This window comes from Mesorhizobium sp. ORS 3428, from assembly GCF_001854785.1.
GTDB lineage: Bacteria > Pseudomonadota > Alphaproteobacteria > Rhizobiales > Rhizobiaceae > Mesorhizobium.
This window is the reverse complement of the sequence record NZ_MDFL01000003.1, coordinates 115,343-173,013: the sequence shown is the minus strand read 5'-3', so window position 1 is coordinate 173,013 and position 57,671 is coordinate 115,343. Positions and strand designations below refer to the sequence as shown.

General features: G+C 64.6%; 52 protein-coding genes (1 of these 52 cut by a window edge). 23 read left to right on the top strand and 29 right to left on the bottom strand.

Features of this window, described 5'->3' with window-relative positions:
- Positions 1-14: 14 nt before the first annotated feature.
- The 3 genes from xylB to ORS3428_RS03205 all read right to left on the bottom strand — a co-directional run bounded on the left by xylB (position 15) and on the right by ORS3428_RS03205 (position 3,620).
- Positions 15-1,469, bottom strand: coding sequence for a xylulokinase (xylB, locus tag ORS3428_RS03215; protein ID WP_071094455.1), 1,455 nt, complete (start codon positions 1,467-1,469; stop codon positions 15-17).
- A gap of 82 nt (positions 1,470-1,551) precedes the next feature.
- Positions 1,552-2,877, bottom strand: a complete 1,326-nt coding sequence (locus tag ORS3428_RS03210) for a tetratricopeptide repeat protein (RefSeq protein ID WP_071094453.1) — start codon at positions 2,875-2,877, stop codon at positions 1,552-1,554.
- A gap of 119 nt (positions 2,878-2,996) precedes the next feature.
- Positions 2,997-3,620, bottom strand: a complete 624-nt coding sequence (locus ORS3428_RS03205) for a LysE family translocator (RefSeq protein ID WP_071094451.1) — start codon at positions 3,618-3,620, stop codon at positions 2,997-2,999.
- 230 nt (positions 3,621-3,850) lie between these two features.
- Here ORS3428_RS03205 and ORS3428_RS03200 point away from each other — a divergent pair, with 230 nt between their 5' ends.
- The 8 genes from ORS3428_RS03200 to ORS3428_RS03165 all read left to right on the top strand — a co-directional run bounded on the left by ORS3428_RS03200 (position 3,851) and on the right by ORS3428_RS03165 (position 11,044).
- A complete protein-coding gene (locus ORS3428_RS03200; protein ID WP_071094449.1) occupies positions 3,851-4,621 on the top strand; it encodes a L,D-transpeptidase in 771 nt (256 codons plus the stop codon).
- A 121-nt stretch (positions 4,622-4,742) separates the two neighbouring features.
- On the top strand, positions 4,743-5,909 hold the full coding sequence (locus tag ORS3428_RS03195; RefSeq protein WP_071094447.1) for a diphosphate--fructose-6-phosphate 1-phosphotransferase: 1,167 nt from the start codon (positions 4,743-4,745) through the stop codon (positions 5,907-5,909).
- Positions 5,909-6,655, top strand: a complete 747-nt coding sequence (locus ORS3428_RS03190; protein WP_071094445.1) for an MBL fold metallo-hydrolase — start codon at positions 5,909-5,911, stop codon at positions 6,653-6,655. The genes ORS3428_RS03195 and ORS3428_RS03190 overlap by 1 nt, the downstream gene beginning before the upstream one ends.
- 196 nt (positions 6,656-6,851) lie before the next feature.
- Entirely contained in the window at positions 6,852-8,405 is a 1,554-nt protein-coding gene (locus tag ORS3428_RS03185) for a DegQ family serine endoprotease (protein WP_071094443.1), read from the top strand.
- 131 nt (positions 8,406-8,536) lie between these two features.
- Positions 8,537-9,148 (top strand): molybdopterin-dependent oxidoreductase, encoded by a 612-nt coding sequence (locus ORS3428_RS03180; RefSeq protein ID WP_071094441.1) that lies wholly within the window; start codon positions 8,537-8,539, stop codon positions 9,146-9,148.
- Positions 9,145-9,891: a ferredoxin reductase gene (locus tag ORS3428_RS03175; protein WP_071094439.1), complete on the top strand. Its 747-nt coding sequence runs from the start codon at positions 9,145-9,147 to the stop codon at positions 9,889-9,891. Before ORS3428_RS03180 ends, ORS3428_RS03175 begins: the two co-directional genes overlap by 4 nt.
- Before the next feature lie 519 nt (positions 9,892-10,410).
- Complete coding sequence (locus ORS3428_RS03170; RefSeq protein ID WP_071094437.1) at positions 10,411-10,617, top strand: DUF680 domain-containing protein; 207 nt, start codon at positions 10,411-10,413, stop codon at positions 10,615-10,617.
- Between the two features lie 199 nt (positions 10,618-10,816).
- Positions 10,817-11,044 (top strand): DUF680 domain-containing protein, encoded by a 228-nt coding sequence (locus ORS3428_RS03165; protein ID WP_071094436.1) that lies wholly within the window; start codon positions 10,817-10,819, stop codon positions 11,042-11,044.
- A 120-nt stretch (positions 11,045-11,164) separates the two neighbouring features.
- Here ORS3428_RS03165 and ORS3428_RS03160 read toward each other — a convergent pair whose 3' ends face one another.
- The 6 genes from ORS3428_RS03160 to ORS3428_RS03135 all read right to left on the bottom strand — a co-directional run bounded on the left by ORS3428_RS03160 (position 11,165) and on the right by ORS3428_RS03135 (position 18,204).
- The gene (locus ORS3428_RS03160; RefSeq protein ID WP_071094434.1) at positions 11,165-11,635 is read right to left on the bottom strand and encodes a nucleoside deaminase; all 471 of its coding nucleotides are present in this window, start codon (positions 11,633-11,635) and stop codon (positions 11,165-11,167) included.
- A 50-nt stretch (positions 11,636-11,685) separates the two neighbouring features.
- Positions 11,686-12,798 carry an ABC transporter ATP-binding protein gene (locus ORS3428_RS03155; protein WP_071094431.1) on the bottom strand — a complete coding sequence of 371 codons (1,113 nt, stop codon included), beginning with the start codon at positions 12,796-12,798 and terminating at the stop codon, positions 11,686-11,688.
- A 34-nt stretch (positions 12,799-12,832) separates the two neighbouring features.
- Positions 12,833-14,497: a beta-galactosidase BglA gene (gene bglA, locus ORS3428_RS03150; protein WP_071094429.1), complete on the bottom strand. Its 1,665-nt coding sequence runs from the start codon at positions 14,495-14,497 to the stop codon at positions 12,833-12,835.
- Positions 14,498-14,501: 4 nt separating this feature from the next.
- Positions 14,502-15,656, bottom strand: coding sequence for a carbohydrate ABC transporter permease (locus ORS3428_RS03145; RefSeq protein WP_071094427.1), 1,155 nt, complete (start codon positions 15,654-15,656; stop codon positions 14,502-14,504).
- Position 15,657: 1 nt separating this feature from the next.
- Entirely contained in the window at positions 15,658-16,671 is a 1,014-nt protein-coding gene (locus tag ORS3428_RS03140) for a carbohydrate ABC transporter permease (RefSeq protein WP_071094425.1), read from the bottom strand.
- A 177-nt stretch (positions 16,672-16,848) separates the two neighbouring features.
- The gene (locus ORS3428_RS03135) at positions 16,849-18,204 is read right to left on the bottom strand and encodes an ABC transporter substrate-binding protein (protein ID WP_071094423.1); all 1,356 of its coding nucleotides are present in this window, start codon (positions 18,202-18,204) and stop codon (positions 16,849-16,851) included.
- 360 nt (positions 18,205-18,564) lie between these two features.
- On the opposite strand from ORS3428_RS03135, the gene ORS3428_RS03130 reads away from it, so the two are divergent.
- Positions 18,565-19,587, top strand: coding sequence for a substrate-binding domain-containing protein (locus tag ORS3428_RS03130; RefSeq protein ID WP_071094421.1), 1,023 nt, complete (start codon positions 18,565-18,567; stop codon positions 19,585-19,587).
- Positions 19,588-19,708: 121 nt separating this feature from the next.
- On the opposite strand, the gene ORS3428_RS03125 is transcribed toward ORS3428_RS03130, so the two are convergent.
- The 13 genes from ORS3428_RS03125 to puuE form a co-directional block, all read right to left on the bottom strand.
- On the bottom strand, positions 19,709-21,175 hold the full coding sequence (locus ORS3428_RS03125; protein ID WP_071094419.1) for a S8 family serine peptidase: 1,467 nt from the start codon (positions 21,173-21,175) through the stop codon (positions 19,709-19,711).
- Complete coding sequence (locus ORS3428_RS03120) at positions 21,165-21,833, bottom strand: anti-sigma factor (RefSeq protein ID WP_108722962.1); 669 nt, start codon at positions 21,831-21,833, stop codon at positions 21,165-21,167. The genes ORS3428_RS03125 and ORS3428_RS03120 overlap by 11 nt, the downstream gene beginning before the upstream one ends.
- Positions 21,830-22,396 carry a sigma-70 family RNA polymerase sigma factor gene (locus ORS3428_RS03115; RefSeq protein WP_071094415.1) on the bottom strand — a complete coding sequence of 189 codons (567 nt, stop codon included), beginning with the start codon at positions 22,394-22,396 and terminating at the stop codon, positions 21,830-21,832. The genes ORS3428_RS03120 and ORS3428_RS03115 overlap by 4 nt, the downstream gene beginning before the upstream one ends.
- Positions 22,397-22,668: 272 nt before the next feature.
- Complete coding sequence (locus ORS3428_RS03110) at positions 22,669-23,508, bottom strand: alkaline phosphatase family protein (RefSeq protein ID WP_108722961.1); 840 nt, start codon at positions 23,506-23,508, stop codon at positions 22,669-22,671.
- Between the two features lie 92 nt (positions 23,509-23,600).
- Positions 23,601-25,256, bottom strand: coding sequence for an ABC transporter ATP-binding protein (locus tag ORS3428_RS03105; RefSeq protein ID WP_071094411.1), 1,656 nt, complete (start codon positions 25,254-25,256; stop codon positions 23,601-23,603).
- The gene (locus ORS3428_RS03100) at positions 25,256-26,083 is read right to left on the bottom strand and encodes an ABC transporter permease (RefSeq protein WP_071094408.1); all 828 of its coding nucleotides are present in this window, start codon (positions 26,081-26,083) and stop codon (positions 25,256-25,258) included. The genes ORS3428_RS03105 and ORS3428_RS03100 overlap by 1 nt, the downstream gene beginning before the upstream one ends.
- Positions 26,084-26,095: 12 nt before the next feature.
- Positions 26,096-27,055 (bottom strand): ABC transporter permease, encoded by a 960-nt coding sequence (locus ORS3428_RS03095; protein WP_071094407.1) that lies wholly within the window; start codon positions 27,053-27,055, stop codon positions 26,096-26,098.
- 16 nt (positions 27,056-27,071) lie between these two features.
- Entirely contained in the window at positions 27,072-28,658 is a 1,587-nt protein-coding gene (locus ORS3428_RS03090) for an ABC transporter substrate-binding protein (RefSeq protein ID WP_071094405.1), read from the bottom strand.
- 148 nt (positions 28,659-28,806) lie between these two features.
- A complete protein-coding gene (locus ORS3428_RS03085; RefSeq protein WP_071094403.1) occupies positions 28,807-30,792 on the bottom strand; it encodes a CocE/NonD family hydrolase in 1,986 nt (661 codons plus the stop codon).
- Positions 30,793-31,081: 289 nt separating this feature from the next.
- A complete protein-coding gene (locus ORS3428_RS03080; RefSeq protein WP_071094401.1) occupies positions 31,082-31,675 on the bottom strand; it encodes a nucleoside deaminase in 594 nt (197 codons plus the stop codon).
- Positions 31,676-31,692: 17 nt separating this feature from the next.
- Positions 31,693-32,184 (bottom strand): ureidoglycolate lyase, encoded by a 492-nt coding sequence (locus tag ORS3428_RS03075; RefSeq protein ID WP_071094399.1) that lies wholly within the window; start codon positions 32,182-32,184, stop codon positions 31,693-31,695.
- Entirely contained in the window at positions 32,181-33,029 is an 849-nt protein-coding gene (locus ORS3428_RS03070; RefSeq protein WP_443136835.1) for a bifunctional allantoicase/(S)-ureidoglycine aminohydrolase, read from the bottom strand. Before ORS3428_RS03070 ends, ORS3428_RS03075 begins: the two co-directional genes overlap by 4 nt.
- A gap of 25 nt (positions 33,030-33,054) precedes the next feature.
- Positions 33,055-34,479 carry an allantoinase PuuE gene (puuE, locus tag ORS3428_RS03065; protein WP_071094573.1) on the bottom strand — a complete coding sequence of 475 codons (1,425 nt, stop codon included), beginning with the start codon at positions 34,477-34,479 and terminating at the stop codon, positions 33,055-33,057.
- A gap of 196 nt (positions 34,480-34,675) precedes the next feature.
- Between puuE and uraH the strand changes: the two genes are divergently transcribed.
- The 5 genes from uraH to ORS3428_RS03040 all read left to right on the top strand — a co-directional run bounded on the left by uraH (position 34,676) and on the right by ORS3428_RS03040 (position 41,163).
- Positions 34,676-35,050 carry a hydroxyisourate hydrolase gene (gene uraH, locus ORS3428_RS03060; RefSeq protein ID WP_071094395.1) on the top strand — a complete coding sequence of 125 codons (375 nt, stop codon included), beginning with the start codon at positions 34,676-34,678 and terminating at the stop codon, positions 35,048-35,050.
- Between the two features lie 3 nt (positions 35,051-35,053).
- The gene (gene xdhA, locus ORS3428_RS03055; protein WP_071094393.1) at positions 35,054-36,535 is read left to right on the top strand and encodes a xanthine dehydrogenase small subunit; all 1,482 of its coding nucleotides are present in this window, start codon (positions 35,054-35,056) and stop codon (positions 36,533-36,535) included.
- A gap of 206 nt (positions 36,536-36,741) precedes the next feature.
- Positions 36,742-39,105, top strand: coding sequence for a xanthine dehydrogenase molybdopterin binding subunit (gene xdhB, locus ORS3428_RS03050; RefSeq protein WP_071094391.1), 2,364 nt, complete (start codon positions 36,742-36,744; stop codon positions 39,103-39,105).
- A 59-nt stretch (positions 39,106-39,164) separates the two neighbouring features.
- Positions 39,165-40,178, top strand: coding sequence for a xanthine dehydrogenase accessory protein XdhC (gene xdhC, locus ORS3428_RS03045; protein WP_071094571.1), 1,014 nt, complete (start codon positions 39,165-39,167; stop codon positions 40,176-40,178).
- Positions 40,179-40,326: 148 nt separating this feature from the next.
- A complete protein-coding gene (locus ORS3428_RS03040) occupies positions 40,327-41,163 on the top strand; it encodes a PhzF family phenazine biosynthesis protein (protein WP_071094389.1) in 837 nt (278 codons plus the stop codon).
- A 42-nt stretch (positions 41,164-41,205) separates the two neighbouring features.
- On the opposite strand, the gene ORS3428_RS03035 is transcribed toward ORS3428_RS03040, so the two are convergent.
- The gene (locus tag ORS3428_RS03035) at positions 41,206-42,126 is read right to left on the bottom strand and encodes a LysR family transcriptional regulator (protein ID WP_071094387.1); all 921 of its coding nucleotides are present in this window, start codon (positions 42,124-42,126) and stop codon (positions 41,206-41,208) included.
- Positions 42,127-42,277: 151 nt separating this feature from the next.
- Between ORS3428_RS03035 and ORS3428_RS03030 the strand changes: the two genes are divergently transcribed.
- From ORS3428_RS03030 to ORS3428_RS03015, 4 genes are all read left to right on the top strand, one after another.
- Complete coding sequence (locus ORS3428_RS03030; protein WP_071094385.1) at positions 42,278-43,504, top strand: urate hydroxylase PuuD; 1,227 nt, start codon at positions 42,278-42,280, stop codon at positions 43,502-43,504.
- A gap of 2 nt (positions 43,505-43,506) precedes the next feature.
- Complete coding sequence (guaD, locus tag ORS3428_RS03025; RefSeq protein WP_071094383.1) at positions 43,507-44,820, top strand: guanine deaminase; 1,314 nt, start codon at positions 43,507-43,509, stop codon at positions 44,818-44,820.
- Between the two features lie 75 nt (positions 44,821-44,895).
- Positions 44,896-45,402: a heme-degrading domain-containing protein gene (locus ORS3428_RS03020; protein ID WP_071094380.1), complete on the top strand. Its 507-nt coding sequence runs from the start codon at positions 44,896-44,898 to the stop codon at positions 45,400-45,402.
- A gap of 172 nt (positions 45,403-45,574) precedes the next feature.
- Entirely contained in the window at positions 45,575-46,840 is a 1,266-nt protein-coding gene (locus ORS3428_RS03015) for a glycerate kinase type-2 family protein (protein ID WP_071094379.1), read from the top strand.
- A 306-nt stretch (positions 46,841-47,146) separates the two neighbouring features.
- Here ORS3428_RS03015 and ORS3428_RS03010 read toward each other — a convergent pair whose 3' ends face one another.
- The 5 genes from ORS3428_RS03010 to ORS3428_RS02990 form a co-directional block, all read right to left on the bottom strand.
- Positions 47,147-47,884 carry a UdgX family uracil-DNA binding protein gene (locus ORS3428_RS03010; protein ID WP_274534778.1) on the bottom strand — a complete coding sequence of 246 codons (738 nt, stop codon included), beginning with the start codon at positions 47,882-47,884 and terminating at the stop codon, positions 47,147-47,149.
- Positions 47,881-49,287 (bottom strand): glutamine synthetase family protein, encoded by a 1,407-nt coding sequence (locus ORS3428_RS03005; protein ID WP_071094375.1) that lies wholly within the window; start codon positions 49,285-49,287, stop codon positions 47,881-47,883. The genes ORS3428_RS03010 and ORS3428_RS03005 overlap by 4 nt, the downstream gene beginning before the upstream one ends.
- Before the next feature lie 11 nt (positions 49,288-49,298).
- Positions 49,299-50,675, bottom strand: a complete 1,377-nt coding sequence (locus ORS3428_RS03000; RefSeq protein WP_071094373.1) for an aspartate aminotransferase family protein — start codon at positions 50,673-50,675, stop codon at positions 49,299-49,301.
- Between the two features lie 138 nt (positions 50,676-50,813).
- A complete protein-coding gene (locus ORS3428_RS02995; protein WP_071094371.1) occupies positions 50,814-51,788 on the bottom strand; it encodes a WD40 repeat domain-containing protein in 975 nt (324 codons plus the stop codon).
- Positions 51,789-51,947: 159 nt separating this feature from the next.
- Positions 51,948-53,009, bottom strand: coding sequence for a CobW family GTP-binding protein (locus ORS3428_RS02990; RefSeq protein WP_071094369.1), 1,062 nt, complete (start codon positions 53,007-53,009; stop codon positions 51,948-51,950).
- Positions 53,010-53,389: 380 nt separating this feature from the next.
- Between ORS3428_RS02990 and ORS3428_RS02985 the strand changes: the two genes are divergently transcribed.
- Positions 53,390-53,860, top strand: a complete 471-nt coding sequence (locus ORS3428_RS02985; RefSeq protein ID WP_071094569.1) for a MarR family winged helix-turn-helix transcriptional regulator — start codon at positions 53,390-53,392, stop codon at positions 53,858-53,860.
- A 196-nt stretch (positions 53,861-54,056) separates the two neighbouring features.
- On the opposite strand, the gene ORS3428_RS02980 is transcribed toward ORS3428_RS02985, so the two are convergent.
- The gene (locus ORS3428_RS02980; RefSeq protein WP_071094566.1) at positions 54,057-54,914 is read right to left on the bottom strand and encodes an AraC family transcriptional regulator; all 858 of its coding nucleotides are present in this window, start codon (positions 54,912-54,914) and stop codon (positions 54,057-54,059) included.
- Between the two features lie 38 nt (positions 54,915-54,952).
- Between ORS3428_RS02980 and ORS3428_RS02975 the strand changes: the two genes are divergently transcribed.
- The 4 genes from ORS3428_RS02975 to ORS3428_RS02960 all read left to right on the top strand — a co-directional run.
- Positions 54,953-55,360 carry a DUF2000 family protein gene (locus ORS3428_RS02975; RefSeq protein ID WP_071094367.1) on the top strand — a complete coding sequence of 136 codons (408 nt, stop codon included), beginning with the start codon at positions 54,953-54,955 and terminating at the stop codon, positions 55,358-55,360.
- A gap of 178 nt (positions 55,361-55,538) precedes the next feature.
- Positions 55,539-56,423, top strand: a complete 885-nt coding sequence (locus ORS3428_RS02970) for a DMT family transporter (RefSeq protein WP_071094564.1) — start codon at positions 55,539-55,541, stop codon at positions 56,421-56,423.
- Positions 56,424-56,488: 65 nt separating this feature from the next.
- A complete protein-coding gene (locus tag ORS3428_RS02965; RefSeq protein WP_071094365.1) occupies positions 56,489-57,511 on the top strand; it encodes a LacI family DNA-binding transcriptional regulator in 1,023 nt (340 codons plus the stop codon).
- Positions 57,508-57,671, top strand: partial view of a 2-hydroxyacid dehydrogenase gene (locus ORS3428_RS02960; protein ID WP_071094363.1) — the start only. It continues 820 nt past the right edge of the window; the window shows 164 of its 984 coding nt (coding positions 1-164); it begins with the start codon at positions 57,508-57,510; its stop codon lies off the right edge, out of view. Before ORS3428_RS02965 ends, ORS3428_RS02960 begins: the two co-directional genes overlap by 4 nt.

The following is a 57,671-nucleotide window of genomic DNA, read 5'->3' as shown; positions in this document are numbered from 1 at the left end:
GGGTAAGCGCCGACTCACGCGGTTGCGGCCCGAATCGCCGGATAAAGCGCGCGGTAGCGCTGATAGGCATCTGCGAAGGCGCCGCCGAGCCCGGTGTCAGGCTCGATCGTGGCATCGGTCGCCGGCGCGGTGCAGACGGCAAGCGGATCGGCGCCCGTCGCGGCGATCAGGCCGAGCCGCGCCGCGCCGAAGGCGGCGCCGAAATCGCCGTCGGCCGGAATATCGACCGGAAGCTGAAGGGCGGTGGCGATCGCCTTCAGCCAGTAGCGCGAGCGTGAGCCGCCGCCGATCGCGGTCACCCGGGCCAGCATCGTGCCGGCCGTCCTCAGCGCTTCGAGGCTGTCGCGGAAGGCAAACGCCACCCCTTCGAGCACCGCTTGCGTCAGCTCGGCGCGGCCCGATTGATGTGCCAGCCCGGTAAACGAGCCGCGGATGGCGGAATCATTGTGCGGCGTCCGCTCGCCGGAAAGATAGGGCAGGAAGGTGACGCCTGTAGGCGCCTTGAGGCTGTCGCCCAACTCGCCGGTCAACTCGCCGGCGCTTTTGYCGGTGATCTCCGACAGCCAGTTGAGCGAATCGGTAGCCGACAGGATCACACCCATCTGATGCCAGGTGTTTGGCAGCGCATGGCAGAAGGTGTGCACCGCGCTTTCCGGATTGGGCAGGTAGGACGCATTGGCGGCGAAAAGCACGCCCGACGTGCCGAGCGATACAAAGGCATGGCCGGCACGCACCGTTCCCATGCCGCAGGCCGACGCCGCATTGTCGCCGGCGCCGCCGGCGATCGGAGTTCCGGCGTCAATGCCCCATTTCGCCGCAAGTTCGCCGCGCAAGCCGCCGGCCTTCGCCGTGCCCTCGACCAGAGACGGCATGTGCTTTTCCTCAAGYGATGTTGCGGCCAGCAGCTCGGAGGACCAGCGGCGCTTGCCGACATCGAGCCAGGCCGTGCCGGCCGAATCCGACATTTCCGAAATATGCTCGCCCGTCAGCCAGAGCCGCAGATAGTCTTTCGGCAGGAGCACCTTGGCCACTTGGGTAAAGATTGCCGGCTCGTTGTTCTTCACCCAGCCAAGCTTYGGCGCCGTGAAGCCCGGGAAGACGATGTTGCCGGTGAGCTCGCGGAAGCGCGGGTCGGCGTCGAGCGCAGCCGCCTCGACATGACTGCGTGTGTCGTTCCACAGGATGCAGGGGCGCAGCACCTTGTCCGAGGCGTCGAGCAGGGTCGCGCCATGYATCTGCCCGGAAAGGCCGATGCCCTTGACGGCCGCGAGTTCCTTGGGGTGCGAGACCTTGAGCTCGGCTACCGCTTTCTCGCAGGCCACGATCCAATAGGCGGGGTCCTGCTCGGACCAGCCCGGATGCGGCCGCGAGACATCGAGCGAGCCATGGCCGGAGCCGATGATCTTCTGGCGATCATCGATCAGCAGCGCCTTGACGCCTGAAGTGCCCAGGTCGAGGCCTAGATACATGATTTCCTCCCATTGCCATTAATTTTTTCGGAGCTCGAAAAAATTTGGCTCGGCCAGTTCTTATGCCAAGTTCCGTCTCGGGTCAATTCTCTGACAAATCGGCCGCGCGCCGCGAGAACAGCGCCGATAGCGGGCTGTGCGGCCGCGCCAGCCGGCGCTCTGCCGCAAGCGCCCGCGCCAGCCCGGCCTGGCCGGCACGCAGCGACGCCTCGATCAGCGTCAGGTCGATCACATCTCGCTGCGCATGGCTGCCGCCGAAGCGGTGCGCGATCGAGCGGATCGGCCGGATCAGCCGCACCGCCTCATCGTAATTGTCCTCGCCGAATGCCTTGATGGCCAAGCTCAAGGGATGGCCGACATCGCGGGTGAAGGCGGCGTTGTCGTCATTGCCCCGCATCGCCTCGCGCTGCGCTTCGAGCAAGATCTGCACGGCAGCGTCCAGTCCGGCGCCGACAAAGGCCATCATCGCATGCGCGTCGTTGAAGGCATAATTGCCGGCCGCGGCCTTCGGCACCCAGTTCGCGGCAACGGCTTGCCAGCGGTTACCGACATCGATGCCGCCGAGATGGAGACGCCAAAGAATCGCCGAGGCGTCGACCATGTTGAGCGCCAGCGTCGAGCGGTCGCCRTAGATCGGACCGTCATAGAGCTTGAGCACTTCATCCGTCTCGCCGAGATCGTGGTGGAACAGTGCCAGGTGCCACCAATTGTGGATCTTGAGGAAGCTGTCGTTCGACCACGCGTCGGGGTTGGCGCGCATCCAGGCGATGCCGTCGCTTTGCCGGCTCTGCATCTCCATGACATGCGCGACCGCATGCTGAGCCCAGCCGTCGCGCGGCTCGATCTCGACCGCCTGCCGACCGAAGGATTCGGCCCGCGTATAGTCGCCCATCTCCTCCAGCCCGAAAGCCTGCATGCCCAGAATGGCGTGATAGCCCGGCATGCTTTCCCGCCAGGCCGGCAGTGCCCGGCCGATGCGGTCGCGCAGCATGCGGGCATTGCCGGTGAAGAAGTCGATCTGGTGGCCAACCTGCAGCGCCACCGCGTCGAACGGATTGTCGATCGCGATGTCCTCCAGGATGCGGGCAGCCTCGTGYCAGCGTCCACCGGCGAGGTGGCCGAGCGCCGCGACATGCGCCTGTTCGCGCGCGGTGCCGGCGAGCGGCAGCGCGGCTTCGTGGCAGGACYGCGCAACCGCCACTGCCTCGCGCTCGGTGGCGAGGCCGAACAGGTAGCCCTTGAACACGTGTGCCATCGCGAAGCCGGGGTCGTCGGCGATCGCGCGGTCTATTGTAGCGACCGGATCGCCGATGAAGCATTGCAGCTCATGGACGGCTCTGGCGTAGGACGAGAACCCGGCTTCGGTCGCGCCGGAATAGGCCAGGCCGAATGCGTCCTTCAACGCCATTGGATGCCCTTCGATGATCGCAGATCTGTCGTTCGGAGCCCGATCCTAGAGCATTGCCGACCGACCCGCCAACCGTGGACGACCGGACTTTTCTTGCCTGCCCGCTGTGCGCGGGGCGCTTAATTGCTGGCGCGCATCGCCACCGTGGCGATGCCGGCGCCGACCAGCAATGTTCCGCCGGTGCGGTTGAACATGCGGATCGCCTTCGGGTTGCGCACGATCGCGCGGGCCCTGGATGCCACCAGCGCGTAGCCGAAGGCATTGGTGAAGGCGAGCGCCAGGAAGGTCGCTTCGAAAGTCAGCATCTGCGTCCAGAAATCGGCGTGGCGGTCGAGGAACTGCGGCAGGAAGGCGACGAAGAAGGTGATGCTCTTGGGATTGAGCGCCGTGACCAGCCAGGCATGYACCATCATCCTTGCTGCCGACACAGCGTCGGTGCGCGGCTCGGCCTTCAGCGCGCCGCCGGCCCGGAACAGTTTGATGCCGAGATAGACCAGATAGCCGGCACCGATAAACTTCAGGACCGTGAACACCGTGGCGGAGGCCGCAAGCAGCGCGCCGATGCCCAGCATCGAGAGCGTCATCGCCGTGAAGTCGCCGAGCGCGACACCGACCGCCATCGGYAGCGCCGTGCGCCAGCCCTGGCCCAGCGCATAGGAGACGACCAGGAGGATCGTCGGGCCCGGGATGACGAGGAGGATGGTCGAGGCGGCGGCAAAGGCGGCCCAGTTTTGGAAGGACATTTCCCTGCTCCTTGAGCGCAAAGAACAGGATAAATCCTGGGGTCTTCGCGATTGTAAAGAGGGCCGCGCGGAAAATCTTCGGCGCCTACTTACCCACGCCATCCAGCGAAGTAACGGGCTGTTAGGGTTAAGCCCAGCCCGCGCCGTTCACCCYTTTTCAACCATGCCTGACGAAAATGCGCACCATCGGCCGGACCATGCCTCCCGCCGACAGCGTAGGATTTGGGTAGATGCGCGAGTTGCCGCAGGATCTGACGCCGCCTTCGAACGGCGACACAATCGAAACCGAAAATCAGCTTTCCCGTCGCGCCATGCTTGCCGGCGCGGGCGCCATCGCGCTGCTCGGCATCGCCGGCTGCAGCACCACCGACACGCTCGACCTGCCGCAAATGCCGCTCGACGACACCACCACCGGCTCGGTGCATCCGATGCGCCCGGCAATCAGCGTCGACAAGAACATCACCGGCCCGGACGTGATGTATGCTTCGCTCACCGATGGCGGCTTCCAGGTGCCAGCCGTGCCCTGGCAGAAGGTCAAGCCGGAGTTCCGCCGCCAGATCGTCGTCGACAAGACCGGCGAGGCGCCCGGCACCATCGTCGTCCATCTGCAGGAACGCATGCTCTATCTGGTCCAGTCGGGCGGCGACGCCATCCGCTACGGCGTCGGCATCGGCAAGGATGGCTTCCGTTGGTCGGGCCGCGCCAACATCCAGTACGGCAAGGAATGGCCGGTCTGGACGCCGCCGCCGGAAATGGTCCAGCGCAAGCCGGAACTGGTGAAATGGCAAGGCGGCCAGCCTGGCGGCCTCACCAATCCGCTCGGCGCCCGCGYGCTCTACATCTACCAGAACGGCAGGGACACCGGTTACCGCATCCACGGCTCGCCGGAATGGTGGAGCATCGGCCAGGCGATATCATCGGGCTGCGTGCGGCTGATCAACCAGGACATCATCGACCTCTACAACCGCGTCTCGAAGAAGAACCCGGTCGTCGTGGTCTGACATTTCGGGCGGCCGACACGGCCGCCATTTTCGCGGTCCAGCTCCCGTTTTCTTCCGTTGCGCGATGCCGCAAGACAGGCGAAGGTTACTCTGAAAACCATCGCCCTTGGGAGAACGAGCCATGGCCGGAACTTTCGTCATTGCGCAGGGCGGCGGCCCGACCGCCGTCATCAACCAGACGGTCGTCGGAGCCACGCTGGAGGTCCGCAAGCGCCATCCCGGCGCCAGGGTGCTGGGCTCGATCCATGGCGTGCGCGGCATTCGGGACGGCAATTATGTCGACCTCTCCGCCATTCCGGAGGATCGGCTGCGCCTGATTGCCGGCACGCCGAGCGCGGCCCTCGGCTCGACCCGCGACAAGCCCGATGCCGCCTATTGCGAGGTGATCCTCAACGGCCTGAAGAAAGTCGGCGCCGATGCCTTCATCTATATCGGCGGCAACGACACTTCGGGCACGCAACAGATCCTCACCGACGCGGCGGGCGGCACGATGGCCTTCGTGCATGCGCCGAAGACCATCGACAACGATCTCGAGGAGAACGACCACACGCCGGGCTACATTTCGGCCGCCGAATTCGTCGCCGGCGCCTTCCTGTCCGTCGATCTCGATTTCCGCGCGCTGCCCGGCATCTATGTCGGCATCGTCATGGGCCGGCACGCCGGGTTCCTTACCGCTGCGGCGGCCGCCTGGCAGCTCGATCCCGACAGCGGTCCGCACCTGGTCTATGTGCCGGAGCGCGCCTTCTCGGCCGAGCGCTTCATCGACGATGTGCGCAAGACGCTCGACCGCCACAAGCGCTGTATCGTCGCCGTCTCGGAAGGTGTCAGCACCGCCGACGGCAGGGCGCTGGTCGAAAGCCTGGTGCCGCCGGAAAAGCTCGAGCGCGACCAGCACGGCAATGTCAAATTGTCCGGCAGCGACCTGCCGGCCGCGCTCGAACGGGCGCTCGCCGAAGGCCTGCCGGGCAAGCGTRCCCGCGTCGATGCGCTGGGCTACATGCCGCGCGGCTATGTCGGCGCGATCAGCGCGGTGGACGCCAAGGAGGCCTTCGATGCCGGTGCCTTCGCGGTGGCGGTCGCCGACGAGGGCGGCGGCTCGGTGGCCTTGCAGTATGATGGCAAAAAGACCGTGCTGAAGAAGGTGCCGCTCAAGGCGGTCGCGGGCAAGACGCGCCACATGCCGGACGATTTCCTGAAGCCGGACGTTAACCAGCTGTCGGAGGCCGGCATGGCCTATCTGAGGCGGCTGGTGCCGGAAAAATACAAGGTCGGGAAGCCGTTCGTCTGATGGACGAGCTTGTGGTGGGTGATTGGTTCGGCAAGGCCATCGTCGATGCCAGGACGACGATGCTGACGGAACCCTTCGTGCATGATTTCATGCGCGCCAACATCTGGCATCTGAAGGGCCGCGACGCCGACCTTCTGGTCGACACCGGGATGGGYATCTGCCCGCTGGCGCCCGAGATCGGCACGCCGGCGGGCAAGCCGCTGATCGTCGTCGCCACCCACATCCATCTCGACCATGTCGGCYCGCTGCACGAATTTCCGCTCAGGATGGGCCCGAAGGCGAGCGCGGCACAGTTCGGCAGCATGGATGACGCCGTCACCTATGCCTACATGTTCCACAATCTCGACGGCGCCGTGTCGAAGCTGCCGGCGCCGGACTGGAAGGCGGCCGATTATCGGGTTGCGCCGGCGCCGCTGACGCGGACGCTCGACGAGGGTGACGTCGTCGATCTGGGCGACCGAAAATTCTGCGTGCTGCATCTGCCCGGACATTCGCCGGATTCGATCGGGCTTTTCGACGAAACCGACGGCCTGCTTTTCGCCGGCGACGCCATTTATGACGGCATGCTGATCGACGATCTGCCGGATTCGGACCGTGCTGCCTATTGCCGCACCATGCAGCGGCTGCTCGACCTGCCGATACGCATCGGTCATGGCGGCCACGGCCCCAGTTTCACCGGCGTGCGCATGCGCGAGATCGCGTCCGCATACCTGCGCCGGAGCGAGCCGTTCGTGAGCGCTCTCTGAATTAAATCTTCGTAAGGTCAGCCCGAGGCCGTGATTCAGGCCATTGCGCGCCCTAAATGCGGAATGTCGATCCGGCCGGCTGCCATGCAAGGCGAGGCAGGCATTCCCGGTCGCCGACGCGCCGATGGGCCGTTTCTCGATAAATGCCTGCGGCGTCGGATCAACTCTCGCCCGGACAGAAACGACCATGTCACCCATGAGCATACTTCGCAGACATCGCGTCGCGGCCCTGCTGGGCGCTGCGCTGATCATCACCCCCGTCGTCGTCTCCTTYGCGCAAAATGGGGGCAAAACCGGCTTGAGCAATGTGGCTGCGACGACCCAGACCCCCGTCCCCGGCATAACGGCGCCTAATGGCTCATTCGCGCCGATCGTCGCTACCACCAAGCCGGCTGTCGTGACCATCACGACGGTCATGAATGCACAGCCCGATGCCATGGGAGAGGCCTCGCCCCCGGATGGYGGCGACGGCAATTCACCCTTTGACGAGTATTTCCGCCACTTCTTCGRCGAACAGGGCACACCCGATCAGGGCGTCCCTGTGCCCAAGGCGCCRCCGCAGCAGTCGCAGCGCGCCGAGGCCCTGGGCTCCGGCTTCATCGTCGGCTCCGACGGCACCATCGTCACCAACAACCACGTCGTCGACGGCGCGACATCGATCAAGGTGACGCTCGACGACGGCACCGAGCTTCCCGCCAAGCTCGTCGGCCACGATGCCAAGAACGATCTGGCGGTGCTCAAGATCAAGGCGAACAAGCCGCTGCCGACCGTCAAATGGGGCGATTCCAACAAGCTGATGACCGGCGACCAGGTGCTGGCGATCGGCAATCCGTTCGGCATCGGCACCACCGTCACCGCCGGCATCGTCTCGGCGCGTGGTCGCGACCTGCACAGCGGGCCGTTCGACGATTTCATCCAGATCGATGCGCCGATCAACCGCGGCAATTCCGGCGGTCCGTTGGTCGATGTCAGCGGCAATGTCATCGGCATCGACACCRCGATCTTTTCGCCCAACGGCGGCAGCGTCGGCGTCGGCTTCGCCATCCCGTCGAACCAGGCGCAGAAGGTTGTCGCCAAGCTGATGAAGGGCGGCAATATCGAATACGGCTATCTCGGCGTGCAGATCCAGCCTGTCACACCGGATGTCGCCAGCGCCATGGGCCTCGATCATCCGGGCGGCGCGCTGGTCGCGGCGGTCACTCAAGGGTCGCCCGCGGCCAAGGCCGGCATCGAGACCGGCGACGTGATCACCGGCTTCGGCGGCCAGCAAATCAAGGACCCGAAAGACCTGTCGCGCGCTGTCGCCGATGTCGCGCCTGGCGCCAAGGAGACGGTCAACGTCTGGCGCAAGGGCAAGACGATGCAGATCGCGGCCGATGTCGGCCGCAACACCGAGGACACGCAGACCGCCTCCACGGGCCAWCAAGGCAAGYCGCCCGCCGGACAGGGCGTGCCGTCGCTCGGCCTTGGCCTGACAGACATCACGCCCGACATTCGCCAGGAGCTCAACCTTTCCGAGAACCAGCGCGGCGCCGTGATCGAGCGCGTCAATCCGGACAAGGCAGCTTCGGCCGCCGGCCTTCAGCCGGGCGACATCATCGTCGCCGTCGACCAGACGCCGGTGAAGAGCGCCAGGGAGGCAGATCACGTGATCRCCGAGGCCGGCAAGTCCGGCAAGAAGTCGGTGCTGCTGCTGGTCGATCGCGGCGACCAGCAGATATTCGTCGCGGTGCCCTTCGCCGCCGGCTGACGAGACTGCGGYGGACTACAAGGACCTGCCGGCACGCCGGCAGGTCCGCTTCCGAGATTTCTGTTGCCCGCAAGGATATCTTCGAGAACACTGCCGAAGCCATTAATTAGCCTGGCGCAGGAGGCGTCTCGATGGTCACCCGCGGCTTCTTTTCCGGACGGCGTCCTCCCTCGGACACGGATGCGCGCATCCCGCCCGGGCAGTATCTGGAGCAGGGCTTTCCGGTTCTCTCGGCAGGGCCGACGCCGCGCGTGCGCACCGAGGACTGGTCCTTCACGCTCAAGCACGGACCGCGGCCGATCAAGACCTGGAACTGGGCCGAGTTCAACGCCCTGCCGCAGAGCAAGATGACCCGCGACATCCATTGCGTGACGGCATGGACCAAGTTCGACACAGCCTGGCGGGGCGTGCTGATCGACGACATTCTCGCCGATGCCGGCATCGGGCCGCCGACCGACTTCACGCTGGCGCTTTCCTTCGACGRCTATTCCACCAATGTGCCGACCAGGGACCTAGTCACTGGCAAGGCGATGGTGGCCCTGCTTTACGAGGGCAAGCCGATCACACCCGACCATGGCGGGCCGGCGCGGCTATTGGTGCCGCATCTCTATTTCTGGAAGTCGGCCAAGTGGGTGAACGGGCTGCAGTTCACCGAGCGCGACGAGCCGGGCTTCTGGGAGCTGCGCGGTTATCACATCTATGGCGACCCGTGGCGTGAGCRGCGCTATTCGGGCGATCCATGAGCGCGSAATCGCAGCCGCGATCGCCGTGGCAGACGGCCACCATCACCCGCATTGAAAAGCGCACGCCGCGCGTCATCAGCTTCTGGTTCCGGCCGTCGCGGCCGTTCGTCCATCTGCCGGGGCAGCATGTCGACATCAGGCTGACGGCGCCGGATGGCTATCAGGCGCGCCGCTCCTATTCCATCGCCTCGGCGCCGGAGGAAGGCGCGGACATCGAACTGGCGATCGAGCGGCTCGACGACGGCGAGGTTTCGCCCTTCTTCCACGATGTGGCGGAGGTCGGCGACAAGATCGAATTGCGCGGCCCGCTCGGCGGCCACTTCATCTGGCAGGACAGCGACGGCGGGCCGATCCTTCTGGTCGGCGGCGGTTCCGGCGTGGTGCCGTTGATGGCGATGCTGCGCCACCGCACGCTGCGCAATTCGGCAGTGCCGGTCGTGCTGATGGTTTCGGCCAGGGTCTGGGACGAGGTGATCTTCCGCGACGAGTTGATCGGCCTCGACGATCAACCTGACGGGTTCGACTTGGTGCTGACGATGACGCGCGAATCCCCCAGAAGGCCGGCGGACTATTCGCGCCGCATCGATGCCGCGATGGTCACTGAGGCCATCGAGCGGCTGCCGAAGCCGCCTGCGCTCGCCTTCGTCTGCGGCTCGAATTCGTTCGTGTCCGCGGCCGCACAGGCGCTGATCGATGCAGGCGTTCCGGCAGGGATCATCCGCACCGAGCGCTACGGGGTTTAAAAGCAATTCCAGGAAAAGTGCGCAGCGGTTTTCCGTCCGGAATTGCGAAAAGACAACGACCGCCGTCTGAGCAGATCCGACGAGAAGGTGACCGAGGTAAGCTGCAAGGGCAGCGCGCCAGTGAGGAATCAGACCCGGGCAGGCACGCTTCCGAGTCGGGTCGGATCAGCCTCCAGATGGTTAAAGGTATCGAAAAGTGACTATTAGGAGACTCTAAAATCGAACCGAACGGTTCGTTTCCGTTGACGGTGCGTGYAGGAGGCGGTGAACATTGGCCGTCGGATACACTTGGTGAACCAACCGGACGCGTGGCATAAGTGTATGATTGTATTGATAAAAAATATCTGACTAGTAAGCGGCTGACGCAATTTCAAGGTGCCGACTCATGGTCCAGCCGGAACAACTTCGTGATTGGAATCCGGCAGCCGGCTAACCCACATCGGGGCGGTCCGAACGACGCGATTTCATTCCCAAGACACGCCGCTAGACGGACGGAAAAAAGATACTGGAGTACTAAAAATGAAAAAGATTGTTCTCACTGCCGCAGCCTTTTTGGCCATTTCCGGCAGCGCCTTCGCCGCGAGCGACAACTATGGTTCCAACGGCGCCAATCAGCCGGCCGCTGCGGTCGACACCTCCTACACCGCTTCGGTCCACAAGTCGGATACGGCCGCTCAGAAGCCCGTAACCCAGGGCGCTGACCGCAACCTCTTCGGCAACAACTAACAGCCGATTGCCGATCATGATCCGCATGTGACGGGCATGGTCGAACGGAGAGAGGCGGCGGGTCCGCCCGCCGCCTCCTGATGCATGTCTCCAAACCCTGCAGCGGTTTTGGGAAAGCGACATCCATGAAAACAACGACTTAAAGCGCGTCGCTCGAATCGGTTTCGACGCGACGCCCAGGAACTCAGGAGTATTGAAAGTGAAGAAGATCGTTCTTGCCACGGCGGCCGTTCTGGCCCTCTCCAGCGCCGCTTTGGCGGCCAGCGACAACTACGGCGCCAATGGTGCCAGCCAGCAGGCCCCGGCGGTCGATACCTCGCGTACGTCGTCGATCGGCACCGGCTCGCCGGTTTACAAGCTGCTGAACGCCTCGGGCGATGTRCACAACGCCCAGCAGGGCAGCGACCGCAACCTGTTCGGCCGCTAACAGCCGCTGGCAGTTCATACGCAAGGGAGCGGCGGGCCAAGCCCGCCGCTCCTTTGTTTGTCCGGGGAAGCGTCGTGCCCGGGATCGTTGCGGACGCCGTCCTTGCCTCTCAGCCACGCGTCAGCGCTTCCAGAAATCGCGGTGTGGTCCGATCAGCTCGTCCGCGATTTCGGGGAAGGGGCCGAAGACCTCGATCTTTTTCTGGCCGGACCCGAATACGGTGCGCGAAGAGAGGCTCATCGTCGGATTCTCCGCATGATCCCCGGTGATCGCCAGGAGCCTGGTTTCCTCGACCCCGTAGACCAGCCGCCCGATGTTTGCCCAGTACATCGTGCCGGCACACATCGCGCACGGCTCGAAGGTCGAGACCAGCGTGCACTGCCACAGGAACTCCGGCTCGTAGGCAGCCGCGGCGCGCCGGGCGAGCTCGGTCTCGGCATGGCGCACTATGTCGAGGTTGCCTTGCCGCATCAGCACGCGGTCGTCCGGCCCGACCAGCACGCAACCGAACGGATGATGCCCATGCGCCGCCGCTTCGCGGGCGACCGCGTCGGCGGATCGGAGGTGGGCGAGCATCTGATCGCGGGTCATGGGAAATCCTATCGTGCCGACACATCCGGGGATAACGAAGACCGCCGGCCTCAGGCAGCCTTGGCTTCCTCCCGACGCAGCGTGAAGGAGTGGCCGTCGGCATCGAAGATATGCAGGTCCCCGGCGCTGGCGTTCAGCCGCAAGGTCTCGCCGCGCTTGACTTCGACATTGCCCGGCAGCTTGGCCACAAGCGGCAGGTCGGCGCGGCCGATATCGACATAGACAAGCTGAACCTCGCCGAGCTGCTCGATATAGTCCACCTTGCCTTCGAACAGGTAGTCCGTGCCGGTTGCGATCGCCAGATCCTCGGGCCGCACGCCGAAGCTCACCGCCGCGCCGTTCGCCGAAGCGGGTGTCGCGATCGGCACCGTCGCCTTGCGGTCGCCGACATGRCTCACCACGGTCGGGTTGCCGGCCTTCTCGATCTTCGCCGGCAAAATGTTCATGGCCGGCGAGCCGATGAACTGGGCGACGAACAAATTGCCCGGGCGCTTGTAGAGCTCCATCGGCGTGCCGACCTGTTCGACCCGGCCTTCCTTCAGCACAACGATGCGGTCCGCCAGCGTCATCGCCTCGACCTGGTCGTGGGTGACGTAGATCATCGTCGTGTTCGGCATCTGCTCCTTCAGCTTGGCGATCTCGATGCGGGTGGCGACGCRCAGCGCCGCGTCGAGGTTGGACAGCGGCTCGTCGAACAGGAACACCTTGGGATTGCGCACGATGGCGCGGCCGATGGCGACGCGCTGGCGYTGGCCGCCAGACATCGCCTTGGGCAGGCGGTCGAGATATTTGGTGAGCTGCAGGATCTCGGCCGCCTGGCGCACGCGCTTGTCGATCTCGGCCTTGCTTTCCTTGCCGATCTTCATCGAGAAGGCCATGTTGTCGTAGACCGTCATATGCGGATAGAGCGCGTAGGACTGGAACACCATGGCGATGCCCCRCTTCGACGGAGGCACGTCGTTCACCACCTCGCCGTCGATCTTGAGCACGCCGGAGGTGATCTCCTCGAGGCCGGCGATCGACCTGAGCAAGGTCGACTTGCCRCAGCCCGACGGCCCGACAAAGACGATGAACTCGCCCGATTTGATCTCGAGGTCGATGCCGTGGAGAATGTTGAGATTGCCGTATGACTTCTGTACCTGGTTCAGCGTGACATCGGCCATGGTTTCGTCCTCCCAGTGATTGTCTGTCGCAAGCTCAGTCGATACGCCCGAACCAGGCGCCGTAGCCGCCGAGGCGGATGGGCCCGGTRCCAGCTTGTCCCGAAAAGCCATGTCCCGGCAAGGGCTGCCGCGAGGCCTTGCCGAGATCGACTTCGGCAGGCTTGCTGCCCAGGTTGAAGACGCAGGCAATGCGCTCATTGCCTTCGCTTCGGGTAAAGGCGACGGTGTCGCCGTCGCTTTCGATGAAGTCGATGTCGCCCTTGACAAGTGCTGGATGCTGGCGCCGGAAGGCGAGGAAGCGCCGGTAGTGTTCGAGCAGCGAGTTCGGGTCGCCCTGCTGCACGTTCACCGCTTGCGAAAGATGCTTGCCCGGCACCGGCAGCCAGGGCTTGGCGGACGAGAAGCCGCCATTCTTGGCGGCAGCTTCCCATACCATCGGTGTGYGGCAGCCGTCGCGGCCCTTGAATTCCGGCCAGAAGCGGATGCCGTAGGGGTCTTGCAGATCCTCGTATTCGAGCTCCGTCTCGCCGAGACCGAGCTCCTCGCCCTGATAGATACAGACCGAACCGCGCAGCGACATCAACAGCGCCGAGATCACCTTGAGATAGGCGCTCGGGTCCGCCTCGTTGGCGGCCCAGCGCGAGGCCACGCGCATCACGTCATGGTTGGAGAAGGCCCAGCAGGACCAGCCGTCGATGGCGACCCGGCCGAATGCCTCCAGCACCGTGCGCACCTTGGCGGCGCTGATCTTTTCCGGCGCCAGAAACTCGAAGGAATAGCACATATGCACGCGCTTGCCGTCGGCAGTATAGGCGGCCACCACGTCCAGCCCGCGCTGCGAATCGCCGACCTCGCCGACGGCGGCCTGCGCCGGATACTCGTCGAGCAGCGCGCGGAAGCGCTCGAGGAAGCCGAGATTCTCCGGCCGGCTCTTGTCGTAGATATGGTCCTGGTAGTTGTACGGATTGACCGCCGGCGCCGTCTGGTCGTTGCGTTCTTCCGGCGGCAGCGGCGGATTGTCCTCCAGCCCCTGGCTGTGGAAGTAGAAGTTGATGGTGTCGAGGCGGAAGCCGTCGACGCCGCGCTCCAGCCAGAAGCGCGTGATGTCGAGCAGCGCATCCYGAACTTCGCTGCTGTGGAAGTTGAGGTCGGGCTGCTCGGCCAGGAAATTATGCATGTAATATTGCTGGCGGCTGGTGTCCCACTGCCAGGCCGAGCCGCCGAAGATCGACAGCCAATTGTTGGGCGGCGTGCCRTCGGGCTTGGCATCCGCCCAGACATACCAGTCGGCCTTGGGATTGCTGCGGCTGGAGCGACTTTCCTTGAACCAGGGGTGGATGTCGGCAGTGTGCGACAGCACYTCGTCGATCATCACCTTGAGGCCGAGGCGATGGGCTTCCGCCACCAGAGCTTCGAAATCGGCAAGCGTGCCGAACATCGGGTCGACGTCGCRATAATCCGAGACGTCGTAGCCGAAATCCTTCATCGGCGATTTGAAGAAGGGCGAGATCCAGATGGCGTCGACGCCGAGCGAGGCGACATAAGGCAAGCGCTGCACGATGCCTTTCAGGTCGCCGATGCCATCGCCGTTCGAGTCCTGGTAGGAGCGTGGATAGATCTGGTAGATCACCGCGCCCCGCCACCAGTCGCGGTCGACGGCGGGGTCTGGTCTCAAAGTCGCCTTCAAAGCCGATTGCATTGTTTCAGCCTCCTTTCACCGAGCCGGCAAGCAGCCCGCGMACGAAATAGYGTTGCAGCGAGAAGAACACGATCAGCGGCACGATGATGGTCACGAAGGCCGATGTCGTCAGGATCTCCCAATTGCCGCCGCGCGAGCCGAGCAGCGCGTTGAGCTTGGCCGTCAGCACGATCTGGTCTGGCGCCGTGCCGAGGAAAACCATCGCCACCAGGAGATCGTTCCATACCCACAGGAACTGGAAGATGGCGAAGGATGCCAGCACCGGGAACGACAGCGGCAGCACGATCTTGACGAAGATCTCGAAGTCGCTGGCGCCGTCGATGCGCGCCGACTCCATGATCTCGCGCGGCAGGCCGGCGATATAGCTCCTGAGCAGGTAGATGGCGAAGGGCAGGCCGAAGCCGGTATGGGCCAGCCAGATGCCGAGATAGGTCTTCGACGGCACACCGAAGAAGGCGCCGACGCCGTTGTAGAGCTTGAGCAGCGGGATCAGCGACATCTGCAGCGGCACCACAAGCAGGCCGATGATGACGGCGATCAGGAGCGCGCGGCCGGGAAAGCGCATCCAGGCCAGCGCATAGGCCGCGAAGGCGGCGATCAGGATCGGGATGACGGTCGAGGGAATGGTCACCGTCAGCGAGTTCATGAAGGAGCGGCCGATGCCTTCCGAGAACAGCACGTTCTTATAGTTCTCTGTGGTGAATTTCGGAGGCGCCGACGAGGCGAAATAGACGCGCTGGCCGCGGTCGCCTTCGAAGGCCTTCGGCGAGGTCAGCRCAAAACTGCCGTCGGCATTCATCTGCAAGGTGACGCCGTCGCCGAGATCGGCCGCCGTGCCGGCCGTGTATTGCGTCGGCGCCGACGACTTGACGCCGAAGGCGCTTATGTTGCGCTTGGCCCCGTCGCCGAAAATGTTGCCCTCGATGACGTATTTGCCGTCCTTTTGCACCTGCGCCGAGGCGGCCGGCAGCCGTCCGGCCTCGGTCTGGCTGGAACTGGCGAAGGAATTCCACCAGCCCGAAGCGATGATCTGGTCCTTGTCGCRCAGCGACGAGACGAGAATGCCGAGCGTCGGGATGGTCCAGATTACCACGAAGACGAGCACCGCGACGTGGACGCCGAAGCGGCCGGTAAAGGACTTTCCGGTCTTGGCGGTCATCTCAGTGCCCTCCGGTCTCTTTGTTGGCCTGGCGGATGTTCCAGACCATGATCGGAATGACCGCGATCATGATGATGATGGCAATCGTGGCGCCGCGGCCGAAATCGCCGCCGCCGCGGAACATCCAGTCGAACATCAGATTGGCAAGCACCTGGCTGTTCCATTGGCCGTTGGTCATCGTCAGCACAATGTCGAACAYCTTCAGCACAAGGATGGTAATGGTGGTCCAGACCACGGCGATCGTGCCCCAGATCTGCGGCACCATGATCTTCCAGAAGATCTGGAACGGATTGGCGCCGTCGATGACGGCGGCTTCGAGCGTTTCCTCAGGAATGCCGCGCAGCGCAGACGACAGGATCACCATGGCAAAGCCGGTCTGGATCCAGATCAGGATCACCATCAGGAAGAAGTTGTTCCAGAACGGCAGCGATATCCATACCTGCGGCTGGCCGCCGAAATGCTGGATGATGGCGTTGAGCAGGCCGATCTGGACCTGGCCTTGGCCGCGATACTCGTAGATGAATTTCCAGATCACGCTGGCGCCGACGAAGGAGATCGCCAGYGGCAGGAAGATCAGGCTCTTGGCGATCGTGCCCCACCAGATCTTGTCGGTCAGCACGGCGATGATCAGCCCGAGGAAGGTGCAGGCGGCAGGCACCACCGCCAGCCAAAGCACATTGTTCAGGATGGAGCTGCGGAAATCATGGTCGCCGAAAGCCCACTCGTAGTTGGCGAGGCCGACGAAATTCACCCCGCCACGGTCGAGGAAGGAGAGCCGCAGTGTCTCGACGACCGGATAGATCAGGTAGACGGTGAGGATGATGAGCGCCGGGCCGACGAACAGCCATGRCCGTACCAGCCCCTGCCGGCGCAGATTGTCGACGGCGGTCGTTCCGGAAACCCCGCGCGAAGGGAAGATGAGATCGAGCAGTTTGTTGGCGCCCCAGAAATAGGCGACACAGCCGCCGAMGCCGATGRTGATGACGAATATGGCCGAGAAAATCTGAGCCGCCATGGGTCCCTCTCCCTGCGCATGACCGGCCAGGCACTGCTGGCGATCGGATGCACCGACTTTCGGTTATTCGGAACGCGAAGGCCTCCGGCGTGCCGCCGGCGGGATCCGGGCCGTGGCCCGGATCCTGTATGAGGACCAGTAAGGTCTAATGCTTCAACGTCAGGCCGCCAGCGCGGCCTACTTGATCGCGTCCCAGCTCTTCTGGACGTCGCTGGCGACGTCCTGGGYGGACTTGCCGCCGACCAGATCGATCATGCCGGTCCAGAAGGAGCCGGCGCCGATTTTGCCGGGCATCAGRTCGGAACCGTCGAAGCGCACGGTCGTCGCCCCGACCAGGATCTCGCCCTGCTTCTTCAGCGCCTCGCTGCCATAGGCTTCCTTGTTGGCCGCCTTGAAGGGGGTGACGAAGCTCTTCTGCGCCATCCACAATTCATGCGCGAGTGGCATCTGGAGGAACTTGATGAATTCGCGCGATGCCTTGGAATCCTTGGTGATCATCACCAGGGTCCCGGCCACTTCCAGCGGCGTGCCCAGTTCCGGCTTGGAGGCGAAGGGCGGATAGTAGAAGAAGTCCGCATCCTGGCCGAGCTTCGTGCCCTCGGGGAAGAAGGAGGGGATGAACGATGCCTGATGGTGCATGTAGCACTTCGGCGGCACGGTGAAGAGGCCCTTCGGGCTGTCGCGGAAGTCGATCGCCGCGACCGCCTTGGCACCCCCGTCCACCATCTTGTCGTCGGTGGCGATCTTGCCGAAGATGTCGAGGGCGTTGACCACCGCCGGATCGGTGAACGGGATCTCGTTCTTCACCCATTTGTCGTAGACTTCCGGCGGCTGCGTGCGCAGCATGATGTCTTCGACCCAATCGGTCGCCGGCCAGCCGGTCGCGCCGCYGGAACCGAGCCCGATGCACCAGGGCTTGCCGCCGTCGGCGATGATCTTCTTTTCGAGGTCGGCGAGCTCCTCCTGCGTCTTGGGTACCTTGTAGCCCGCCTCCTGGAAATTGTCGGGCGAGTACCAGACCAGCCCCTTCACGTCGATCTTGTAGGGTAAGGCGTAGAAGGCCGCCTTGCCGTCCTTGCCGGTGTAGGTGCCGAGCTTGGCCCAGGAGTCGCCGGCGGCGTAGTTCTCCTTCACCCACTGGGCGACGTCGTCGCCCAGCGGGGTCAACACGCCCTTGGACGCAAGATCCTGGATGAGGCCCGGCTGCGGCAGGATGGCGATGTTGGGGGGACTGCCGGCCTGGGTGTCGATGACGATCTGCTGCTCGTAGTTTTCGGACGAGGAGTATTTGACCTCAGCGCCGGTGGCCTCGGCGAAATAGTCGAGCACCGAGCGGACCAGCGCCTCGTCCTCGCCGCGCCACGGCCCGAAGATGGTCAGCGTCTGGCCCTTGAGGTCGACTTTCTTGAGCTCGTCATAATTCGCCCAGTGGAAGCGCGGGTCCTCACCCGGCTTGAACTTCAGTTCGGCTTGCGCCGGCAGGCTAAAGGCGAGCGCGGCGAAAGCGGCGCCCAAGAGAAGCGTTTTCTTCATGGCAATTCCTCCCAGTGGTCAAACAGTTCGGACGAGACCTCCATCTCGTCCGCCGACGCCCGCGGAACCGTGACTCAGCGAGAGGGCAACCGCAACCTTCGAAGAGTCTTCCAAAGCGCTTTGGCTTTTTTGATCTCGCCATTGAATTGACGGGAAGTCAAGAGGGTTGCAGTATTAATCGATTTAAACTTCCGCTTGAAGGATTAAAAAGTGCGCTGCAGCATGCTTTTTTGGCGCCGCAGCAGCAATTTTTGCTTCAATCTGCCGTGAGCCGCCACTAAGGTCGGCTTGCCTAAGTGGTATCGTCAGCCGTCATCGGATCGATTCAATTTTAAAGCGCTTTGAGGCTGGAGGCCTCCGATGAACCTCAAGCAACTCTCGCACATGCTGTCGCTTTCGCAAACCACGGTAAGCCGGGCGCTGAACGGCTATCCCGAGGTCAACGAGGAGACGCGGCGCCGCGTGATGGATGCCGCCAAGCGCCATGGCTACCGGCCGAATCCCAGCGCGCGGCGGCTGGCCACCGGCAAGTCGGGAATGATCGGCTATGTGCTGCCGACCGGCAACGCCGTCGACATCGATCCGCATTTCGTCGAGTTCCTTTCCGGTCTCGGCGACTATGCGCGCTCGCACGAGCTCGACCTCGTGCTTTCGCCCGCCGATGCCGACGACCAGGAAACCACCTACCGCCGCATCGTCGCCAACCGGCAGGTCGACGCCGTCTATATCTCCTCGCCGCGGCCGGCGGACCGGCGCCTCGCGCTGGTCAGCACGCTGGGCATCCCGTTCATCGTCCACGGCCGCAGCGAGGGCTTCGATTTCGACTATCCCTATCTCGACATCGATAATGAGGGGGCCTTCCATGAAGCGGCCAGGCTGCTCGTCCAACTCGGCCACAAGCGGCTGGCGCTGATCAACGGCGACGACCGCGAGACGTTCGCCATCCATCGCGAGCGCGGCGTGCGCCGCGCGCTTGCCGCAAGTGGGCTCACACTTGGCGAGCGTCACGTCTGTTCGCTGACCATGACCGAGGAAAACGGCTACCGTGCCGCGCGCCGCCTGCTCGAGCAGGACGAGGCGCCCACCGCAATCGTCTGCTCCAGTCTGATCATGGCGCTCGGCGTCGTCCGCGCCGTGCGCGATCTCGGCCGCACCATTCCTGGCGACCTGTCGCTGGTCGCCCATGACGACGTTTTCCCCTGGCTGCGGCCGGAAAACTTTCCGGTGCCGCTGTCGACGACGCGCTCCTCGATCCGCCTTGCCGGCGCCCGCGTCGCCGAACGCCTGGCCGCGCGGATATCGGGGCTGGAAGAGGGCGCCCGCGGCGAGGTCTGGCCGGTCGACCTTGTGGTGAGGGGATCGGTTGCCGGCGCGCCTGTGTAGGGGATCGTGTAGCAACGGGCGAGCCAATCGAGAATACAACATTCGCCGTCGAGTTCCGTCACACTCCCTCTACCTGCAGGCCAGAGGGGTGCTGTCCCGGCAACGCCCCAGATATCAGCGCTTACTCCTTCGCCGCTCCCGCCGCCTTGATATCCAGCAATCCATAGCCGAAATCATTGTCCCGCCCCTCCGGGCCGAGATCCTTCGCGGTTGCCGCCAGCGCCTTCACGATATCGTCGGCCGAGCGGTCGGGCGCGGCATGGATGAGATTGGCGATGGYGCCGGATACGATCGCGGCGGCGAAGGAGGTGCCGGTCACGATATCGGAGCCGGCGCCGCTCGGCGCCACCATTTCGACGCCTGGCGCCGAGATGAAGACATAAGGACCGCGATTGGCCTGCGGCATCAACCCGTCCTTGGCGTCGGTCGCGGTGACCGCGATGACGCCGTCGAAGGCAGCGGGGTAGCCATAGGGCGCCTTCGGTCCGTTGTTGCCGGCGGCGGCGACCAGCACCATGCCGAGAGCGCGCGCATTGCGGCAGGCGGTGCCGAGCAGGTCGTTCTTCGGGCCGACGAAGCTCATATTGATGATGCGCACATCTTGGCTAGCCGCCCAATCGAGCGCCGACAGGATGACGTCCATGGTCGACTTGCCGCCCTCGAAGGCGCGCGCATGGTAGATCTTGGCGCCTGGCGCCATGCCCTCCAGCGCGCCGACGCCGGCGATCAGCCCATCGACCGAGGTGCCGTGGTCGCGCTTCTCGATCGGCACGTTCGGCATGGCGTCGTATTGCTCGGCGATGACGCCGGCCAGCGCCGGGTTGGTATCGTCAATCCCGGTGTCGATGACGCCGACCCGGACATTCTCGCCGCTCGCTTGTTTGGCATCGAGCGCGATGCGCTCGAAGGCATAGTTGACGATGCCTGCCGCCTGCTGCAGCGAATAGATGTGGTTGGGCTCACGACGCTGCGTGCGGCCGTCGGCGGCAAGCTGCGCCAGCACCACGCCGACCGGTCGGCCGTCCGGAATGCCATAGCGCACCAGCGTGCTACCGAGCAGCCGCGACTGGCGCTGCGAGCGCACCTGCAGGCCGAAGGTGGTCGCGATCTGCTGCACCGCGCCGGCATCGCCGTTCACCGTCACCAGCACCTCGTCGGGCACGAACTCGCCGCTGACCGCGCGCGGCGGCTCAGCCATATTGAGCCCGGTGGGTGGAGTCACAGGCCCGCTCGGCGGGGGCGTGGGCGGCGGCGTGCTCGTCGGGCCGCTTGGCGGCGAGGCTCCGGCTGGCGGCCTTGGCGGCGCAGCACTTGCCGGCGGGTTCGGAAACAGATCAACGATCAGCGCCGGCAGCAACACGGCGCCGCCGGCAGCGGTGCCTGTGCCCGACTTGTCGCCCTTCTTGCCGCCACCATTCCTGGAGCCGCTGTCCTTGTCRCAATCGGCGCCGGCCGCCGTCCTGCCATTGAGGCAGTCAATCTGCTTCTGCGAAAGGTTCGGATCGTTGGTCTGCGCCAAGRCTGGCGAGGCGCTAAATGCCGCCGCCGCAAGGATCGCCRCATGAAGAATGACTGCCTTAGCCGCCATCGACCGGTTTCCTTCCCTGCACCACCGCTTCCGCGAAAGGCTGGGCGGCAATAAGGCCGACGAGCTTGTCGTAGTCGGCCGCTGTATTGGCCGGGATGGTGACGTGGAAGACGCCGTCGGCCGTCGGCCCGCCGGCGATCTTCAGCCCGTTCTGGCCAAGGAAGGYGGCGATGTCCGCCACTCTGGCGTCCGRCTTGAACTTGACCAGGGCAAACGGCAGCTTCGCCAGATCGTCCTGCTGGCCGGCGATCTCGAAGTCGTTGCCCTTGTCGCCCGGCCGCTCGAAAGACTGCACCACGATAAGAGCAAGCAGCACTGCGGCGGCCGCCCAGGCGACGCCGGCGGGCATTGCCGTCAGCCGGCCGAAGGCCCTGGTGAGCCACGATTGGCCGGCAGGCGCGCGCACCGGGCCGGYCTCGGCATCGAGCGCCCTGGCGAAGCGGGAGAGCGCATCGGCCGGAGGGCGGATCGCCTCGTTGGCGGCGGCGGTACCGGAGAATTCGGCTTCCGCCTCGCCAAGGGCGGCAAGCGCCGCCGGATCGGTGGCGAGCCACTCCTCGACGGCCTCCAATTCGGCGCCTTCCAGCGAGCCGTTCAGGTAGAACGGCAGCAGCGTCTCCATCTCGTCGCGGCGCGACATCTTTTCAGCAGCGCTCATGGCCACCCCCTGTCGTAACCGGCGGCCTTGAGGGCTTCGCCGAGTTTCTTGCGGGCGTAGAACATCCTCGTCTTGACCGTCGCGACCGGGATATTGAGCACTTCGCCGATCTCGGTCACCGACTGTCCATGGTAGTAGGCAAGGTCGATCACCGTGCGGTGTTCTTCCGGCAGGGCGTCGACGAAACGCCGCAGGGCGGCGGCCTTGTCTTCCTTCATGGTGACGACCTCGGGCGTGTCGGCGGCATCGGGAACCTGCGCCGCATCGTCGTCGTCGATCCAGTCTTCCTTCTTCTTGCGCAGCAGGGACAGTGCCTTGAAACGCGCAATGCCGAGCAGCCAGGTCGAGACCTCCGAACGGCCCTCGAAGCTGGGCGCCTGGCGCCATAATTCGAGAAAGACCTCGTTGGTGATATCGTCGGCCATCATTTCCGATCCCGTCTGGCGCGCCACGAAGCGGTAGATCCGCGCGTGGTGACGCATGAACAGGAGCCGCACGGCGGCYCGGTCGCCCTTCGCGACCCGGTCTACCAGCGCGCGATCGGTTTCCGTCGCGGCGTTCATGGCCGGTCGAGCCGCCTGGCTCCTCGTGGCTCTGTCGCTGATCGGTCCAAAAAGGTTCACCCTCCGCCAAGGATTTTTGGAGGCTAACCGAAGAAAGGGGAGGTTGCCAGAGGTTCGCCCTTCTCCCCGTCTAGACGGGGAGAAGGTGCCGGCAGGCGGATGAGGGGCGGCGCCGGCGTTTGCGATTGCGTTCCACGTTGGCGCTGCCCCTCACCCCTACCCTCTCCCCGTGAAGGACGGGGAGAGGGGCGCGAGCGTGGGTGCCGCTCGCTTCACTCCAAAAMCGGCTTCGCCTTCATCGTCGTCGGTATTTCCACACCAAGCCGGCTCAGCACCGTCGGCGCGAGCTGCAGCTGGTCGAGTAGCGTGTCGGCCTGGGGTCCCTTCCCCGGGCCGAAATAATAGAGCGCGAAATCCTGCATGTCGTCGTCGTGGCCGCCGTGATGGCCGCGGTTCGTYTGGCCGTGGTCGGCGGTGACGATCACCTCGTAGCCGGCTTGGCGCCAGTCGGGCAGGAAGGCGGCGAGCATGCCGTCCATCGCGTAGCAGGCATGATCCATTTCGTGGCAGTCATGGYCGAAGCGATGGCCCATCGAGTCCAGCGTGCAGGTGTGCAGGATGCCGTAGTCGATGCTGTGGCGCCTGGTCAGCATCGTCAGCGTCGCGAACAGGTCGACGTCGCTCGGCGTCATCTGGTTCTTGAGATTGTAGCCGGTCATGGTGTGGAAACGGCCATGCGTGATCGGCCCGCCCGGCTCGTCGAACTCCATGTCCTCGACGAGATCGAACGGAAAGCTGCGGAAGAACTCCGACCAGTAGGAATGGGTGACCGCGCCGGTCTTGCCGCCGGCTTTGCTGACCTCGGAGAAGATGTCCGGCTGCTCGACCCGGAACCGGTTCTCGTTGGAAAGGATTCCGTGCACCTGCGGCGAGACACCGGTATGGATCGACGCGTAGCAGCAGGCCGATGTCGAGGGCAGCACMGAGCGCATCTTCCACACCTGCGCCTCGGCCGACTGCACCCAGCCTTCGAGATTACCCATCAGCCGGCGCCAGTTCCGGTAGGGCACGCCGTCGAGGATGATGAGCAGCAGTTTGGATTTGAGCGCCACGGGCAATTCCATGCGTTCTTGCGGGAGAGGTCAGCATCGAGAGCTTGGCCGATCAGGCCAAGTCCCAGAAGTGCAGAGAAGAGGAAGCCAGCCTAATTGCCGGCGCTTTCCATGCGCCGGCCCGCGATAGCCTTCTCCAGCCAGCCGATCTCCATTTCAGGAACGGACGACAGAAGAAGGTCGGTATAGGCGTCGAAGGGCGGCGTCAGCACGCTGCTTTTGGCCCCGTAGCGGACCACCTCGCCGCGAAACATGACCGCGATCGAATCGGCGATCGACTTCACCGTCGCAAGGTCGTGGGTGATGAAGAGATAGGCCACCTTCTCGATCTGCTGCAGGTTGAGCAGAAGCTTGAGGATGCCGTGGGCGACCAGCGGATCGAGCGCCGACGTCACCTCGTCGCAAATGATCAGCTTCGGCTTGGCGGYGAGCGCGCGGGCAATGCAGACGCGCTGCTTCTGGCCGCCGGAAAGCTCGGCCGGATAGCGGTCGATGAAACCCTTGCCCATCTCGATCTCGTCGAGCAGCTCGGYAACGCGCTTGTCGCGTTCGCGGCCCTTCATGCCGAAATAGAATTCCAGCGGCCGGCCGATGATGGTGCCCACGGTCTGGCGCGGGTTCATCGCAACGTCGGCCATCTGGTAGATCATCTGCAGCTGGCGCAGATCTTCCTTCGGCCGGTCGGCCAGCCGCTTGGCAAGCGTGCGGCCGTCGAAGACGACGCTGCCCTGCTCGGGCGGCAAGAGGCCGGTGATGGCGCGCGCCAGCGTCGATTTGCCGGAACCGCTCTCACCGACCACCGCCAGCGTCTGGCCCGGATAGATGTCGACCGAGACGTTCTTCAGCACCTTGATATGGCCGCCGCCATAGGCGGCCGTCACGTTCTTTACTGACAACAACGGCGCCGTGCCGGGCTGCTGCTCCTGATGCTCGATCTCATGCACCGACACCAGCGCGCTGGTGTACTCCTGGCGCGGCTCCTTAATGATCTGGCGCGTGCCGCCCCATTCGACCAGCCGGCCGTGACGCAGCACCATGATCTCGTCCGATACCTGCGCCACGACGGCAAGGTCGTGGGTGATGTATAAAGYCGCCACATGGGTGTCGCGGATGGCATCCTTGATCGCCGACAGCACGTCGATCTGGGTTGTCACGTCGAGCGCCGTTGTCGGCTCGTCGAAGACGATCAGGTCCGGCTCCGAGCAGAGCGCCATCGCTGTCATCACGCGCTGCAATTGGCCGCCCGACACCTGATGCGGAAAGCGCTGGCCGATCGTTTCGGGATTGGGCAGGCTGAGCTTCTTGAACAGCGCCACGGCGCGTTTCTCGGCTTCGGCCCGGGTTGCGGTGCCGTGCAGGAGCGAGGCCTCCACCACCTGGTCCATCAGCCGGTGCGCCGGATTGAAGGCCGCCGCCGCCGACTGGGCGACATAGCAGACCTCGCGGCCGCGCAACCTGCGGAAGCCTTCCTTGCCGCCTTTCAGTATGTCGCGGCCGTTGAGGATGACCTCGCCGCCGGTGATGCGCACGCCGCCGCGGCCGTAGCCCATGGAAGACAGGCCGATCGTCGACTTGCCGGCGCCGGATTCGCCGATCAGGCCGAGCACCTTGCCCTTTTCCAGCTTCAGCGAGACGTCGTGGACAAGCGTGATGGTCCTCGGCGCCTCGCCTGGCGGGTAGACAGTCGCTTCGATRCGCAGATTGCGGATGTCGAGGAGAGGGGTGGACTTCGCTTTGCCGTCAGCCATCAGCCGCGTCCTCCCTTCAGACTGGTCGTGCGGTTGARCACCCAGTCGGCGACGAGATTGACCGAGATCGCCAGCGCCGCGATCGCCGCGGCCGGGATGAGCGCCGCCGGAATGCCGAAGACGATACCGTCCTTGTTCTCCTTCACCATGCCGCCCCAGTCTGAATCCGGCGGCTGCACGCCGAGGCCGAGGAAGGAAAGTGTCGACAGGAAAAGCACGGCATAGATGAAGCGCAGGCCGAGTTCGGAGACCAGCGGCGACAGCGCATTGGGCAGGATCTCGCGGAAGATGATCCAGCCGCTGCCTTCGCCGCGCAGTTTGGCGGCCTCGACATAGTCCATGACGTTGATGTCGACGGCGACCGCGCGCGAGAGGCGGTAGACGCGCGTCGAATCAAGGATGCCCATGACCAGGATCAGCGTCACCAGGTTGGACGGCAGGACAGACAGAACGACCAGGCCCATGATCAGGGTCGGTATCGACATCAGGAGGTCGACGAGGCGGGACAGGATCGTGTCGAACCAGCCGCCGAAAACGGCCGCGGAGAAGCCCAGGATGGCGCCCAGAGAGAAGGACAGCGCAGTCGCCAGCACCGCGATGAACAGCGTGATGCGGGCGCCATAGATCATGCGCGACAAGAGATCGCGGCCGAGATTGTCGGTGCCCAGCCAGTGCAATGATGACATCGGCTCCMAGGGAACGTCGCTGACGATCTCTGCATTGCCGTGCGGGGCGATCCATGGCGCGAAGATCGCCGCCAGCACAAAGAGCGTCGTCAGCACAATGCCGATCAGCGCCGCGATGGGGATGCGTCCGATGTCGAGCATATCGCCGCCCCCTTACTTCGGATGCCTGAGCCGCGGATTGGCAATGATCGCCGCAATGTCCGCGATGATGTTGAGGCTGATATAGACGGCCGCAAAGATCAGGCCGACCGCTTGCACCACGGGCACGTCGCGCTTGGTGACATGGTCGACGAGGTATTGGCCCATGCCCGGGTAGACGAAGATCACTTCGACGACCACGACGCCCACCACGAGATAGGCGAGGTTGAGCATGACGACATTGATGATCGGCGCGATCGCGTTCGGGAAGGCATGCTTGCGGATCACCGCAAAGGCTGAAAGGCCCTTGAGTTCCGCCGTCTCGACATAGGCCGACTGCATGACGTTGAGGATCGCCGCGCGCGTCATGCGCATCATGTGGGCGAGCACCACCAATGTCAGTGCCRCCGCCGGCAGCGCGATCGCCTGCAAGCGTTCTCCGAAAGACATTCCGTCATAAACGGTCGAGATGGCGGGGAACCATTGATGCTGGACCGCGAAGTAGAAGACCAGCAGGTASCCGATGAAGAATTCTGGGAACGAGGTCGAGGCGAGCGCCACGCCGGAGATCAGCTTGTCGACCCAACCATTGCGGTAGCGCACCGCGATCAGTCCAAGCGTGATCGCCAGCGGAATGGCAACGATCGCCGCCCAGAAGGCCAGGAACAGCGTGTTCCACAGCCGTTCCTTGATAGATGTCGCTATGTCCTGCCCRCTCGACATGGCAGTGCCGAGGTTGCCGGTGAGCACGCCGCCCAGCCAATGGAAGTAGCGGAAATAGGCAGGCTGATTGAGCCCGAGCTGCTCGCGCAGGTTGGCCAGCGACTCCGGCGTGGCCGACTGTCCGAGAATGGCTTGCGCGACGTCGCCGGGCAGGATCTGGGTGCCGGCGAAGATCAGGACCGAAACGGCCAGCAGAAGGAGGATGCCCAGCGCAATGCGCTGGGCCACCAGTTTCACGATGGGCGAGGACATCTCCGCAAGGCCGTGCTCAGGCTTCGAGCCAGCACTTCGCCAAAGCGTAGCCGTTGCACAGCTCCTGGTGCGGATCCTCCACCCAGCCGGCGACCTTCGGTCCCGTGGCGTCGATGAACTGGTTGAACATCGGCAGGATCAGGCCGCCCTCGTCGCGCACCATGACGGCCATGTCATGGTACATCTGCTTGCGCTTGCCCTCGTCGAGCTCGGCGCGCGCCGCCAGCACCATCTTGTCGAAATCCGGGCGCTTGAAGCGCGTGTCGTTCCAGTCGGCGCTCGACAGATAGGCGGTCGAGTACATCTGGTCCTGGGTCGAGCGGCCGCCCCAATAGGAGGCGCAGAAGGGCTGYTTGTTCCAGACCTCGTTCCAGTAGCCGTCGCCAGGCTCACGCTTGATCTCCAACTTGATGCCGGCCTTTGCGGCGCTCTGCTGATAGAGCTGCGCGGCATCAACAGCGCCCGGGAACGCGACATCCGAGGTCCGGARCAGGATCGATCCATCGTGGCCCGACTTCTTGTAGTGGAACTTGGCCTTGTCGGGATCGTATTTGCGCTGCTCGATCTCGGTGAACAGCGRGTAGGACGCGTTGATCGGGAAGTCGTTGCCGAGCGRGCCGTAGCCGCGCAGCACTTTGCTCAGCATCTCCTCGCGGTCGATTGCCAGCTTCAGCGCCATCCTGAGATCGTTGTTGTCGAACGGCGCCGTGTTGCAATGCATGATGAACACGTAGTGGCCGGGACCGGAGTGGTTGCGGATAGTGACGCCCGGCACGCGCTTGATCAGGTCGACGATCTTCGGCTCGACGCGGTTGATCATGTTGACCTGGCCGCCCTGYAGCGCCGCCGTGCGCGCCGTCGCGTCGTTGATGACGACGACTTCGATCTGGTCGRCATGACCCATCTTGTCGCCCTGCCAGTAATTGGCGAAGCGCTCGCCGACATGACGCACGCCGGGCTCGTTGACCTTGACCTTGTAGGGGCCGGCGCCGATGCCGGCATCGGGCTTGTCCTTGCCGCCGTTCGGCTGGACGATCAGGTGATAATCGCTGAGGAGGTACGGAAGGTCGGCGTTCGGCTCCTTGAGCGTCAGCACGACTTCCTTGCCGTTGACCTTGATGGTGTCGATGCCCTTCATGTAGCCCAGCGCGCCGGACTTGGACTTCTCGTCCGAGTGACGTTCGAGCGTCGCGGCGACGTCTTCGGCGGTGACCGTCTTGCCGTTGTGGAATTCGATGCCGTCGCGGATCTTCAGCGTCCAGACCTTGGCGTCCTTGGACGAGCCGATCTCTTCGGCRATGCGGTTCTCGAGCTTGCCGTCGGGGGAAAGCTCGACGATCATTTCGCCCCAGCATTTGCCGAAGGCGAACGGCACCTGCGTCATCATCAGTGCCGGGTCGAGGCTGTTGGTGGATTCACCACCGACCAGGCCGGCCTTAAGTATCCCGCCCTTGACCGGGCCGGCGGCGCGGGCAGCACTGGCAAGCAACGAGTTGGCGAAGGGTGCGGCGACGCCGAGCGCTGCTGCGCGGCCGAGGAAGTCGCGGCGGCTGAGCTTGCCGGACGCGACGCGGCGGCTGAGATAGTCCAGTTCGTTTGTCATTATGGTTCCTCACTCTGATGGTCCGACCTTATGGTCGTTTCTGCTTGTTGGAGGAGATAATGACCGCAACGGAAACCCGTAAGCAAGACCGAATGCGACATGCCGTGGCGTAAATGGCACGTCGCATTTGGACCAATCTTGCCAGCGCTTACACGAGGGCGCGCGGAATCGTCTGCTCGAAGTCGCGCTCGAAGACGAGATTTTCGCCCTCATAGGCCTCGATTCTGGCGCTGAGGATGAAATTTTGCGCGTCTGAGCGCATGTCGGAAAAAGTCTCGGTCCGTACCGACCATTCATTTCGCGAAAAGGTCTGCGTCCAATGGATGCGGCCTGTGGCCGAAATTGGATCGTCGGGATGGATCGCCCATGTCTCGCGGACGATACTGCCATGGACGAGCCCGTGCTCCAGGTCGCGCACCTCGCCGAAATCGTCCGTAATGGAAAGCGTGACGACGCCGGTCTTATCGTTGCGGTCGACATGGCGTTCGGAATTGGTGGRCCTGAGCGTCTCGGTTGCCCAGGGCGTGGYGGCTTCCGGTTCAGGGAAGGAAACCTCGTCGCCCTTGGCCGGCGGGCGCAGTGGCAGCCTGACCGTCGCCTCGGACAGCTTGAGCGTCACCGGCTCCGGYGAGGGCCAGATCATCGGCCAATAGGCGTTCGAGATGGCAACGCGCAGCCGATGGCCGGCCGGYACCCGGTAGGCGCACTGGTCGAGCACGACGCGCGCCGAATCGATCTCGCCCGGCACCAGCGCTTCCGGGAATTCATGCGAGTTGCGATGCGTGAGGTTGAGCACGCCATAGGAGATTAGTTCCGAGGCGCCGTCTGGATGTACGTCGCAGAGCCGCACCGCGATGTTGGCCTGGCGGCAGTCCGAGGCAAGGCGTACCTCGACCTCCGGCGCGCCGACGATGTCGATCGCCTCCTCGAGCTCCTCCTGGTCGAAGCACACCGAAAGCGCGTCGTCGGGGCGCTGGTCGCCCGGCAGTTCCGGTCCGAAGGTGAAAGGAAAATACTCGCCGCCGGCGAGCCCGCAATTTTGCGGCGTGGCCACGATCGAAGGCTTGGCGCCTTCGGCCAGCAGGTCGATCGTCTCGATCTTGACGTTGGGCGACGGCCATTCCTGTTCGGCGATCCAGCGGCCCGGCCGCTCCGGGTGCCAGCGGGCCGGGCGCACGCTGTCCATCACATAGGCGCGGTAGTCCGGGTCGGCCTCGACGCCGGTCGCCGCGCCCTTCAGCCAGCGGTCCCACCAGCGCAGCGCTTCCTGCAGGAAGCCGATGGCCGGATTGGGCGCCGCGTAGTGCGGGTATTTGTGGATCCAGGGGCCGACAATGCCTTTGACCGGCGACTGGATGTTGGTGACGAGATGCGAGATCGTGTTGCGGTAGCCGTCATGCCAGCCGCCGWTCGACAGGACGGCCGCATGAACAGCCGAAAAATCCTCGCAGATCGAGCCGCGCTTCCAATAGGCGTCGCGGTGCTGGTGGCTGAGCCACAGCGGCGCGAGAAAGGGCTGGTTCTCCAGCCTGTTGAGCCAAAGGTCGCGCCAGCGATTGYCGCCGGCGATCAGCGGATCCGGCGGCCGCGACGAATAGGAGAGCATCGTCGAGGCCCAGCCGAAATTTTCCAACAGCAGGCAGCCGCCCTTGTAGTGGATGTCGTCGGCATAGCGGTCGACGGTCGAGCACAGGCTGATCACCGCCTTCAGCGCCGGCGGCTGCTTGGCCGCCACCTGCAGGCAGTTGAAGCCGCCCCAGGAGATGCCCATCATGCCGACATTGCCGTTGCACCAGGGCTGCGCGGCCGCCCAGGCGATGACGTCGCAGGCGTCCTGCAATTCCTGCTCGGAATATTCATCGTCCATCAGCCCTTCGGAATCGCCATTGYCGCGCATGTCGACGCGGATCGAGGCATAGCCGTGGCCGGCGAAATAGGGATGCGTCAGCTGATCGCGGAAGATGGTGCCGTCGCGCTTGCGGTAGGGCAGATGCTCGAGGATCGCCGGCACCGGATTGTCGGCGGCATCTTCCGGCATCCATATGCGCGCCGACAGCCGGCAGCCATCCGGCATGACGATGCCCATGTCGGGAAATTCGACGACCTTGCGGGGGAATTCTGTGACGGTTTTCATGGGCCGCATAACGCCCTGCCGGCACGCGACTTTCAATCGCTATTCGCGACCTGGCGCAGCGAATTATGCGACCTGGGCCGCTAGCGCCCGTGTCCTAGGTTTGCGCTGCCCCCTCACCCTTACCCCCTTTCCGTGAAGAACGGGGAGAGGGGGCGCCGGCGCTTGAGCTAGTCCCTTCTCCCCGTTCTTCACGGGGAGAAGGTGCCGGYAGGCGGATGAGGGGYAGAGCCAGCCTCGACAGTTCGTTRCAGCCAAGACGGGAAATCTTGTCCRACTACGTGCTTGRYCTTCAATTCAACGGGATGTCGTTCTCAGCCTTGCTGGCCTGGTAGGTGCCGGAAAGCTCGTCGTAGCGCGCGGAGATCTTTCCAATGCGCGCTTCCAGCCGGTCGCGTTCCGCTTCCGGCAAAGCGCGCACCAGCCTGCGGATCGAAAAACTCTTCCAATAGGCGTTCTCGGCATTGTAGCCGCCGGGGTCGAGGGTGAAGACCTCTTTCAGGATCTTCAGATCATGCGGGATGGCGAAAGAGTCACGTGAATCCTCGTGGCTGAAGAGGTAGTAGAAATTGTCGAAGCCAGTCCAGGTGATCGCCGACAGGCAGAGCGAGCAGGGCTCGTGCGTGGCCAGGAACAGCGCATCCTTGGTGTCGACGCRCTCGGCTTTCGGCATTTCGTAGAAACGCTTCAGGCAATGCACTTCRCCATGCCAGAGCGGATTTTCGATCTCGTTGTTGGTCTCGGCGAGAACCAGCGACCGGTCCTCCTTCCTCAGGATCGCCGCGCCGAACAGCTTGTTGCCATGGGCTACGCCTTCGGCGGTCTTCGGCACGATGTCGTGCTCGATCACGTCGAGCAGGCGGTCGATCAGCGAAATGTCGGTCATTGGAAAATCGTAAGCGTTCAGGGAAGATGGATCTCGTAGGGATGCGAGAAGTAGCATTCTTCGAGGTTGGAGCCGTCGCYGCCGCGGTCGACAATCAGGAAATCCTGCTCCTCGCCGATCGGCGTCAGCACGCCGTGCCAGAGGTTGCGGCGATAGTTGATGCCCTGTCCGGGCGCGGTGATGAAGGCGTGCGGCTCGCCCGGACCGTCCTTGGTGTCATGGCAGACGACGACCAGGAACGGGCGCGGCGACAGCGGAATGAAGGCCTGGCTGCCGAGCGGATRGCGCTCGACCATGGTGAGCTTCAGCGGCATCTCGTAGGGCGTGCCGCGCACCATCGAGATCAGCACGCGCGCATTCGGCCCGGCGGCTTCGGCGGTGGCAAGGTCGTGGTAGCGCATCGCCTTGCCGCCGTTGATCGGGTAGCGGTTGTCACCGCTCATGTCGATGACGTCGCCGAAAGGCGCGAAGCTCTCRCGGGTCAGCTGTTGGGCGACGATGYGGGTCACCGCGCGCGACCCCCGATGCCGGCGCCRCCAAGCTTGGCGTGCCGGTTGACGTCCTTGTAGAGCAGGTAGCGGAAGTTGGCGGGGCCGCCTGCATAGCAGGCCTGCGGGCAGAAGGCGCGCAGCCACATGAAGTCGCCCGCCTCGACCTCGACCCAGTCCTGGTTCAGGCGGTAGACGGCCTTGCCTTCGAGCACATAGAGCCCGTGCTCCATGACATGCGTCTCGGCAAAGGGAATGACCGCGCCGGGCTTGAGCGTGACGATCGTGACATGCATGTCGTGGCGCATGTCGGCCGGGTCGACGAAGCGCGTCGTCGCCCAGCGGCCCTCGGTGCCCGGCATCGGGCTCGGCTCGATCTGCTGCTCGTTGGCGAAGAAGGCTTCCGGCATGTCGAGGCCGTCGACGGCCTCATAGGCCTTGCGGATCCAGTGGAAGCGGACAGCCGCATCGCTTTGGTTGCGCACCGTCCAGCCGCTTGCCGGCGGCAGGAAGGCAAAGYCGCCGGGGGCAAGCACATGCTTTGTGCCGGCAAGCGAGACGGTGAGTTCGCCCTCGACCACGAACAGCACGCCCTCGGCGCCGGCGTCGAGCTCCGGCCGGTCGCTGCCGCCGCCGGGCAGAACCTCGACGATGTACTGCGAGAACGTTTCGGCGAAACCCGAGAGCGGCCTTGCGATAATCCAGGCCCGTGTCTTGTCCCAGAAGGGCAAGGGGCTGGTGACGATGTCCTGCATCACGCCCTTGGGAATGACGGCATAGGCCTCCGTGAAGACGGCGCGGCCGGTCAAAAGCTCCATCTGGCCGGGATGGCCCCCATGCGGCGCATAGTAGGTTCGCTCGGCCATTTTCATCATATCCATATGTTGAAGCCTATTGTGGAAGCATATCTCTCAGTCGAAGCAGCGCGATGCGCTCGACCTGTTTGYAGGCAGTCTCGAATTCGGTGCTGCGGCTGTTGCCGATGCGCGCTTCGAACTCCGCCATGATCTCGTCCTTGCTCTTGCCCCTGACCGCGATGATGAAGGGGAAGCCGAAAGTGGTGACGTAGGCGGCGTTGAGCTTCGAGAACAGCTCGCGCTCCTTGTCGGTCAGCGCGTCGAGCCCGGCGGAAGCCTGTTCCTTGGCCGATTCCGGCGTCAAGCGCTTGGCTGCCGCCAGCTTGCCGGCGAGGTCCGGATGGGCGTTGAGCACGGAAAGACGCTCGGCCTCCGTCGCCGCGCGGAAGACGCGGYAGAGCGCGTTGTGCAGGCCGCCGGCGCTGTCATGCGCCGGGCCGAGTTCCAGTTCATAGGCGCGCTCGGCGATCCAGGGCGAGTGCTCGAAGACGCCGCCGAACGCGTGCACGAAGGCCTCGAACTCCATCCGCGACGGACGCAGCGCCGGCGCCTGGTAGGGATGCGTCTCGCGCCAATGGCGGGCGATGTCGATACGCCGCGTCAGCCAGACCTTGTCATGCGACTTCACATAGTCGACGAAGCGCTTCAGCGCCGCCACGCGGCCGGGACGGCCGACCAGCCGGCAGTGCAGGCCGATATTCATCATGCGCGGCCGCCCCGCCTTGCCCTCGGCATAGAGCGTGTCGAAGCTATCCTTCAGATAGGCGAAGAACTGGTCGCCCGAGTTGAAGCCCTGCGGCGTCGCAAAGCGCATGTCGTTCGCATCGAGCGTGTAGGGGATGATGAGCTGCGGCTTCTCCACCCCGTCGCGATCGAACCAATAGGGCAGTTCGTCGTCATAGGTGTCGGAGACGTATTCGAAGCCGCCTTCCTCGGCGACCAGCCGCACCGTGTTGACCGAGGTGCGGCCGGTGTACCAGCCGGTCGGGCGCGCGCCGGTCACTTCGTAATGCAGCCGGATCGTCTCTTCGAGGTCGCGCCGCTCGTCCTCGGCGCTATGGTCGCGATAGTCGATCCATTTCAGCCCGTGCGAGGCGATCTCCCAGCCGGCCTCCTGCATGGCGACGACCTGGTCGGGCGAACGTGCCAGYGCGGTGGCGACGCCGTAGCAGGTCACCGGCACCTGGGCTTCAGTGAACAGCCGGTAGAGCCGCCAGAAGCCGGCCCGGGCGCCATATTCGTAAATCGATTCCATGTTCCAGTGGCGCTGGCCCAGCCAAGGGGCGGCGCCGACGATCTCGGAGAGGAAGGCCTCGGACGCCTTGTCGCCGTGCAGCACACAGTTCTCGCCGCCTTCCTCATAGTTGACGACGAACTGCACCGCGACATACGCGCCGCCGGGCCACTTCGGGTCCGGCGGATTGGCTCCGTAACCGCGCATGTCCCGTTCGTAACGCATGGTCGCTCCTGCCCGATTGTTGAGATGAAGATATCGAAAGGAGTGCGCCAGCATTCCCCCGAAAATTTTTGAAAGTGCTTTTTGCCGCACTCCGCTCGACCGGGACTTATGCATCGCCTTTAATTGGCGCACAATTGACCTGAAAACGTTCGACTGTACCGGYCAATTGAGCTCGTACAGAAATGGGAGGCAGCCAGTGGCAGAAACGTCGAAAGCCGATGGCGGGCGCCTGACGACCCATGTGCTCGACACCGCGACCGGCAGGCCGGCAAAGGGCCTCTCGATCGAGCTTTTCCGTATCGAGCGCCAGAGCCGCACRCATCTCAAGACCGTCACCACCAACGACGACGGCCGCTGCGACGCACCACTGCTTGCGGGCGCCGATTTCCGCACTGGCGAATATGAGCTGGWCTTTGCCGCCGGCGACTATCTGCGCGGGCAGGGCATCAGCCTGYCGCAGCCGGCTTTCCTCGACACCGTGCCGATCCGCTTCGGCATGGCAGAGGAGCGGCACTACCATGTCCCGCTCTTGATTTCGCCCTACGGCTACTCGACCTATCGCGGGAGTTGAGACATGGCAGACATCAAGACCCGCAGCGAGATACGCTTCATCCTGAACGGTGCAGACGTCGCGCTTGGCGACGTCGCGCCCGACGCAACCCTGCTCGACTGGCTGCGCCTGAACCGGTCGCTGCGCGGTACCAAGGAAGGCTGCGCCGAGGGCGATTGCGGCGCCTGCACGGTGCTGGTCGGCAAGCTGTCGGCCGAAGGCTTGGTCTATGAAAGCGTCAACGCCTGCATCCGCTTCATAGGCTCGCTCGACGGCACGCATGTCGTCACCATCGAGCATCTACGCGGCAATGACGAACAGCTGCACCCCGTGCAGCAGGCGATGGTCGATTTCCACGGCTCGCAATGCGGCTTCTGCACGCCGGGCTTCGTCATGTCGCTCTACGCGCTCTGGATGAGGACGCCCAGCCCCTCCAATGCGGCGATCGAAAAGGCGCTGCAGGGAAACCTCTGCCGCTGCACCGGCTATGAGGCGATCATGCGCGCCGCGCGAGCCGTTTCGAGCTACGGCACGGTTGTCAACGATCCGCTGGCGGTGGAGCGCAAGGACATCACCGCMCGGCTGGAAGCGCTGCGCGACGGCGCCAGGGTCGAGGTCGGGTCGGGCAAGACGCGGCTGATCRTGCCGGCCGATGTCGACGATTTCGCGGCCCTGCTCGAAAGGGAGCCCGGCGCCACCATCGTCGCCGGCTCGACCGATGTCGGGCTGTGGGTCACCAAGCATATGCGCGACATCTCGCCGGTGATCTTCATCGGCGGCCTCGAAGGTCTGCGCACGATCTCTGAGAGCGACGGGATTATTACCATCGGCGCCGGCGTGACCTACACCGAAGCCTTCGAGACGCTGTCGAAACGCATCCCCCCATTGGGACCGTTGTTTGATCGCCTCGGCGGCGAGCAGGTGCGCAACATGGGCACGATCGGCGGCAACATTGCCAATGGGTCGCCGATCGGCGACACGCCGCCGCCGCTGATCGCGCTCGGCGCGCAACTGACGCTGCGCAAGGGCGAAACACGCCGCACGATCCCGCTCGAAAGCTTCTTCATCGCCTATGGCAAGCAGGACCGCCAGCCCGGCGAATTCGTTGAGGCGGTGCATGTGCCCGTGYCGGCAAAGGGAACGAACTTTGCCGTCTACAAGGTCACCAAGCGCCGCGACGAGGACATCACCGCGACGCTCGGCGCCTTCTATCTGACCCCGGCCGCGGACGGAACCGTGGCCGACATCCGCATCGCCTATGGCGGCATGGCGCCGACGCCGAAGCGCGCCTTTGCCGTCGAGAAGGCGCTGATCGGCAAGGCCTGGAACGAAACGACCGTGGAGGCAGCGATGGCCGAATACGCCAGCGACTTCACGCCGATTACCGACATGCGGGBGACAGCCGAGTACCGGGCGCTGGCGGCGAAGAACCTGCTGCTGCGCTTCTTTATCGAGACGACGGGAACGAAGGTACCGTTTCAAGTGTCGCGCGATGAGGCGGCCTGAATGCAAGCCAAGGCGAGAAAACAGACAGGCAAACGGCCGTGGGTAGCGTCCTTCTCCCCGTTCACGGGCAGAAGATGCCGGCAGGCAAATGAGGGGCGGCGCCATCGTCGGCGGCTTCTGGCAAATTCGTCAACGTCAGCGCTGCCCCTCATCCGGCCCTTCGGGCCACCTTCTCCCCGTGAACGGGGAGAAGGGAAGGAGGCTGAATGAACAAGCACGCCACTCCCAATCTCAAGGCAGAAAAGATCGTTGGCGGCGTCGCCACCGAACAGCGGCACGATTCCGCGCACAAGCATGTCAGCGGCACCGCCGTCTATATCGACGACATGCCGGAGCCGGCCGGCACGCTGCACATCGGCCTCGGCCTGTCCAAGGTCGCGCACGGCATCTTGAAGAGCGTCGACTTGTCCGCGGTGCGCTCGGCACCCGGCGTGGTCGATGTGCTGACCTACGCCGACGTGCCCGGCGAGAACGATGTCTCGYCGAGCAACATGCATGACGATCCGCTGTTTGCCGAAGGCAAGGTGCAATTCTATGGCCAGCCGATCTTCGCCGTGGTCGCCAACACGCGCGAGGAAGCGCGCCGCGCGGCGCGCCTCGCCAGGATCGAGTACGACGAGCTTCCGGCCGTGATCGACATCTGGGACCTCGACCCAGTCAAGGACAAGCAGGTCACCACGCCGCTGGTCCTGAAACGCGGCGACGCGGCAGCCGCGATCGCGGCGGCGCCTCGCCGCATCAAGAACCGCATGTGGCTGGGCGGCCAGGACCATTTCTATCTCGAGGGCCAGGTGTCGCTCGCCATTCCGGGCGAGGACGACGAGGTGATCGTCTATTGCTCGACGCAAGGTCCGAGCGAGACGCAGCACCTGGTCGCCCACGCGCTCGGCGTGCCGAGCCATGCCGTGACGGTGGAGGTGCGCCGCATGGGCGGCGGCTTCGGCGGCAAGGAGACGCAGGCCAACCAGTGCGCGGCCATCGCCGCCATCGCGGCCAAGAAATTGAACCGCGCGGTCAAGATCAGGCTCGACCGCGACGAGGACATGACCGCCACCGGCAAGCGGCATGATTTCGCTATCGACTATGAAGTCGGCTTCGACGACGAAGGCAACATCCTCGGCGTCGACTTCACCTATGCGCTGCGCTGCGGGTTCTCGGCCGACCTGTCGGGCCCGGTGGGGGACCGCGCGCTCTTCCACTGCGACAACGCCTATTTCTATCCGGCGGTGCACGCGAAATCGGCGCCGCTCTACACCAACRCCGTCTCCAACACCGCTTTCCGCGGCTTTGGCGGCCCGCAGGGCATGATCGGCGCCGAGCGCGTCATCGACGAGGTGRCCTTCGCGGTCGGCAAGGACCCGCTCGAAATCCGCAAGCTGAATTTTTATGATCCGATGGACRCCGTCGGTGAGCGCTGCCTCACGCCCTACCACCAGAGGGTCGAGGACAACATCATCCACCGCATCGTCGCCGAGCTGGAAGAGAGCGCGAATTACGCGCGGCGCCGCCGCGAGATCCAGGCCTTCAACAGCAACAGCCGCTTCATTAAGCGCGGGCTGGCGATGACGCCGGTCAAGTTCGGCATCTCCTTCACCAAGACCGAGGCCAATCAGGCCGGCGCGCTGGTGCATGTCTATGCCGACGGCTCGGTGCACATGAATCATGGCGGCACCGAGATGGGCCAAGGCCTGCACCTGAAGGTGGCGCAGGTCGTCGCCGAGGAGTTCCAGATCGACCTCGACCGGGTCAAGATCACCGCCACCACCACCGCCAAGGTGCCGAACACCTCGCCGACGGCCRCGTCCTCGGGCGCCGACCTCAACGGCATGGCGGCGCAGGACGCCGCCCGGCAGATCCGCAAACGTCTGACCGATTTCGCGGCGGAAAAATACCAGGTTCCGCTCGACCAGATCGTGTTCCTGCCCAATCGCGTGCGCGTCGGCAACCAGGAGGTTTCGTTCAACGACCTGGTCAGGCAGGCCTATATCGCCCGCGTCCAGCTCTCGGCAGCGGGCTTCTACAAGACGCCCAAGATCCACTGGGATCGCAGCAAGGGCCGCGGCCATGCCTTCTACTATTACGCCTATGGCGCGGCCTGCTCGGAAGTTTCGGTCGACACGCTGACCGGCGAATATGTCGTGGAACGCACCGACATCCTGCATGACGTCGGCCGCTCGCTGAACCGGGCGATCGACCTCGGCCAGGTCGAGGGCGGGTTCATCCAGGGCATGGGCTGGCTGACGACCGAAGAGCTCTGGTGGGACAATAGCGGTCGACTGCGCACGCATGCGCCGTCAACCTACAAGATCCCGCTCGCTTCCGATCGGCCGAAGGTCTTCAACGTCAAGCTGACGGACTGGTCGTCGGCTTACGAGCCGACCATCCATCGCTCCAAGGYGGTCGGCGAGCCGCCGCTGCCGCACGGCATGTCGGTGCTGCACGCGCTCTCCGATGCCGTGGCGAGCGTCGCCGGCCACAAGATCTGCCCGCGCCTCGACGCGCCGGCGACGCCGGAACGGGTGCTGATGGCGATTGAGCGGCTGAAGCGGGAAGCGGCAAAGCCGGTCTGAACCGCGCCAAATGTGCAATTCGGGCCGAAAAACCCTATATTTCGGCGACAGGAATGCAGATGAACGCGAAAGTGCAAAGCCTGAAGGCGTTTCTCGGCAAGCCAGGCCGGGTCGCGCTGGTCGAGGTTGCGGCGACGAAGGGATCGACGCCGCGCGAGGCCGGCGCCTTCATGCTTGTCTCGGAATCGGCGATTTTCGGCACCATCGGCGGCGGCCAGCTGGAATATATGGCGATCGACAAGGCGCGGCAGGTTCTGGGCTCCTTACCCTCCCCCTTGTGGGGAGGGTCGGACGACGAAGTCGGCCGGGGTGAGGGTRGCGTCCCCGTACCCCCACCCCGGAAAACAAACGCCGCTTCGCGCCGTCTGCTTTCCGACCCTTCCCACAAGGGGGAGGGTAAAGAGGCGCGCATCCACGTCGACGAAGTCTGCGCCACGCTCGACGTGCCACTCGGACCCGAGATCGGCCAATGCTGCGGCGGTCGCGTCGAGGTGCTGATCCGGCCGGTCGACGCGGCGCTCGAGCAGGAGCTGATCGCCAAGGCCGAGGCCGAGGAGGCGCTTCTGCCGCATGTCTATGTCTTCGGCGGCGGCCATGTCGGCCAGGCGCTGGCCGCGTCGCTGGCGCTCCTGYCCGTCCATGCCGTCGTTGTYGAGACGCGGGCGGATGMGCTAGGCGGAATGCCGGAGGCGATYGAGACGAGATTGACGCCGGTGCCCGAAAGCGTCGTGCGCGAAGCGCCGGCGGGATCGGCCTTCGCCGTCCTCACCCATGATCATGCGCTCGATTTCCTCATCGTCGCCGAGGCGTTGAAGCGCGATGATGCCGCCTATGTCGGCATGATCGGCTCGAAGACCAAGAAGGCGACGTTCAAGAGCTGGTTCCTCAAGTCGGCTGATGGCAGCGAGGCCGAGTTCAAGCGGCTCGTCTCGCCGATCGGCGGCAATGCCGTAAAGGAAAAGCGCCCGCCGGTGATCGCCGCCCTTGCCGCCGCGGAGATCATGACGGCACTGGTGTCGCAAGCCGCCGAGACGTCCGGTTCGGGCGCTCCCAAAAAGGAGATGGCCGGCTGACGCCGGCACCCGCGAGCCCCCAGGCACAAGCCAGCAACAAAAGCCGCAGAGCTATGAATAGCGCTCACAGCTGTTYGTCGCTTTCGTCGTTTCCCAAACCGATCCGGAACGTGTTTTCTGCGCACCTGACGAAGACGAGGCGAGCGACATGGATGTCTTGCGGATAGCGGCATTTTCGGACGGCAACACCGGCGRCAATCCGGCCGGCGTGGTGATTGGCGACGTCCTGCCCGATGTCGCCGAGATGCAGCGCATCGCGGCCGAGGTCGGCTTTTCGGAAACCACCTTCGCCGCGCGTGAAGGCGAAGGCTGGCGCGTCCGCTATTTTTCGCCCGAATCGGAAGTGCCGTTCTGCGGCCATGCCACGATCGCGCTCGGCGCGGCTCTGGTTCGACAGTTCGGCGACGGCGTTTTCAAGCTGATCCTCAACCAGACCAGCATCACCGTCGAAGGCTTTCGCGACGGAACCAATTTTGCCGCTGCCCTGCAGTCGCCGCCGACGCGCAGCCGTCCGGCTTCGTCGCAACTGGTGGGCGAGACGCTTGCGCTGTTCGRCTATCAGCCCGGCGATCTCGACCCGGCCATTCCGCCCGCGCTCATCCACGGCGGCGCCGACSATCTCGTGCTGGCGTTGAAGTCGCGCGCGGCGTTGGCTGCCATGATCTATGATCTGAAAATGGGCCAGGCCTTGATGCGACGCGAAGGGCTGGTCACGATCCTGCTTGCCTATGCCGAAACGCCGCGCCTCTTCCACACGCGCAATCCGTTCGCCTCCGGCGGCGTCTATGAGGATCCGGCGACCGGTGCCGCGACCGCGGCCTTTGCCGGCTATCTGCGCGATCTCGGCTGGCCGCATGGCGGTGCGATCGACGTCGTCCAGGGCGAGGATATGGGTATGCGCTCGCGGCTCCATRCCGACATTCCGCCGGCGCCCGGCAGCTCGATCAGGGTGTCGGGGACGGCCAGGCTGATGGATGCCGGCTGAGGGTCTCGGCCGCGGCCGAAGCCGGCACTTGCCGGCCAGCCCCTATTTGCCGGCCAGAATATCCTTGATCAGCCGCTGGCAGCGGTCGGCCATGAAGTCGAGCAGCAGGCGCACCTTCGGGTCCTGCAGCTTCTTGTGCGGATAGACGGCGGCGAGTTGCACCGGCGTCGGCGGCGTCTTGGCCAGGATCACCTTCAGCCGCTGGTCGCGGATGAACGGCTCTACCTCGAAGCGCGGCTTGTTGATGATGCCGCGCCCCGACAGCGCCCAGCCGGTCAGCACGTCGCCGTCGTCGGTGTCATAGGGCCCGTGCACCTCGAATTTCTGCGTGCCGCTGGGCGTCTGCAGTGTCCAGACATATTCGCGCGTGCYGGCATAGCGCAGCATCAGGCAGTCGTGCTTCTTGCCGATCAGTTCCTGCGGTTCGAGCGGTTCGCCGCGCGCTTCCAGATATTTCGGCGCCGCCACCAGCACGCGCTCGCATTCCATGATGCCGCGCATCCTCAGACTCGAATCCTCGATGATGYCGAGCCGGAAGGCGACATCGATGCCCTCCTTCATGATGTCGACATTGTGGTCGGAGAGCCTGAGCCGCACCTCGATGTCGGGATATTTGTCGTGGAAGTCCGGAATGCCGGAGGCGATCAGCCGCCGGCCAAGCCCGAGCGGCGCCGTCACCTTGATCGTGCCGCGCGGCTGGCCGGAGAGTGCGGCGACAGCGGCCTCCGCCTCGGTGATCGCCTCCAGCACATGCTTGGCCCCAGTATAGAATACCGTGCCGTGCTCGGTCGGCATCRACTGCCTTGTCGTGCGGTTGAACAGCCGCACGCCAAGATGCTTTTCCAGCTCCTTGATCCGGTTGGAGGCGACCGCCRGCGAAATGCGCATGTCGCGGYCGGCGGCCGACAGATTGCCGAGCTCGACGACACGGACGAAGACGGCGATGTTGTCGAGATAGGCCATGCGGCTTCGTGGCTCTTAAACGGCTGCGTGCAGTGAGCCTAGTATTTTCCATTTTTTTTTGAAAGTCATCGCGCGCCTCGCCCCTTTTCGTTTCGGCGCCAGCCCGTAAAGTCGTGTGATCGGCAGGGACGAGTTCCCAAGGGCGACAAGAATGACGGATTTTGCGATTTTCTGGGACTGGCTGAGTTTTGCCGTCCGCTGGCTGCATGTCATCACCGGCATCGCCTGGATCGGCTCGTCCTTCTATTTCGTCGCCCTCGACCTGGGGCTGCGCCAGCGTCCCGGACTGCCCGCCGGCGCCTTCGGCGAGGAATGGCAGGTGCATGGCGGCGGCTTCTATCACATCCAGAAATATCTGGTGGCGCCGGCCGAGATGCCGGAGCACCTGACCTGGTTCAAATGGGAATCCTACGCCACCTGGCTGTCGGGTTTCGCCATGCTGTGCGTGGTCTACTATGCCGGCGCCAACCTGTTCCTGATCGACCCCAACGTGCTCAACGTCTCCGTGCCGGTCGGCATCCTGATGTCGCTGGCAACCATCGGTGTCGGCTGGATCGTCTACGATCTTCTCTRCCGCTCGCCGCTCGGTAAAAGCGACACGGGCCTGATGCTGGTGCTTTACTGCGTGCTGGTGTTCATCGCCTGGGGGCTCACGCACCTCTTCACCGGCCGTGCCGCTTTCCTGCATCTCGGCGCCATCACGGCCACGATCATGTCGGCCAACGTCTTCATGGTCATCATCCCCAACCAGAAGATCGTCGTCGCCGATCTGATCGCCGGCCGCAAGCCCGATCCGAAATATGGCAAGATCGCCAAGCAGCGCTCGCTGCACAACAACTACCTGACCTTGCCGGTGCTGTTCCTGATGCTGTCGAACCACTATCCGCTGGCTTTCGGCACGCAGTTCAACTGGGTCATCGCCTCGCTGGTCTTCATCATCGGCGTGCTGATCCGGCACTATTTCAACACGGTGCACGCCCGCAAGGGCAACCCGACCTGGACCTGGCTCGGCGCCGCCGTCCTCTTCCTGATCATCATTTGGCTGTCGACCGTGCCGAAGGTGCTGACCGGCGAGCCGAAGACCTCCGCCGCCTCGGCCGCCGCCCAGGTCTACATGGCTTCGGCCCACTTCCCCGCCGTGCGCGATACGGTGCTCGGCCGCTGCTCGATGTGCCATGCCGAGGAGCCCGTCTATGAAGGTATCTATCATGCGCCGAAGGGTGTGATGCTCGACACCGACCAGCGCATTGCCGAGCATGCCCGCGAGATCTATCTGCAGGCTGGWCGGGCGCATGCCATGCCGCCCGCCAATGTCACCCAGATAACCGACCAGGAACGCGCCCTTTTGGTGGCCTGGTTCGAAGGCGCCGGAAAGTAAGCATGACCCTGAAGCTCCTGCGTGGCCGCACGCTCTCCTTCCTGCGTTGGCCCGAAACCATCGACGACCATGCCGCCTGGCGCTACGAGGAGGACGGCGGGCTGCTGGTCGATGGCGGTAAGATCGTTGCCGCAGGCCCCTATGCCGAGGTTTCAAAGCGCGCCGGCGCGGGCATCGAGACGATCGACCATCGTCCGCATCTCATCCTGCCGGGCTTCATCGATGCGCATGTGCATGCCCCGCAGATGCAGGTCATCGCTTCCTATGGCGCCGAGCTGCTCGAGTGGTTGAACAAATATACCTTCCCCGAAGAAACCAAGTTCCAGAATRCACAGCACGGCCGCCGCATCGCCAGGCTGTTCCTCGACGAGATGCTGCGCCACGGCACGACGACGGTCGCCGCCTATTGTTCGGTGCACAAGGCTTCCGCCGAAGCCTTCTTCGCCGAGTCGCATGACCGCAACATGCTCAACATCGCCGGCAAGGTGATGATGGACCGCAACGCGYCGGACGGCGTGCTCGACACGCCGCAGACCGGCTATGACGACACCAAGGCGTTGATCGCCGAATGGCACGGCAAGGGCCGCCAGCTCTATGCCATCACGCCACGCTTCGCGATCACCTCCTCGCCMGAGCAGATGGAGATGGCCGGCGCGCTCTGCCGCGAGCATCCCGACCTCCATATGCAGACGCATCTGTCGGAAAACCACGCCGAGATCGCTTTCACCCAGGAGCTCTATCCCTGGTCGTGCGACTACACCGATATCTATGAGCGTTACGGCCTGCTGGGGAAAAAGAGCCTGTTCGGCCACTGCATCCACCTTTCGGAGCGCGAGGCCGATGCGCTGTCGCAGTCGGGCTCAGTGGCGGTGTTCTGCCCAACCTCCAACCTATTCCTCGGCTCCGGCCTGTTCGACTACCAGCGCTACCGCGGGCGCGAGAGGCCGCTCCGGATCGCCGCAGCGACCGATGTCGGCGGCGGCACCAACTATTCGATGCTGCGCACCATGGACGAGGGCTACAAGGTGATCGCGCTGAACGGCGAGAAGCTCAACCCGTACCAGTCCTTCTGGCAGCTGACTCGCGGCAATGCCGAGGCGCTGTCGGTGGCCGACAAGGTCGGCACGCTGGACGAAGGCACCGACGCCGACATCGTTGTGCTCGACGCCCATGYCACGCCGGCAATGYGGCTCAGGATGGAGACCGTCGAGACGYTGGCCGAGGAGCTCTTCCTGCTGCAGACGCTGGGCGACGACCGCGCCGTCCGCGAGGTCTATGTGGCTGGCCGGCCGGCGAAGAGCGCGATTGCCGCATAGCATCCGCACACGCTCGGGCTTGACCCGGCGTCAGCCATCGGCCAAAGCGTGCTTCGACATTGACAGGGGAACGCTATGGCTGCCGCCGACGACATCGCTCTGATCAAGAAACAGGAAGCCGCGCTGGTCTTCCCGGCCTTCGACGAGGCCACARCCTTCGAGATCGGTTCCTCGATCAGGGACCGGGCCCTCAAGGAAGACCTGCCGATCATCGTCGACATCAGGACCTTCGACCGCCCRCTGTTCTATGCCGCGATGCCGGGTTCGAATGCCTCCAACCCGGACTGGGCGCGGCGCAAGATCAATGTCGTGAAGCGCTATCTCACGAGCACCTACCGTATGGTGCTGGAACAGCAGCGGCCCGACCGCACCTTCAAGGTCGGCGAGGGTCTGGACATTGCCGATTATGTGCTTGCCGGCGGTGGCTTTCCGGTCACCGTGAAGGGCGCGGGCGTGGTCGGCGTCATCGCGGTCTCGGGCCTGCCGGAGCGCGAGGACCACGGCGTCGTGGTCGAWGCGCTCTGCGCTCATCTCGGCGCTGATCGGAAGCAATTGGCGCTGCCTCCGGAAGACAATTCGTGACGTTGGCGCTGCCCCTCATCCGCCTACCGGCACCTTCTCCCCGTGAAGGACGGGGAGAAGCGATCTGCTCCGACGTTGGTGACCCCCTCTCCCCGTTCTTACGAGGAGAGGGTAAGGGTGAGGGGCAGCGCCCACGTTCGCTCAGTTCAAAAACCGCCGATGGCGGCCAAGGATGACCGTGCTCGATCCCAAATCCTTCCTCACCGCGATCTTCAACGCCGCCGTCGCTGCCGCCGATCCGGAAAAGACGATCCGCAACCATTTGCCCGCCAAGCCGAAGGGCCGCACCATCGTCATCGGCGCCGGCAAGGGCTCGGCGCAGATGGCGGCAGCCTTCGAGAAGGTCTGGGACGGTCCGATCGACGGACTGGTCGTCACCCGCTACGGCTATGGCGCCAAATGCGAGCGCATCGAGATCATCGAGGCTGCGCACCCGGTGCCGGATGCCGCCGGCCTCGAGGCTTCGCGTCGGCTGCTGGAGAAGGTGCGCGGCTTGAGCGCCGACGATCTGGTCGTGGCGCTGATCTCCGGTGGCGGTTCGGCACTGCTGCCCTCTCCGGCCGACGGCCTCACGCTCGCCGACGAGATCGCCGTCAATGAGGCGCTGCTCGCGTCCGGCGCGCCGATCGCGGCGATGAACACCATCCGCACGCATGTCTCGACCATCAAGGGCGGCCGGCTTGCTGCTGCCGCCCACCCGGCCAAAGTGGTGTCGCTGATCGTCTCCGACATCCCCGGCGACAATCCAGCCCTGGTTGCTTCAGGCCCGACCGTCCCCGACAGCGGCAGCCGCGAGGATGCGCTGGCGGCGATCGCTGCCTACAACATGAAGCTCCCGGCTGCGGTGATGACCCATATCAAATCGCCTGCCGCAGACGCGCCGCGTCCGGACGATCCGCGCTTTGCCGGCAATGAGGTGCAGGTGATCGCCTCGGCCGCCGTGTCGCTCGAAGCAGCCGCAGCCGAGGCGAAGCGGCATGGCGTCGAAGCCGTCATCCTGTCGGATTCGATCGAGGGCGAGGCGCGCGAAGTCGGCGGAGTCCACGCCGCGATTGCCCGCGAGGTGGCGACCCGCAATCGCCCCTTCGCCAAGCCGGTGCTGATCCTCTCCGGCGGCGAGACGACAGTAACATTGAGGGCAAAAGGCAAAGGCGGCCGCAACTCCGAATTCCTGCTCGCTTTCGCCATCGGTATCGATGGCGTCAACGGCATTCACGCTCTCGCCGCCGATACCGACGGCATCGACGGCTCGGAGAACAATGYCGGCGCCTTCGCCGACGGCTCGACGGTTTCGCGCATGCGTGCCGCCGGCGTCGATGCGAAGGCGATGCTTGYCGGCAACAATGCCTGGACGGCGTTCAACGCGGTCGGGGATCTGTTCGTCCCGGGTCCSACAGGGACGAATGTCAATGACCTGCGTGCAATTTTCGTCCGTTAAGTGCATCGCATCAGAAACAGATTCAGGCGATGCGCTTTAGAAGACACCCTTCAAGCGTAGCGCTGCCCCTCATCCGCCTGCCGGCACCTTCTCCCCGTATAGTGACGAGGAGAAGGAGGCTGATCGTGCGCCGGCCCTCGGTGTCTCAATGTTGGCGATTGGCGAAACCATCAATGACGGCGTCTTTCTCCCCGTCACTATACGGGGAGAAATGCCGGGCGGGGCAATGAGGGGCAGCGCGAACCCAGGCCATTGATCGACACGTTGCAAGAGCTTGTTTCAACGCGACGCACACGAGCCGATTGATCACCCTGTCATCAGCTGCTTCACCTTCCTCATATCCTTGAGGAAACGCTCGCGCTCGGCGTCTTTGTCCTCCTGTTCGCGGATGCGCAGGATAAGCGACGGGTGGATGGTGATGAACACGCGCAGCCCGTCATCGCGCTCGATCACCTCGCCGCGTCTCTTCAACACCGGCACTGCTTTGCCAAGCAAGGACTGCGCCGCCGTCGAGCCAAGCGCAACGGCAAGACGAGGCTCGATCCGGCCGATCTCCTTGTCCAGCCACCACCGGCAGGCCTGAACCTCGCCGGCATTGGRCTTTGAATGGATGCGCCGCTTGYCGCGCGGTTCGAATTTGAAATGCTTCACCGCGTTTGTGACATAGACCTTCCGTCGGTCGACGTCGGCATCTTCCAGCGTGGCGTCGARCATCCTCCCCGCCGGGCCGACAAAAGGCTTGCCGGCCCGATCCTCCTGGTCTCCCGGCTGTTCGCCGACGAAGATCACCTCGGCGTCCTCCRGCCCTTCGCCGAAAACCGTCTGCGTCGCATTGCGCCATAGTGGGCAGCGACGGCAACCCGTCGCCTCATCGCGCAACTCGCTGATCGGCGCTGCGTCGTCCGGAGGCGACTCAGCGCCTGCCGCCCGAGTGCGCCTGCCGGAAATCGTCGTGTCATGCGGGGTCGTGCCTGCCATCGTCCTTCCTCGTCCGCTTCGATGTTGAATGGGCGAGATTGTCGATGGTTCCTGCAGCCGCCTCACACCTCGTGCAGATAGAGGTGGTAATCCAGCTCGCTGACGGTGCGGGCGACGCGCAGATATTCCGCCTGCTTGGTCGCCACGAAGGTCCGATGCAGGTCGGGGCCGAGCGCCGATTTCAGGAAATCCGAAGTCCTGGCGGCCTCGATCGCGGTGCGCCAGTCGGTCGGCATGCTCGATTTTTCCGTTGCCTGCTCGTAACCGTTTCCGGTCGTCTCCGCGCCGGGATCCAGTCCCTCGTCGAGCCCCTTCACGATCCCCGCCAGCACCGTCGCCGCCACCAGATAGGGATTGGCGTCGACGCCGGACGGCCGGTGCTCGATGCGGCGGTTTTTGGCGTCGCCCGCGGGCACGCGCAGCGCCACCGAGCGGTTGTTGACGCCCCAGGTCGGCGCCACCGGCGCATAGGATTGCGAGACGAAGCGCCGCCACGAATTGGCATGCGGCGCGAACACCAGCATCGATTCCGCCATGGTGTGGATCAGGCCGCCAAGCGCATTGAGCAGCTTTGGCGACCATTTTTCGCCGGCGGCTTCGGTGAAGACGTTTCGGCCGCCATCGTCCTGCAGCGAGACGTGGAAGTGCATGCCCGAGCCGGCATAGGTCTCGATCGGCTTCGCCATGAAGCAGGCGGTGACGCCGTGCCGGCGCGCCTGGGCTCGCACCAGCCGCTTCAGCATGACGAGGTCGTCGGCCGCCCGCATCACATCCTTGCGGTAATTCAGCGTCAGCTCGTATTGGCCGGGCGCATATTCGGAAATGACGGTTTCGGCTGGAATGCCTTGCTCTCTTGCGGCCGCGTAGATGTCGGAAAACAGCGGCTCCATGYCGTGCAGATGGTCGACCGAATAGACTTCCGTCTTGCCCGAGCGGCGGCCGTCGAGCACGGCGCGCGCAGCCTGCACCTTGCCGTCGCTGTCGCGCTCGTTGGCCAGCAGGAAGAATTCGAGCTCGAAGGCGCCGGCCGGATGCAGCCCGCGGGCCGCCAGCAGCTCGACCTGCCTTGCCAGCGCCAGCCGCGGGTCGGAGGTCATCGGCTGGCCGTCGAGATGATACATCGACATCAGCACCTGGCCGCGCGCCGGCTTGGTGCCGTGCAGCGGCACCAGTGTGCCGGGGATCGGCCATGCGCGAAGATCGCCGTCGCCGGTGTCCCAGATCAGCCCGGTCTCGTGGACATCCTCACCTGTGATGTCGAGGCCGAGGATCGAGATCGGCATGTGGCGCCCGTTCTCGAAAATCCCCATCAGCTCGTGCCGGCGCACGATCTTGCCGCGGCCGATGCCGTTGGCGTCGGTGAGCACAATGTCGAAGGCCTCGATGTCGGGATGYGCGTCGAGAAAGGCTTTCGCCTCGGCGRGCGTCGAGCCGGAAGGCGATGTCGTGACGGCGTTCGGATTGTCCATGGCTGCTTGTCTCACGCCGCAAGCTTGCCCGCAACCGCGGCGAAGGCGGCGACCAGCCGGCTCACTTGCGCCGCCGTCGTCGCCGGCGAGATCAGCATCATATTGTGGAAGGGCGCTATCAGCACGCCGCGATTGACCAGTGCGACATGGATCGCGGCTTCGAGCTCCGGCGCATGCGCCGTCTCCGCCTCGCCGCCATTCCTGAGCGTCCCGGGTGCGCAGATGAATTCGACCCGGGCGCCGACCCGCGCGACATGCCAGGGCAGATTGTGACGATCGATGAYGGCGGAGAGACCGGCGTCGAGGCGGCGCRCCAGCCGGTCCATATGCGCATAGGCCTCTTCGGTCATCACCTCTTCCAGCGTGGCGCGCATCGCCGCGAATTGCAGCGGGTTGGCCGACAGCGTCGTGCCCATGCCGGAATAGCCGGGCTCCTTCGTTCGGTTGTAGGCGCCGTAGCGGGTGGCGACCTCCTCGCTCATGCCCCAGATGCTCGCGGGCACGCCGCCGGCCACCGGCTTGCCGAGCACGAAGAGGTCCGGCTCCAGGCCGTGCCTTCGCGTATAGCCGCCGGGGCCAGTGGAGATGGTGTGCGTCTCGTCGATCAGAAGCAGCGTGCCGGCGGCGCGCGTCAGGCGTCGCAACGCGTCGTGAAAACCGGGCTCGGGCAGCACCATGCAGGAGTTGGTCAGCACCGGTTCGGTGATGACGCAGGCGACGTCGCGATCCGAGAGCGCCGCCTCCAATGCCGCRACATCGTTGAATTCGATGACCTTCGTCGCGCGCGTGAGATCGCGAAACTCGCCGGCCAGCCCGGGCCGGTTGACCGGCTTGCCGCCGATCAGCCGCACCATCGTCTCGTCGACCGAGCCGTGATAGCAGCCATTGAAGACCAGGATCTTTTCGCGCCCCRTGACCGCGCGGGCGACGCGCAGCGCGAAGCGGTTGGCGTCGGTCGCGGTCGTGGCGATCTGCCAGTAGGACAGGCCGAAGCGCTGCTGCAGCAGAGGGCCGATCGCCAGCGCATCCTCGCTGGGCAGCATATAGGTCAGACCGCGCCCGGACTGCCGGCGGATGGCGCGCGCGACCGCTGGCGGTGAATGGCCGAGCATCGAGCCGGTGTCGYCGAGACAGAAATCGTCGAGCCGGTTGCCGTCGATGTCGGTGATGGTGGCACCTTTGGCGCCGTCGACCAGGATCGGGAACGGCGTCGGCCAGTCGGTCATCCAATGCATCGGCACGCCGCCGAGGTAGCCGGCCATGCCGTTGCCCAGCTTGGCCTCGGATTTGGGCCGCGCCTTGCGGAAGGCGGCCGCTTCCGTCTCGCGCAACTCGGCAATGCGGCCGACAGCGATGYCGCCGATGGAAGTCCGGTCGATTGAATGCATACGGGCCCCTCTTTCTCGCGCGGCACTTTGCCAACCGGTCGGCAAAACCGCAATTGGCCGCGCTGGGGGCGGGCGTTGGCTCAGGCAGTAGGCAGTAGGGCTTCTTTCCCTATTGCCTACGGCCTAACCCCTATTCCCTTACGCAGTGATATCAATCACGCCGCAGTCGCCGGCGGCGCTGCCGAAGACAAGCCTGCGCTCTTCCCTGTCCCACATCATCGAGGTGATGGCGCCTTTGCCCGGGCGGCGCAGCAGCACTTCCTTGGCATCCGCGAAACGCGCCGCGATCATCATGCCGTCCTCATAGCCGATCGCCGTGACCTCCTGGCTGGGATGGCAGGCAACGCAGGTCACCATGGTGTTGCCGCGCGTGCCGAGCTCCAGCGGCGCCTTGCCCATAGGCCCGTCCTTGCTCGCGAACGGCCAGACGATCGCCGCCGGCGCGCCCGAGCTCGCCAGCCACTTGCCCTTCACGCTCCAGGACAGGCTTTTGACCTTGCCGGGATAGCCGCTCATGCGCATGTGCTTGCCATCGGCAAGTTTCCAGCCATGCAGCGCGTTTTCCTGCATGGTGGTGATGACGAAGGCGCCGTCCGGCGAAAAGCTGATGCCGGTGTGGGCGCCGGCCCATTCGAGCTCGAGAGGCTTGCCCTCGGCCRCCGGGAAATGCAGCGTCGCGCCATTGTAGCGGGCGACGCCGAAGCGCATGCCCTTGGGCGAGAAGGCGAGCCCCTCCACCGAGCGCGGATGCGCGAACTCCTTCGTCTTGCCGTCGGCAAAGCGCGCGAAGGCGATCTTGCCCGAGGCATAGGCGATCGCGCCCTGCGGACCGGCGGCGACGCTAGTGATCCATTTCCTGCCGGCGCTGGCCAGTTCGGTCGTCTCGCCGCCGGCACTCACGGCAAACACCTTGCCGTCCTCGCCGCCGGTGATCAGCCGGTCGTTGGCCGCGTCATGGAAGGCGGCGAGCAGCCCGTCATTGGCCTGCACCGTCTTGTGTCCGTTGTCGAGCCGGTGGATCGCGCCGTCGGCGAGCGCGAAATGYGGCACGTCGTTRAGGAAGACGGCGGCGACRCAATGGCCTTCGAGATCAAGCGGGGCGACTGTGGGCACGAGATCGTTCCATTCGAGTTGGGCGCTGCTCCTCGCCCCGCAAAGAAGGACGGGGAGGGAGGGCGCCGGCGTTGCAGCACATMTCTTCTCCCATGCTTCACAGGGAGAAGGTGCCGGCAGGCGGATGAGGGRCAGCGCTAGCGTTGCAAGGCTTGGAAATCAAGCCTGGCAGGCCTCGAAACTCTTCCTCAAGCGCTCGGCGTCGAGATCGCGGCCGATGAAGACCAGCYTGCTCTCGTGCTTCTCGCCGTCCTTCCAGGCGCGCTGATGGTCGCCCTCGAGGATCATGTGCACGCCCTGCAGGACATAGCGCTCATCGTCGCCCTTGAGCGCGATGATGCCCTTGAGCCTGAGGATGTTCGGGCCCTCCATCTGGGTCACCTTCTCGATCCAGGGGAAGAACTTTCTGGGGTCCATCTCGCCGCCGCGCAGCGACACCGACTTCACCGTCACGTCATGGATATCCGACGGGTGGTCGTGATGATGGTGGTCGTGCCCGTCATGATGGTGGTGGTGATGGTCGTGATCGCAATCCGGGCCGCACTCATGGTCATGGTCGTGATCATGCGCTTCGAGGAAATGCGGATCGTTCTCCAGCGCGCGGGTCAGATCGAAGGYGCCGCGGTCGAGCACCTCGCCGAGCGCCACGCCGGCGCGCTCCGTGCGGTGGATCCTGGCTGCCGGATTGATGGAGCGGATCGTTGCTTCGACCCTTTCGAGTTCGTCCTGCGTGACGAGATCGGTCTTGTTCAGCACCACGACATCGGCAAAGGCGATCTGGTCCTCTGCTTCCTTCGAATCCTTCAGCCGCAGCGGCAGGTGCTTGGCGTCGACCAGCGCCACCACCGCGTCGAGCTTGGTCTTGGAGCGCACGTCGTCGTCCATGAAGAAGGTCTGCGCCACCGGCACCGGGTCGGCAAGCCCCGTGGTCTCCACCACGATGGCGTCAAAGCGGCCGGGCCGCCGCATCAGGCCTTCGACGACGCGGATCAGGTCGCCGCGCACGGTGCAGCACACGCAGCCATTGTTCATCTCGTAGATTTCCTCGTCGGATTCGACGATCAGGTCGTTGTCGATGCCGATCTCGCCGAACTCGTTGACTATGACGGCGTAGCGCTTGCCGTGGTTCTCCGACAGGATGCGGTTGAGCAGCGTCGTCTTGCCCGCGCCGAGATAGCCGGTGAGAACGGTTACGGGAATCTGCGTCTGTRCATCGCTCATGGCTTGCCTCGAAATCTGTGCCCTAAAGGATTTGTCGGCCTCATATAGGACGTGGGCCGCGCTTTTGCACGCGCCAAACCGATAGGCCAGGGCGAAGCAGCATTGGGACCGTCGCCGAGGCCGGGCATGATGCTACGAAGGCGGCGAAAGACAAGCTTCACGCCGGGCCAGTGGCAGGGTGGGAACGGATGGCCGCGAATCCCGCGGTTCAGAAAAGTCGTTTGTCATCTAACTGAAATAATCATCTGGCATCACCTGCGCGGGCACCGCAATGCTTGYCGGCAAAGGGTTCTGCGAGCCGGCCTCGTAAGATCGTCATTTGYCAGCCGCCGACCAGCTTCTATGCTGACCGCGCCGGCTTGGCCGAAGAGGGAATGACCATGGCCAAGGCGGACAGGACAGCGACAATGAGCCGGCTGCATTCGGCGGCGCGACTGGCGCGAACAGCGCTTGCGGCGCGGCTTCTGGAGCATGGTTTCTATGCCGGGCAGGACCAGATCATGCTGGCGCTCGACCGCGAAGACGGGCAGACCCCCGGCACCCTCGCCGGCAAGCTCGGCGTGCGTCCGCCGACCATTACCAAGACCATCAACAGGCTGCAGGCGCAGGGTTTCCTTGAAAAACGCGCCTCCAACCACGACGCCCGCCAGGCCCACATCTTCCTGACGGACGCCGGCCGCGAAACCATCCGAGCCATCGAGAAATCGGTCAAGAAGACCGAGAAGCAGGCGATGAAGGGCCTCGACAAGAAGGACCAGAAGGCGCTGTTCAAGCTGCTCGCCCGCATCGAGGCCAACCTCTCGAACGAAGACCTGATCCTCATCGACGACGACGCCGAACTGGATGATTAACGAGCGACGCGCAGCGTCGTCTCGCAAGCGACGCGCAGCATCGTCGCTTCACGCACCGCGCTGGCGTTACCAAGCGCGATGCGAATCATCGTCGCTTCACGCACCACGCCGGCATCGGCGCCTTAGCGGAAAGGGCGACGACGCTACGCGTCGCGCCTGAGCCTATCACCGGACGTCTCGCCGTTGAGCGACGACGCTACGCGTCGCACTTACGCACCAGCGTCGCCCAGCGCCCGGGCGTCAGCCCGAACGCCTTCTTGAAATGCCGGTTGAAATGGCTCTGGTCGCTGAAGCCGGCTGCCGCCGCGATCTCGGCCAGCGGCTCTCCCGCTTCGATCATGCGCCGCGCGCRCTGCAGCCGGCGCATCACCAGGAAACGATGCGGGCTGGTCGAATAGGTCGCGCGGAAATGCCGTGACAGCGCGTAGCGATCGAGGCCGGTGACAGCCTCCAATTCGTCGGAGCTCACCGGCCGCTCGRCATTTTCCTCCAGATAGTCGCGGGCAAGTGCGGCGGCGCGCCATGCCGTCTTTCCCGCCGGTTTTGCCGGCTGCCCGGAATGGCGTTTCAGATGCTGCGCCAGCTGTGCAACGAAATCGGCGACGAACAGGTCGTCGAGCTCCTCGGTGAGCGGCGCCAGCGCTGAAAGCAGCGTGCCGCGCAACGCCGGGTCGCTCACCACCGCATCGCGGACGAAAGGCAGCGGCGCGCTACCGAGGCAATCAAGCAGCAGCGACGGCTCCAGATAGAGGATCCTGTAGCGCAGCCCGTCCTCGGTGCCGGCGCCGCCGTCATGCACTTCGTCGGGATGCAGCACGATCACCTGGCCGGGGAGGCTGTGCTGGAGCGCGCCGCGATAGTGGAAGCGCTGCACGCCGTCGAGCGTCACGCCGATGGCGTAGGTATCGTGGCGGTGCAGGTCGAAGGCGTTGCCGTGGAAGTGGGCCTCGATGCGCTCCAGGCCGGTGCCGCCTGGCGCTGAAACGATCCGGTCGTCCACTGCGCACGAACGTTCAAGACCTTCCAGCGCCTCACCGCCTAGACCTTGCGCCATCGCATGCCCTTCCTGGACCATTCGGAGAAAACATTCTGGTGTTCGACACGAAATTTGCAATCGTGCTGAGGGAAGACCTCGCCGTCTGGCAGAAGCTCAACGTCACCGCTTTCCTCACCAGCGGCATCGTCGCGCAGTTCCCTGAGATCATCGGCGAGCCCTATCGCGACCGCGCCGGCAATCGCTTCAATCCGCTCTCGATCCAGCCCGTGATCGTGCTGTCGGCGGACGGGCCAACACTTGCCGCGATCCATCGCCGAGCCTTGGAGCGCGGCGTGACGACCTCCGCCTATGTCGAGGAGATGTTTGCGACCGGCCATGACGCGGCCAACCGCGCCGTCTTCGCCGAATTTGCGCCGGACGACGCCAAAATGGTCGGCATCGCACTGCGCGCCGAAAAGAAGCTGGTCGACAGGATCACCAAGGGCGCCCGCATGCACGCTTGAGCAGTGGGGCCGTTATTGCAGCTGCCGCTTTTGGTCCGGCCACGCCCGACAATTGRCTTGCCGGCAGGCGTTGATTGCCGCAAAGGTGGAGTGTCCGCCTTTGCTTCCTTCCGGCCTGAATTTGTCTGTTTCCAAAATCCACGACGACAGCGCAACGCCGCCCGCGGCGATGCTGTTGATGCTGTGCGTCTATGTCTGCTTCACCTTTCTCGACACCTCAAGCAAATACCTGGTGCTTGCCGGCGTGTCGGCGCTGATCGTCGCCTGGGCCCGCTTCACCGTCCATGTCCTGCTTGTCGGCGTCTTCCTGCGCGGCTGGCGCGAGCCGTCGCGTTTCCGCGCCAAAAACCTGCCGGCGCATATCCTGCGCGGCGTGCTGTTGTTCGGCTCGACCATGTTCAACATCCTGGCTCTGCGCACGCTGCAGCTCGCCGAAACCACCTCGATCTATTTCTTCGGGCCGATGGTGATCACCGCGCTTGCCGGCCCGCTGCTCGGCGAATGGGCGGGCTGGCGGCGCTGGCTGGCGATTCTCACCGGCTTCGTCGGCGTGCTCATCATCACCCGGCCCGGCGTCGGCGTGTTCGGCATCGGCCATCTCTTCGCGTTGGGCTCGATGCTATCCAACAGTTTTTACGTCATCATGACGCGGCGCATGTCGTCGACCGAGACGTCCGAGAGCCTGATCCTGTTTGCCGCGCTGGCGCCGGCGGTGCTGCTCCTGCCCATGCTGCCCTTCTCGCTGTCCTTGCCGCAGGACGGCTGGCACTGGGTGATTCTGCTGATGCTGGGCGTGTTCGGCGCCGGCGGTCACTGGCTGCTGGTCCAGGCCTATCGCCTGGCGACGACGACGGCGCTGGCGCCCTATCCCTATTCGCAGATGGTGTGGATGATCATTTCCGGCTGGCTGATCTTCCGCCAATTCCCTGACCGCTGGACGCTGCTCGGCGCCGCCATCATCGTCGCCAGCGGGCTCTACATCATCCATCGCGAGCACCGGCTGCGCCTGCGCAATTCCGCCTCGCTCGATACCGAAGCCGAGACTCTGGCGAAAAAACTTTGATTTGCTCCCGATCGATGGCATAAGGCCGAATTTAAACAGTTTAAATACGCGGGGGGCGAAGGGCGCTGGCACAGAAGATCAAGCTTTCGACGATCGCGGATGCGCTCGGCGTTTCCACGGCAACGGTATCGCTGGCGCTGCGTGACAGTCCGCTGGTGGCGGGCGCGACGCGCGAGCGCATCAAGGAGCACGCCCGCGCCATCGGCTATATCTACAACCGCCGTGCTGCGTCACTCCGGACATCGCGCTCCGGCATTGTCGGCGTCGTCGTGCACGACATCATGAACCCGTTCTTCGCCGAGATCCTGCGCTCGATCGAAAGCGAGCTCGACCGCAGCCGCCAGACTTTCATCCTCTCCAACCATTACGACCAGCTGGAAAAGCAGCGAACCTTCATCGACACGCTGCTGCAGCTCGGCGCCGACGGCGTCATCATGTCGCCGGCCATCGGCACGCCGGCCGAAGACATCATCATGGCCGAGGAAAACGGCCTGCCGGCGGTGCTGATCGCCCGCACCGTCGCCGGAGCCGACGTGCCGGTCTTTCGGGGCGACGATGCCTATGGCACCGCGCTTGCCACCAATCACCTGATCTCGCTCGGTCACAAGCGCATCGCCATGATCGGCGGCACCGACCAGACCTCCACCGGCCGCGACCGCTACCAGGGCTATGTCAACGCCATGGAAGCCGCCGGGCTGGAAGTCAGGCCGTCCTGGCGCATTCCCGGGCCGCGCACCAAGCAGGCCGGATTCGAGGCCGCAGGACAGTTTTTGGCGCTGAAAGACAAGCCGACCGCCGCCTGCTGCTGGAATGATCTGGTCGCCATCGGACTGATGAACGGTATTGCGCGGGCAGGGCTGGTGCCGGGCGTCGACATTTCGGTCACCGGCTATGACGATCTCGAGGAGGCCGCAATCGCAACTCCGGCATTGACAACGGTCTGGAATGGCCAGCGCGAGGTCGGCCGCCGCGCCGCCAGCGCGCTGCTCGACAAGCTGAACGGGCAGGCCGTGYGGCCCTCGCAGGAACTGATCAAGCCGGAGCTGCACGTGCRCCAGTCCACCGGCAAGCCGGTGGAGCGTCAATGACAAAAACCGAGGCAAGCTTCCCGGTCGCCATCCTGGTGCCGGGCGATTTCAACGACTATGCGATCGGCCGGATCGACAAAGCGTTCAAGYGGGTGCGGATCGAGCGCGCCGATCCGGCGCTGGTCACCGGCGAGATGCGCGAAGGCGTGCGCGGCATCGC

Excerpts from the sequence above, each read along its gene's own strand:
- ORS3428_RS03170 (WP_071094437.1), top strand. The coding sequence starts at position 10,411 with ATGAAAAAGATTGTTCTCACTGCCGCAGCCTTTTTGGCCATTTCCGGC.
- ORS3428_RS03160 (WP_071094434.1), bottom strand. The coding sequence starts at position 11,635 with ATGACCCGCGATCAGATGCTCGCCCACCTCCGATCCGCCGACGCGGTC.
- ORS3428_RS03130 (WP_071094421.1), top strand. The coding sequence starts at position 18,565 with ATGAACCTCAAGCAACTCTCGCACATGCTGTCGCTTTCGCAAACCACG.
- ORS3428_RS02985 (WP_071094569.1), top strand. The coding sequence starts at position 53,390 with ATGGCCAAGGCGGACAGGACAGCGACAATGAGCCGGCTGCATTCGGCG.
- ORS3428_RS02970 (WP_071094564.1), top strand. The coding sequence starts at position 55,539 with ATGCTGTGCGTCTATGTCTGCTTCACCTTTCTCGACACCTCAAGCAAA.